Source organism: Paenibacillus sp. sgz302148, assembly GCF_056120465.1.
The window spans coordinates 63,286-120,956 of sequence record NZ_JBVYOJ010000003.1 but is presented as its reverse complement, the minus strand read 5'-3'; the positions used below and the strand labels follow the sequence as shown (position 1 = coordinate 120,956).

Here is a 57,671-nt window from a genome sequence, read left to right as displayed (position 1 = left end):
TGAAAACAAATAACGTGGCGGTTTTGTACAGCAGCTCGAAAAGGAATACCGGCCGCCAGGTCCAGGCGAGCGTTCTGAATATATCGGTGATGAGCCGGTAAATAGGCGTTTTGGTTGGTTTGTTCATAGGGGTATTCTACCATATGGGAATGGTTGGATCGACGGGTTTGTTGGATTTGTGTGAGTTTTTGTCGAGTGTGGGGGAGGGAGAGGGTTTACATAGTTTTAATACTCGGTTAAAGATGCCCGAATATAGAAGGCCTATAATACGAAACCGAACATCAAATGAGAAGGAAGAGCGAGGTTTCGGTATGCAACAAAGAATGGGTATCAACGGTTATCGAGTCATCTTGTCGTTTGCGCTAGCGCTGTTATTCATTGGAATACTGCCTATTCGGGTATGGGCGCATGCCACCGCAGCGGGATATTCGGATATCAAAGTGGAGAGCGATGCGTTACAGTACCATCTTTCTTTCCCGGAAAACGATCTTATCAAAATTTTGCCAGTGGACAAGGACGGGGACGGCAAGCTGAGCGATGAAGAATTGTCCAGTTCGACCGATGAAATTGCCGGCGTCGTGGACGACAACCTGATTGTTACGGGAGACGGGAAGCTGGCTGCCGGCACGATTCAAAGCGCGAAACACGAAAAACGCGCAAGCTTAGATATGATCGGCATCGACGTTACGTATTCCTTTCCTTCCGCCGTTGGAACGTACCTTGTGCAGTACAACTTTTTTTGGTACAGCGGGATCGATCCGAACCATAGCAACTTTGCAACGATCGATGTTGGCGGCCAAACGATCCAGCAGGTGCTGGGCAGCCAAAACTATATTATCCAGATCCATGGGCCGTCGACAGCCTCAACATCAAACAAGGATCATGCGAATGACCAAGCATCGTCCGGCTGGGCGGAAACGATATGGAATTACACGGTGATGGGTATGAAGCACATTTGGTCGGGACTGGACCATATGTTGTTTGTTTTTGGCTTGCTTCTCGCCTCGAACCGAAATACCCGGCATATTATTGCGCTAATTTCGGCTTTTACGGTAGGACACTGTATCACGCTAGTGTTGTCATCACTCGAGATCGCATATTTATCACCCAAAATCGTAGAGCCGCTCATTGCGCTTAGCATTTTGTATATCGCGGTTGAAAATATTTGGCGGAAACAAGAGAGCAGGCGCGTCGTCGTTACTTTGTTGTTTGGCTTAGTGCACGGCTTTGGCTTCGCCGAGGTGCTCCGGGGCACGCTGTCCGGAAATATGACGCTTCCGCTGTTTTCATTCAATCTGGGTGTCGAAATCGGCCAGCTCGTTGTTGTTGCGATATGCATTCCTCTCCTAAGCGCAATAAGCCGCATTCCGACTAAGATCCAATGGACGCATTTCGCTTCGGGCATCATTGGTTGTTTCGGGTTGTTCTGGTTTATCGAGAGAATATTGGCATAATGTGTTACTTTCAACGTTAGGTTTACATAAATTTCACTTTGACCTGATATGGACTTAACACAAGCCGCTTAGACTAGGGGAGTTGTCATCTAACAAGAAGATACTGAAAAAAGGAGAACTGATGAAAAACATGAGGAAGCACAACAAAAGGCTGTCATTGGTCCTGTTGTTCAGCATGCTATTAAGTATTTTGCAGCCTGCGGCCGTGTTTGCGGACGGCTTTGATTATGCCAAGGTACCTAAGCTACTTATTACGGAGCTTGTTCCGGACACGAACAACGTTCCGGAATTAAATATCGATGGCACGGTTAAAGATCCGGCCAGCTCGGTCGACGGTTACGAATCGATTGAGATTTACAATAATACGAGCCAAGAAATCGATTTTAGTAATTATAGCTTGATTTATATTAACGGCACGACGGAGACGCCGTGGCCCTTCGATGCGGCCACACTGCCCGTGAAAATTCCGTCCCGCCAAGCCGTCGTGTTCTGGGTGCAAAATGGCAGCAACAATAAAGAATCGGCAGCAAACTTCAATGCGAATTACAATTCGGCATTGGTCGAAGGCACAAATTTGTTTCGGATTAACGGTGGGGGAGGTATGGTGAACAAGGGAACCCGTTCTTTATCGATCCGAAACCTGGACGGGAGCGAAGTCGTCAAAGCCTCGTATACAGTAACCACCTCTAAGGCAAATTACGGAATCCATTACAACTATCCCGCCGACGGCAGCAAAAATATGGCCATGGCTGGACTTCCAGAATCTCAACCCGCTTCCCCGGGCTTTGTAGATGCAACGCAAGTTCCGGAATATGCTTCGGATTATGTTGCGCCGCCGATAGTCACCAATTTGAATTTCCAGCATACGGCTGCCACAACGTTGCCGGCTAACCAAGATGTCGCCGTTTCCGTAACCGTTACAGGAAACGTCAACACGGTAACGGCTTCCGTATACTACAAGACGGATGCTCAGACTGAATATGCTCCCATTACGATGACCCCGTCGGACGGAGCTTCATTCACCGCTTCCATCCCGGGTCAAGCGATCGCCGGAGGAAAGCTGCTGCAGTATTATTTTGAAGCGGCAGACGGCAATGCGTCGCCTGAAAAATCGGGTACATATGCCGTAACGATTGCCGCTCCGCCGGAGATCAAGCCGCAAATCGTTCATACTCCGGCACAAAGCGCGGATGCGAAAGACCTGGAAATATCGGCTAAAGTGATCAATCCGGACAATACGGCGCTTGGAACGGTAGAACTGCTGTACAAGACGCAATCTCAAGCCAGATTCAAAGTCGTGCCGATGTCTCCGAAGGCAGGCGGCGAATTTACAGTGGTCATTCCGGCCAGCGCGCTTGTAGAGCCGGTGCTCGAATACAAAATCCGCGTGAAAGACGTTATCGAAAGCTATTCGGTCAACGTCAATCTGCCGGCGTTTAATCCGGCGAAAGCGCCGCCGCTGCTCGTGACGAAGCTCGTTCCGAACAGTGCGAATGTACCGGGTACTTCGACGGACGCCTACGAATTTATCGAAATTTACAACAACACGGATCAACCGATAAATTTTAAAAACTACAAAATTTATTACCGTTATCCTGATAGCGGGCCGCAAGCCGACGTGAAATGGCCGTCGACGAAGGAAGATTTCGTCATCCCGGCCAAGCAGCCGGTCGTGTTCTGGATTGTCAACAGCGCCAACGGCGGCTATACGGCAACCGATTTTAACAACTTCTATAAAACGAATTTGATCGCGGATACGAACCTGTTTGTCATCAAAAGCGACGGCATGGCCAACTCCGGGCGCCGGGCGGTCGTCATCAAGACGAATACGGGGGCGGAAATTTCCGCCGCATACTATGATGCCGACACCGTTTATGACGGAGGAGTCAAGGACGAAACAAAAGAAGACCGAGCCATTCAGTTCAAATATCCGCTCGACGGCGGCGTCACGATGATCAAAACAAGCTCGGGGCAAGATGTGCCGATTCCGGGAACGGTCGATCCGGCTCAAGTTCCGGCGGAGCCTGTTCATGTGGTGACGGACACGCTGAAACCAATCGTCGAAGATCGAACGGGAGTAACCGAGATCGACCAGTCCAATATTTTGGACATCAAGACGTTCGCCGATGACGACAAGCAAATCGCTTCGGTGCAAGTATTCGTCCGATCCGATAAGCAGCCGAATTATGTCGGGTATTATCTTACCCAGGACTTCAACGACACGTTGTACCATCATAAAGTGTCCTCGGCAGACTTAATTGGCAGGGCGTACGTCGAATATTATTTCGTCGTTTCCGACGGTACGAACGAAACGGTAACGGCAGAAGTCAGAGTGAACATTACAGGAGGACCGGATCAATCGCCGCTTCGGCTTAATGTGAAGAGCGGCGAAATTTTAAGCGGCACCCGGACATTGAAAGGCACTTCCCAAACGGTTGACGCAAATGCCGTAAAGCTGAGCATCGACGGACAAGAACTGACGCAGGGCACGTTTGCCGCGTTGGAGCATAACGCTTATTTTGTGTTCGAAGCGAAAAACGTTGATTATTATTTTAAAAACGCGGTAACGATGGGGCCGCCGAGCGAAGCGGAGAAAACGATCCTGTACACGTTCATGGATCCGATCCCGTCGTATACGACGCTTACATTCCCGATTGACGCCAGCCGTTTGCAAATCGGGTCCGATAACGTCATCTATATTCGGGCCGGCTCGAAATCGAGTCCGTTCGATACGCGCCCTGAAGAGAATAAAGACGATTTCGAAATCCGAAACGTCCGGCTTGTCTTGGCCGACGGCACCGAAATATGGGATCCGCTTTACGCCGTGCGGGATAAAGAAATCAAGATGGGCGACAGCGCAGGCAAGTCGGAATGGATCGGCTTCCGGTTCGACTTAAAGTCGCAATATTTCAAATCGAAGGCTTATCCGTGGGATACGAAAAAGGTCGAGGACGGCGAGCATCGGCTTACGGTCGAAGACGGCGCAGAAACGGCGACATCGGTCGTGACGGTCGACAATACGCCTCCTTCGATCCAACCAAGCGTAGAAGAGGGCAAGACGTATCGCGGATACTTCACGATTGATGCCGAAATCAAAGATAACTACGCCGGCTTAGACCGTGTCGAAGTGAAGCTGGACGACCGGGAGATCCAGCTTCCTTATGCGACATCGTCCGGTTCCATGGCTGCAGGCAATCATAAGCTCGTGATTACAGGAACGGATAAAGTCGGCAACGAAGGGGTGAAAACCGTTAATTTCACCGTGCCGCAGGAAAATCCGCTGAAACCGGAGCTCATCGCGCCGACCAATGGACAAACGGGAGAAGGCAACAACGCAACGTTGAAGGTGAATGTTCAAGATCCTACGAATGATCCATTGGACGTTACGTTTTACAAGGGGTTCCAGTATGACGGCAATCGTGCCGAAGGGTTTACGGGATTCAAGAACGTTTCCGATACCGAACCGCCGAAGGTGATGGTTCCGCAAGGGGAGCAGCCGTTAACGGCCGAGGATTACAGGAAGATCGGAGCAGTGGACGGGGACTATTTGGTGAACGAGTCGGTTGAGCAGTTCCCGTACCAACGTTACGAGATTAAGCTTGATCCTTCCGTCAAAGCGACGGATCGCGTCGATATCGTATGGAAAGGAAAATCGCTCGAAGGCCGTAAAGTCAGCTTGTACGCTTGGAGCAAGGCGTCAAAGAAATGGGAGCAGCTCGACCACCTTATTGCGGGCGCCGACGATTTCGAGTTGAAGGCGACGGTTACAGCCGGCGATTATGCGAACGGACAAACGATTCAGGTTATCGTGCAGGATGAAATCGGTGCGACGGCGGCTCAAGCTCCGGTGAATCCGGAGAACCAAAACCCTTACGACTTCTCCTTCGTATGGATGTCCGACACGCAATATTATTCGCAGAGCTATCCGTACATTTATCAGGATATCGTCAAATGGGTCGCAGATAACAAAGAAAGCAACAATATCAAATACGTCATTCATACCGGCGATATCGTCGATAAATCGTACCAGGAATATCAATGGCAGGAAGCCGACAAGGATATGAAGGTGTTGGAAGACGCCAAAATCCCATACGGCGTTCTGGCAGGAAACCATGACGTAGGGCATCAAGACAACGACTACACGAAATATTGGGAATACTTCGGGGATTCACGCTTCAAGGATCAGCCGACCTTCGGAGGCTCCTACGAAAACAATCGGGGACATTATGACCTCGTATCCGCAGGCGGCAACGATTTTATTATCGTGTACATGGGCTGGGGACTCGGAAATAAGGAAATAGACTGGATGAACGAGGTTGTTTCCAAATATCCGGAGCGTAAGGCGATTCTGTGCTTGCACGAGTATATGCTCGTGTCCAACAACCGTGCGCCGATTGCCGAGAAAATTTTCGAAAAAGTCGTCAAGCCGAACAAAAACGTCATTGCTGCATTGTCCGGGCATTATCACGACGCCCAGCTCAAAATCGACGAGCTGGATGACAACGGCGTGAAGCGTAAAGTGTATCAAATGCTTGCCGACTACCAAGGAGCGCCGGAAGGCGGTCTCGGGTACATCCGGCTCATGCAGTTCGACGTCAAAAACAACAAGCTGCACATCAAAACGTACTCGCCGTATTTGGACGACTATAACTTTTACGATCCTGCCCAATATCCGGGGAAAGACGAGTTTTCGCTTGATCTCGATTTGCAGCCGAAAACAAAGCGCGTCGCGACCGATTACATCGGGGTGAAGGTGTATACGGATCAACAAATCGGCAAAATTCGCAACGTCCAGAGTGGAAAACAGGCTGTGGTAACATGGAACAGGCTCAACGCCAATAGTTATTACCAGTGGTATACGAAAGTCGATGATGCCAACAGCGGCAGTGTGTTGTCGGATATTTGGGGCTTCTACACCGGCAAAGACGATGACGGCGGTCATCCGGGTGAACCGGGTAATCCAGGCAATTCGGGCAATTCGGGCAATTCGGGCGAAGGATCCAACCCTGGCGGGAACAAGCCGACAGGTCCGGATAAACCCAAAGAGCCTAATGGCCCAAGTCCGTCATCGGACGAAGGCGTCATCCGGCTGAATCCGGTCTCGGGAAATTCGTATACGGTAGATCGGGATGTGTTGGTTAAGGCTGTTGGGGAAGCCGAGAACGGCAAAGTCGCCATCAAATTGAATGGGGCTGCGGGTGCTGCGAAAGCGGCTACTGTCGATCTTGATGCGGCTGGAGTCCAAAAGGCAAAAGAGCGTGAACTGGCTATCGAGATTGCAGGTCCTGCGATAACGGTCACGATACCCGCCAAATCTTTGCCGAATGCACTAGCAGGCGCCGATAAGGTCGTTGTTCATATTGATCCGACGTTAAATCCTGAGGTTGAAACCGCCGTGAACGAATCGATCCGCGGCAACGGCGAACTGACCTCGTCCGGACTGGTATTCACGCTCAGCCTTGTCACGTTCAAAGGTCAAAAGGAGACTTCTGTTCACCAGTTCAACGGGCCGGTGACGGTTACGCGAACATTGACGGCAGAGCAGAGCAAGCAGCTTCAAAAAGATTATGCGGGCGTGTACTATTTGAACGGCGGCACAGCGCAGTATATCGGAGGGTTGTTCAACGGGGAAACCGTCAGTTTCACGACCGATCATTTCTCGCAATTCGCCGTTATGGAATACCATAAGAAATTTGCGGATTTGACGGGAAGCTGGGCGGATGAATACATTCTCAAGCTTGCCGCCAAGCATATCGTTACCGGGGTGGACAACGACCATTACAAACCGAATTTGAACGTGACTAGAGCGGACTTTACTACATTGGTTATTCGGGCACTGGGAATCGACGCGAGCGATGGCAAAACCTCGTTCAGCGACGTAGCTTCCAACTCATATTATGCGGGTTACGTAGCGAAAGCGGCGGAAATTGGTCTCGTTCAAGGCAGCGGAGGCAAGTTCCGTCCTAAAGATTACATTACCCGGGAGGAAGCGGCGATCGTTTTTGTTAAGATGGCCGAGTCTATGAAGAAACAAGCTTCGGCTCCGTCATCCGGAGGTGCATTCTCCGACGTGAACAGCATTTCCGCTTGGGCGAAAGATGCCGTAAGCCGCCTTCAAGCGATGGGCATTATTAACGGCAAAGGCAATAACCGTTTTGATCCGCTCGGATCCGTGACGCGGGCAGAAATCGCCAAGATGTTGTATGGCATATTGAATAACTAAATAGCGCGCGAGGCCGGGAAGGTTGATCCTTCCCGGTTTTTGCGTATGACGCAATGATTAAACCACTCGAACCAGCAGCCCCGGGTACGCCGCCATAATCTCATCCGCCCTTGCTTGAATCGTCTCGCGGTCGAAGCCGGCAGGGAACAGCTCGCGGTCCGGTTCGAGTGTGACGCTCGTGCCGGTCTCGTTCGTCATTGCAACGATGAGCAGCCCGGTTTGCGGAATGCCACGCTTGAAGTCTTGGCGATAGACGTGGCCGTCCCGGCGGATTTCAACCGACAGCATGCTGGACAAAGCATTGACAACGCCAACGCTAATGCCCTTCTCGCCGCCAGGAGCGAAATAATGAAAGCTGCTGTTGTGATGGATGTCGGTCAGGATCGCTTGTACGTTGCGATCTTCCTTCTCTGCCAGCGCGTGAGTCGGAATGCCGCGCCCGTTGTCTACGACGGTGATGCTTCCATCCTGCTGCAGGATAATGCTCGCTTCGCTGCAATAGCCGGCCCGGTGCTCGAGGATCGTATTCTCGAGCAGCGACCAGACGAGCAGGTGCGGATCGAAGCCGTTGCGCGCGGTGCCGAGATAGGTGCCGGCGTTGTCGCGCACCGCCGTCATCTCGATGTAGCCGCTCGTATCGAGCAGGTCCGCGGCGGCCGCGAGCAAGAGCAGCAGCGGCAGCGCCCGTTGGCCCGGCAGCGCGTATTTGCCGCCGCGCTCTTCCTGCACGAGCAGGTTCGCGCCAAGCAGCGGCTTGACGTGGTGGTACAGCTGGCCGGTCGTGCCCATTTGCAAGCGTTCGACCAGCTCGGCGCCGGTGAGCGGGCCGTCGAATACGGCGCGCAAAATATCGAGCCGCTGCTTGCTCCCGAGCGCCGCCAATATTTTGGCCGCCTTGTCGCCGTCCAGGTCGAGCAGGCCGCGCACCTGCCGCTCCTGCGGATCCCAGCGGCAGCTATGCTGCTCGCCGCGGTAGCTGCCGGCATAATAAATCGTCCCGGCTGGACCCTCGTCCGCAAGACCGCCTTGCACCGTCATCAGACCGGCATCGGCGGCAGCCGCTCCGAATCCCGAGCCGGACTCATTGCCGCTATGCCTTCCGCCTAATCGCTGCGTTAACAGCTGCCGCAGCTCGTTTAATTGATTTTTCAATTCGTCGATTTCTTGTCCGTAGTTTCGTTCCATCACAAAACACTCCATTTTATTAAATAACGTAATTACGTAATAACATAATGTAATCGTATCATTCGAGTGGTACGTTGTAAACCATATTTTTCAATATTGTTCGCGTTTTTTATTTCTGCCTTAGAGGATTGTTGCATATCGTTGTGGAATAACATCGAATAATCTTTTTGTTTGGGGGAAAGCGAATGGCATCCTTGCACCGGATTCAATGGATCGACGAAAGCATCCGCACGGGAAAATACCCGAACGTCCAAGAGATTGCCGACCGGTTCGAAATTTCGCGCCGCCAGGCGCTTCGGGACGTCGAATATTTGCGCGATTCGCTGGGCGCGCCGTTAGCTTATTGCGCGAAGGCCAAAGGCTACAGCTATACCGATACTGCGTTCGCCGTGCCGTCGCAGTTGCTCACGGAGAGCCAGCGGGATCTGTTATCCTGCTTAGCCGCGCATTACGAGGTAATTTCGCGAATCGATACGCGTACGTCGAGTACGTTCGGCGATTTGGCCGATCTGCTGGCTCGCTTATCGGGCAGGCCGTCGCCTGCGCTGAAGCTGGAGCATGCCGCAGGCGATGGAGTGACGCCGTTTCGGGCGGTGCTGCGCAAAGAAGGGACGAGAGCCATCACCGGCGTAGGCGCGGGTTTCGGCGGGATCGGCGGAGCCGCCGGCGTGCCGACTTCGCTGCAGCCTTTTTATCGGGGGAGAAACGAGCGGATGGAGGACGTATTCGAATTTTACGATTCGCACGACTTTATTCCGGCTTTGCTCGCTGCAGGCATGCACTACCAGGTCGTCCATCCGAAATGGCTGCGCGGCAAGCTGGCTCAATATTTGGACCGGATGCGCCAATCTTTGCTTGGTTAATTGTTTGAGGTACAAAAGATTTTAATTGCTGGAGTGACATTTGGTGTCACTCCTCTTTTGTTACGATAGAGGCAGGCAAACAAAGACCATTCGATCACATTTGAGGAGGCTGTAAAAGATGACAGAAACAGCAGGAAAATCCGGTGCGACATCGGCAAGACTAGGGGCGTGCTGGACGACGTACTTGGGCGCTTCGCACGGCGTCGTGACGGCTGCGGGGATGAGCGATCTTACACTTACGGAATTTGCGGGCGTGACGGGTATCGCTTTTCAATTGTTCATGCAGAAGCATTGTGACGTATCTTCCGTGACGGTGTACGATTGGATCGGGCGGCATCAGAACGCGTTGGAGCGAATCGGCATTCTTGCGGAGGTGTTTCACTCGGAGCCGGGCACGAACACGTATGAAGCAGCCCGCAAACACGGCGTTTCCAAAACCAAAAGCTCCATTGACCGCGGCGTTGGCGTGATCGCATGGGCGATCGACAATGGGGAATTTGGCGTTATTCACGGCTACGACGACGAGGATGGTGTATTCCACGTAGACGGCGTGGACAAGTTCAACAGGCAGCTTGGAAGCGATCCGATGCTGTACGAAAACCTTGCGGTGAAATTCCCGCCGGCACCGCTGCTCCATCTTGTCATTCCGATAACAAGCGTTCCATACGATCGGGAGCGGGCGTACAGGGAATCGCTTCGATTTTATGTCAGCGAGATGGAGCGTACGTTCCATATGACGAAGGACTACCAGAGCGGGCTGCTCGCTTACGATAACTGGATACACGGTCTTGGCGGTTCGTTCGATCCATTCGGAGTAAGGTACGCCACGACGGTGTATTCAGAATCGAAAATGTTCGCCTCCGAATACGTGCGCAAGTTGGCGGCAGGTTGGGGCAAGGAGCTTGGGCTCGACGACGTCGCAGAGCGTTTCGAGCGGATTGCCGGATTGTTCCATCGGATGATGGATGTGCTGGAGCAGGATTGGGACGGAGCCAAACATCTGGGCAAGCCGGTGACGGAGAAGCAAGCGAAGTCGCTGATTCCGTTGTTGCGGGAAGCGAAGCAGCTCGATGCGGAAGCGGTGCAAGTGGTGAAAACAATCATCGGCTGATTGTTCGGTGAAAGTTAAAAAGGGAAACCACTCTTAACAATGGAGTGGTTTCTTTATACAATTAGGACTGAACAAGCGCCCGATTTGGCTAGCTTATAGGCTAGTTAGGCGGGCTCGATAGTTGTTCACTTTTTTTAAGATAGGGTTGAGTTCTGTGGCTGCTATTGAAGGAGAAACTATTAGGTCTTTTAATCATTTCTAAAGAAAGTGTCAGAACGGCAACAAAGGCAGGATTAGGGCTGAAATTGTATACCTTCTGGACCATATCGTCCAGCTCGATTTCCGAAGTATCGATAAGAGAATAGTTCTCCAAAATATCAAGGATTTGGGTTCCTCTTTCCACCGGCAAGCCAAGCTCTTTTTCAAGAAGTTTTGGGGTAAACGGTTTGTTGTCCCTGCCGTGCAATACGTACAACGTCTTTAAGATATCCGGGTCCGCCAAAATTCCAAATAGTTTAAGATAATTTTCTTGGTTTCCCAGTTCCTTCAGCCACCCGCAATCCGGTTCGGGCATAATGAGAAAATATTGCAAATCCTTTTGCAACGACATAAGGGTAATGCCTTTATTAAATAACATCTGCGAATAAACAAATCTTGGTGCTTTTTCTTGAATTGCATCAAGGGAGTCGCGAGCCTCCAGTTCCGGATACCCGCATATTCCCCTCTCCATGGCCCAACACATGTCAAAAGCTTTACTGATCGCAGAATCCTGCCCCGCTTGTGCAATCTGCCTAGCCACTTCAATCTCAAGATCGGCATAATCATTGACGGCTCTTCCAAACAGCCGATCGATGGAAACACCAAAATAATTGGCGATCGGAGGTAATAAGTCCACATCAGGAGAGCCGCCGCTTTCCCATTTCGATACGGCCTGCGGAGTAACCCCCACTGCTTCCGCAAGAGTTTCTTGAGTAATGCCTTTGGATTTTCGTAAATCCGCAATATGTTTTCCGATTTGACTGGAAGTCATGTAAACACCCCTAAAGTTTTGGTCGTAATTAAGGCGCCTTATGCCCTAATATTATGGAATCCAGTGGGTTTAATCAATGGACGTGAATTTGTAAAAAACAACTCACGGTTGTGAAGATGATGTTATATCAACCATTGTTTGAGTGGAGGAGTGAACATCCCGATATCGACTTTTTGTCTATTCCTATTAAAGTTATAGGAGTACACCAATTTTTTGTGTATAATCTTGATTGTGATTCACGATCTAGGCTATAATTTAGGCATGAAAAATAGACAATAAGGAGTTTTTGGGATGGAAAAAGTACTTATTTTCGGTCATAAAAATCCGGACACGGATACGATTTGTTCGGCAATCGCTTACGCGGAGCTGAAGAAAGCTCTCGGACAAAACGTCGAAGCCGTTCGCCTCGGCAGCGTCAGCGCCGAAACGCAATTTGCGCTCGACACGTTCAAAGTTGAAGCTCCTCGCCAAGTTGACACGGTTGCTAACGAAGTAAAAAGCGTTATTCTAGTCGACCATAACGAGCGCCAACAAAGCGCTTCCGATATCGACCAAGTGCGTGTGCTGGAAGTTATCGACCATCACCGCATCGCCAATTTCGAGACAAGCGCTCCGCTGTACTACCGCGCTGAGCCTGTAGGCTGCACAGCTACGATCTTGAAGAAGCTGTACAAAGAAAACGGCGTCGAAATCAAGAAGGAAATCGCTGGCCTCATGCTGTCCGCGATCGTATCCGACTCCTTGCTGTTCAAATCGCCGACGTGCACGGAGGAAGACGTTGTCGCAGCTCGAGAACTTGCACAAATCGCCGGCGTCGATGCCGACAGCTACGGACTGGACATGCTGAAAGCAGGCGCTAACCTGAGCGACAAAACGATCGCGCAGCTCATCTCGCTTGACTCCAAGGAGTTCAACATGGGCAACGCCAAAGTCGAAATCGCGCAAGTCAACGCAGTTGACGTGAACGACGTGATGAACCGCCAAGACGAGCTGGAAGCCGCGCTGAACCAAATCATCGCTGACAAAGGCCTGGATCTGTTCGTATTCGTTGTAACGGACATCCTGAACAACGATTCCGTCGCCGTCGCTCTCGGCCGTGCAACGGACGCAATGGAGAAAGCGTACAACGTTACGCTGAGCAACAACAAAGCCGTGCTCAAAGGCATTGTATCGCGCAAATCGCAAATCGTGCCGGTGCTGACGGAAATTTTCAGCAAGTAATCTAACTAACTAACTAACTAGCTAGCCAAGCTAACGAAAAATGAAGCTCTCCGACGTCATGCGAATGACGAGGAGAGCTTTTTTTGAAGACGCGGAATCTCGGGGTGTACAGTGTCGAACGGCGGTACAGCGCCTCGGGGCGGGTAGAGTGTCGATTGGCGGTACAGTGTCCCGGGACGGGTAGAGAGTGTCGATTGGCGGTACAGAGTCTCGGGGAGGTAAAAAGTGTCGATTGGCGGTACAGCGTCTCGGGGCGGGTAGAGAGTGTCGATTGGCGGTACAGAGTCTCGGGGAGGGTAAAAAGTGTCGATTGTCGGTACAGTGTCCCGGGGCGGGTAGAGAGAGTCGATTGGCGGTACTGAGTCTCAGGTGGGCAAAAAGTGCCTATTGGCGGTGCAGAGCCTCGGAGTGGGTAAAGAGTGTTGATTAGTGGTGCAGAGCCTCGGGGTGGGTAAAAAGTGTCGATTGGCGGTACTGGGTCTCAGGTGGGCGGATACCTGCTAATGTGCAGTTATTGTGAGAAGATAAGGGGAATAAGGGGGAAATACCTGCGATTGTGCAGTTATTTGCGCGATTTTTGTCTGGATAAGTAGGATTGGCCAGAAATAACTGTACGATTGCAGTAATCTCATTTATGAATTTCCTGGTTTAGTGAATAGATGTATGTTTGCAGTTATTGTACTCGCCGAGCCACGTTCCTTTGGAGCTCAGCACCCGAAACCGTCGGAGCGAAAGGAGGAGATCTAAACAGTCGCCCACGGCTCGGCGCATAGTCCAGGTTGTATCCCCACCGCTCTCGCCCCATGCCGCGGCCCTCGCCACGCCGCTCTCGGCCCTACGCCGCCGCGGCTTCGGCCCCGGGCGAATTACGTGACGCGCTACGGCTTGCCCGTACTCGCCGTCGGCGGCCCCGGGCAGCCGCACGTTCGGCTCGCTCGCGTCAGCGCGTCGCTGCGGCCTTCGGCAGCGTCAGCTCGAACCGCGTCCAGCCCCCGTCCGCGCACAAGCGCAGGCGCCCGCCGTGCTTCTCCACGATGTGCCTCGCAATCGTGAGGCCGAGGCCCGTGCCGCCGTCGCTCTTGCGAGCGGCGTCGCCGCGGACGAAGGCGTCGAAGACGCGGTCGCGCAGCTCGGCAGGGATGCCGACGCCGTTATCGGCCACTTCGACGCGGACCTCCTCCGGCCCGTCCACCAGCGTGAGCCGCACCTGCGTCCCGGGCAGGTTGTATTTCAGCGCGTTCGCGAGCAGGTTGGAGACGGCGCGGTACAGCAGCTTCCCGTTGAACGGAACGATCACTTCCTGCGCCGGAATATCGCATTCGAACGCGAAGCTACGCTCCTCGAACGGCTCGTAGTATTCGACCGCCATCTCCCGCACGAATTCGGCAAGATCGCTTGCCTCCTTGACGATCGGATAGTCCGGGCTCTCCAGCTTGGACAGCTCGAACACGTCGTCGATCAGCTCGGCGACCAGCTTCGTTTTGCTGTGGATGAGGTTGATCGTCCGCTGTTTTTTCGCTTCCTCCTCGATCATGCCGAGCTGCAGCGCATTGGCGTAGCCTTGAATCGTCGTAATCGGCGTCTTCAAGTCGTGCGAAATGTGCACGAGCATCCGCTGCTTGCTTTCTTCGAGCCGCCGCTTGTCCGTTTCCGCCTGCTCCAATTTTTCCGCCATCGCGTTAAAGCTCTCCTGAATTTGCGCCAGCTCGTAATTCGCCTCGAACCGCAGCCTTTCGTGATAACGCCCGCCCGCCACGCTGCGGATGCCTGCGGCAATTTGGCCGAGCGGGTTCGTCAGCCGGGTAGCGGTCAGCCTGCTGTATACATAAACGTTGATCCCGAACAGCACAACGAACAGCAATCCAGTTTCCGCCAAGGCGCCCCAGAAGATCGATTGGTTTTCTGGCGTCTCCCCATCGAGGGTGATGCCCGCTTTTATATTTTTTTTCGGCAGCCGGACCATGCAGTATCGAACCTGTCCGTCGTCGGTGCGCAACGGGGCGATGGACGTATAAAACATATTTTCCTTCGTATCGTAAAATAACATGTTCAACTCGCGTTCCGTATACGAAGCCGGGCCGTCCCGCTTGGTGCCCTTCACATCGATGACTTGCAGCCGCTCGTCGAGAATTTCCACCCAGCCGTGCAGAGCCTCGATCGATTCCGACGGAATATCGGCCGTATTGGGTCGGACAATTTCGCCTGCTTGCAGCAACGACATCTGTGCCGCAGGCAGCCGATCGCTCGTCCGTTCGACAAAAAAGAGCAGCAGCAAAAACACGCTCAAGCCAACCGTCAGCGAAAACAAGATGTAGTTCCGAAGCAGCATGCCGGACAGCTTCGATTTACGGCGCATGGAGCTCATCCTTTTTGGCGAACCGGTATCCAAGGCCCCGTACCGTTTTCAGATAAAACGGCTCCCGCGGCGAATCCTCGATTTTGTCCCGCAGCCGGCTGATTTGCACCATGATCGTATTGTCGTCGGCGATATACGGGTCGGACCAGACGTTTTCGAAAATTTGCTTTTTCGTATAAATGCGGCCCGGCTTGCTCATGAACAGCTTGAGCAGCTTGTATTCGATCGCGCTGAGCGCAATCGGTTCCCCACGTTTATACAGGATGCACGCTTCGTGATCCAGCGTCAGGTCGCCGAGCCGCGTTTCGGCCAGTTCGCCGCCTGGCTCCGTCCGCGCCAGCGTAGGATCGTTGAATTCGTACGTTCTGCGCAGCTGCGCTTGAATGCGCGCCACGACCTCGAGCGGGCTGAACGGCTTCGTGATAAAGTCGTCCGCGCCGAGGCCGAGCCCGGCGATTTTGTCCGTCTCTTGGTTTTTCGCCGACACGACGATCACCGGCAGCTTCGATTGCTTGCGTATCCATTGCAGCAGCTGGAAGCCGTCGAGATGCGGCATCATGATATCGATCACGGCCAAATCGACCGTATGCCGCGAGAACAGCTCAACGGCCGCTTGACCGTCGTGCGCCTCGAGCACGTCGAACTCTTTTTCCAAAAACAGCTTGAGCAAATCGACGATATCCGGTTCGTCGTCGACAAGCAAAATCGTCTTGCGCATCGTTCTCCCTCCCTGTAACACGTATTGTTCGAGCCTTGGCGCCGATCTCCTGCCATGTAAGGTTATTTTAAGAAAACCGAAAGTCCGTGGAAAGAATCGGTCCCTATAATGGGCAATGTTCAGTGTCGAATGTGCAATATGCAATTCAATTTCGGATTCATGAGGGAAGAGGTTGAAACATGGCAAAACCAGAATTGGCTTCAAATGAACCGGGCAAAAAAAGGTTCGCACGGCTTGCGAGCTTAATCCGTCGGATACCTACGCTTACACCCGGCTGGAAAGGAGCTTCCGTCGCGTTAGCCGCTATCGCTTGCTTAGTCATTTTTGTGCAAGGGTATCAATTTTTAGGGACGCGCGGCATCGGGGATTATTTGACCGGAACAGTCGTTTTCCTGCTGGCGATTGTCCTGATCACCGGCATCGTTGCCGGGGTGCTTCACTGGGCAAAAAAGCTGCCTTCACGTTTCGTGTGGCTGCTGCTCGCTTCATTTTGTCTGCTGTTCGTCAGCTTCATTGGCCCGATGCAGCTCATGGTCATCGTGTCGTTGTCGTTCATCGTCGCGTTTTCCTTGCTCGGCGGGATCATATACCGATGGATGCGCGGTTCGTACCGCGAAGCGAAGCGGCTTTCCAAGGTGACTGCCGGGGTCGTTGCGGCGGCGATGCTTGGCTTTATCGGCATCGGCGGGTATTGGCTGGTGGGCAATGGCAACGCGGAGCTGGCGAAGCCGTACCGGCTGAAGGAGATGAAGGCGGCGGACCGCTACCGGACGACGATGGCGAATCCGGCGCAGGAAGGAACGTATAAGGTCAAATCATTAACGTACGGCGGCGCGAACAGCTACCGTCAAGAGTTTAACGCGGAAGGCTCGCTCGTCACGAAACCGGTGGATGGATCGGCTTTTGTGCAGAACTGGTCTTCGCTCCGCACGAGCACGTTCGGGTTCGGACCGGATGCGATGGCGCTTAACGGGTTGGTATGGTACCCCGACGGCGAAGGGCTGTTCCCGATGGTCGTTGTCGTGCACGGCAACCATCTCGCGACCGATTATTCGGATCCCGGCTACGAATATCTCGGCAAGCTGCTGGCAAGCCGCGGGTATATCGTCGTCTCGATCGACGAAAATTTCCTGAACACGTCGCCGTATGACGACTTGTTCATGCTGAACGTGCCGGAGAAGGAAAATCCGGCGAGAGGCTGGCTGATGCTCGAGCATCTGAAAGTGTGGAACGAATGGAACAAAACGAAGGGCAACCCGTTCTACGGCAAAGCGGACATGAGCCGCATCGCGCTTATCGGTCACTCCCGCGGGGGCGAAGCAGTCACGGTCGCTGCCGCGTACAACAAGCTGCCGGCTTATCCGGAAGACGGGAACATCAAATTCAACTATAACTTCGGCATCCGCTCGGTCATTTCGATTGCCGGCACGGATGGGCAATACAAGCCTGCCGGGCGGGCGACGGTTTTGAAGGATTTGAATTACCTCGCCATTCAAGGCGCGCACGACATGGACGTCAACTCGTTCGACGGAGCCAGCCAGTACGGCAGGGTCGGCTTTACGGGCGGCAGCGATAATTTTAAAGCGTCGGTTTATATGTACGGGGCGAATCACGGTCAATTCAACACGGCTTGGGGGCGTTACGACGCAGCCGGACTCGGCAACAGGCTGTATAACACGGCTCAGCTCATGCCGCAGGAAGAGCAGCTGCAAGCGGCAAAGGTGCTGATTTCGTCCTTCCTCGATGCAACCTTGAACGGAAAAAGCGAATACCGCACCTTGTTCCAGGATCTCGGCTATGCGAGGGAGTGGCTGCCGGATACGATGTACGTCGGCAACTATTTGGACGCGCGGACGACGGTTATCAGCAGCTTCGACGAGGATATCGATCTCGGTACGACAACGTTGGCTGGGGGAAGATTGATCGGGGAGAATCTCAAGGAATGGAAAGAAGAGCCGGTTCAGATGAAATTCGCGCCCGTGGATTACAGCGCCGTTCGTCTCGGATGGGATCGCAAGGCAACGTCGGGTGGCGTTCCGGCGTACACCGTCGTTTTGCCGGGAGGCGGAATCGATGTGGGGGCCGGCGGCTCGATCGTCTTCGCGATGGCTGACCGGGACGATCAGAAGGAAGCGGCGGACACGAAGGAGGCGCTCGTCGACCTGACCGTGCAGGCCGTGGATAGGAGCGGCAACGTCGCGGCTCTGCCGCTGAGCAGTGCGGGGCAACTGCTGCCGATGCTCGAAGGCGACGTCGTCAAATGGCCTTTCAATTGGACGATGCCTACGAAGGAGCCGGTGTTCCAAAACTTCGCCTTCCGGCTGGCCGATTTCCGGAAGGCGAATCCGAAGTTCCAGCCGGATCGGCTGAGCGGGATCAGCTTCGTGTTCGACAAGACGGAGAAAGGGACAGTGTTGATCCGCGACATCGGCATCCGTGGCGAAGCCGCGGCAACCGGCTTGTGAGCGGGTTCGGCATCGATGCCGCGTAGGCATGGCGCCGCAGGTTCGGCGCCTAAAACCCGCCGTTTCCCTTAAGGAAACGCGGGTTTTCCGTTTTTGCCGGTGCGAACAGAAATTTTATTCTGAATTTCAGAAAGATTTTTCTTAAAAATTCGGGAGAAAAGGACGTTCGGGCGAAACTCAGAAATTATTTTCTTATTTTAGCCAAAAATTTCTGAATTTCAGAAAATCAATTCTGAACCTTAGGTGAATCAACAGTTTTCGCCGGGATTTTCAGAAATTCTATTCTGAAATTCAGAAAAAATTTTCTGAATAACCCAGAACATGAGCTTCTGCAAGTTAGTACCGCCAAATGCCCTCTTGTAAGGTAATTGAAAGATTAGTGAAAGTTGGTGGAAAGAATTCGCATATACAATGAAAGAGTCGGATCTGACAGTGAAGGATGAACCGAAATAGGAGCGATGAAGCGGGAGGGAGGAGATCATGAGACGTGAATGCGTATTTTTCGCGATGAAACGAAGTATCGGCATGAATATGTGTGTTTGTTCGCGATAAAACGAAGTGTACGAGCATGACGCCGCAAATTCCGCTGCTGAAGCGGATCAGAAAGAGAGGAGAAACTTACAAATGATAACGACGCCAACTTTGAAAAAAACAATGCTTTCGGCTTTGGCAGCCGTTACGGTCGCTTGCGCCGTCGTGCCGGCAGCAGCATCTGCCGACAGTCTGCCTCAAGAGAAGGCGGCGCCGGTCAAGAGCGCTGCCGCGCTGGACGAAAAGGACATAGAAGCGTTTGCCGACGCGTTTTTCAAACGCCCGGATATTCAGGCATTGGGGGTGCCCGGAGCGCTGTTCGTCGTCGTCAAAGACGGCAAAGTGCTGCTGCAGAAAGGCTTCGGCTACGCCAACGCAGAGGCCAAGCAACCGGTAGACCCGGACAAAACGGTATTCCGCATCGCCTCCGTCTCCAAAGTATTTGCGGCTACGGCGGTGATGCAGCTTGTCGAGCAAGGCAAGATCGACCTGAAGCAAGACGTCCAGCAATACATGGGTGACGTCAAGCTGAAGAACAATACAGGCTCGCCGCTGACGATGGAGCATCTGCTCACGCATACGACCGGCTTTGACGTCGTAGATCCGCCGCCGGGCGACATGATCACGGGCGATTTGACCGCCGTTACGGCGCTCAAAGATTACATCGTCAAGACGATGCCGACGGTCGTGCATAAACCGGGCGAAGTGTACAAATACGATAATTTCGCCTCGATGCTGCAAGGCTATATTGTCGAGCAAGTATCGGGCAAGCCGTTTCACCAATACGTGAACGACCATATTTTCAAGCCGCTCGGCATGAATGACAGCCATTTTGTTTTGACGCCGGATATGCAATCGAGTCTCGCCACCGGATACAACGAAAGAAATCAACCGATTCCGCCGTACAACACGATCCCGACCGATATGCCCCAAGGCAGCATGGTGACGACGGGAAGCGACATGGCCAAGTTCATGCTTGCGCAACTAAATGAAGGAAAGCTCGGCGAGGCACGCATTCTCCGCGAAGAAACCGTCAAGGACATGCAAAGCGTGCATAAGGCGATTCATCCGAAGGTGCCGACGATGACGTACGGGTTCGAGTTCGCTTTTCACCACAAATTCAATAACCAGTACGTGATTGGAAAAGGGGGCAGCATTCCCGGCTTCAACTCTTGGATGTGGCTGCTTCCCGAGCAGAACGTAGGCGGTTTTATCGTGTACAACAGTAGCTCCGATTTGCGGAATCGCCTGTTCGAGGAGTTTATGGATCGGTATTATCCAGCCGAACGGCAGAAGACGTACTTACAGCCGGCGAAAAGCCAGTTGGCTCGGTTCGAAGGCACATACCGGGATTTGCGGATCAGCTACTTGACGACGCGCATTACAGCACAGGAGGGTACACTCGTGCTGGAAGACTTGATGGGCAAGCATACGCTTAAACAGGTCGATCCGCTGCTGTTCGAGGATGAGCAGGGAAGTCCCGTAGCGTTTCAAGAGAACAAGGACGGGACGATCAGGTTCTTATTCTCTAAAACGAACCCGGCGGCGTGGTCGGAGAAGCTGCCTGTGCCCGATCGATTCGCTGATGTCGGCAAGGACCATCCCTATGCCGCATTTATTGACGGCTTGCACTTGCTCGACGTCGTTCAAGCTGGGCAGGACGGCAAGTTCCGGCCAGACGAGCCGATCACGCGCGCCGAATTTGCAGTCTGGCTCGTCAACTGGCTGGGGGCTGTTCCTGCGAAAGGGCCATCTGCATTCAAGGACACGGCGGACGATCCGGATGCGGGCAAAATCACAACGGCGTTCGATATGGGGGTTGTTACAGGCACGGAAAAAGGCTTGTTCGAACCGGACCGTCCGATCATGCGCCAAGAAGCGGCCGTTATGGCTTCGCGGCTTTCGATGCTGCTTGGGCATTCGCCCAAGGAAGCGAAGCTGGCCGGCGAAACCGATAACTGGGCGGCGGACGCTGTGCGCAATATCGTCGGCCACGGGTTCTACGGTCCGGAAGTGACACCGTCCGCGGACGGCACCGTCGATTACCGGTCCAAGCATATCATGACGCGCCAGGAAGCGGCTGCAGCGCTGTACCGCCTAGGAACGGCAAGCTTGCAGTTGCCGGGTTCCGCTTCCGAGGAGAAGGCGAACTAGAACCGCCGGGCGGAAGAGGATTGCAGGAGGCGCACAAAAACTTAGAAGTTATGAACCGGAAACGAACGGCACTTTCAACGTGCCTCGCGACGTTGATCCGGTTCTTTTTTTGCTTCAAAAATTTATTCTGAATTTCAGAAACATTTTTCTGAAAAAAACGGGGAAAAAGCGGGCTCGAGGCGATAGTCAGAAAATGATTTCTGAATGTCAGCCAAAAATTTCTGAGTTTCAGAAAATAACTTCTGAATCTCGCGATTTCCTGCGGTTCCCCTCCGAAAATCAGAAAATCCTTTCTGGAATTCAGCCAAAAAATTCTTAATCTATCGTGCGAAACGATCCAAACAATTGCAGGATAAACCAACTGATTATGGAATATGGTATGTACGATTCAGTTCTGGAGGTGCTTTGAAATGAAAGGATACATTGTAAAACTGAGCGACGGCACATATTTCAGCGCAATTTCGAGAAATAAAAGAACGAAGGAGTTGACCGAGGCGACCGTATTTCCCCATCAGGAGCACGAGCAGATCACAAGCCCCGGCTGGAATATTTCCATGCTTATCCTAGAAGAAGCGAAGGACAAGTTGCCTGAGCTCATTGAAGTGGACTATGAACTTACTATTTCTCTAGCAACCCCATAGTTAACTGGAGCGAAAATCGTCCATAAAACGATGAAAATCAAACCCTTTAGCGAAACGGGAAAGCCAGTCCTCGGTCACGAATTTCAAATGATTGGTTTCGGTGTCCAGAATAGCCAAGCTGCCGGGCTGTACTCTTCGGTTCTCGTCCCTGCGTAACGGTGGCACCAGGATATTCAGTCCAAGATACGTTGTGAAGCCGAAGCTTGCCGGGCCGTTCATATGATGGTAATGTCCCGAAATCAAATATTTTGGCTCGATTCGGTGGATTAAGTTCTTAATGAGGGATGATCCCTGGTTTCTCCCCTAAAATTCTTGGCGATTCCATAAGGAGCGTCGTGCGTGACCGGAATATCGATGGAACGGGGCTGAAGGCTCATTAGATTCTCATATGCGTGAGGATCGATGGAATGCTGCTTCGATGTTGGCGTCTCAATTCCGCCTAAAAAAGCAATGTTCAATCCATGATGGTGCAAAATCGCACCGTCCGTCGCATAATACAGCAGATCGAACGGATCGACCGGCACAAAATCACGCTGTACTGCCGACCTTCGCGAATGCAGCCAATGAAAATCCTCATGATTGCCGCGGATAAAATAAACCCGGTCGATCATGTGATTCCGCAAGTGCCGAATATGATCGGCGATTTCTCCTTCGGCATGTAGATATCGACTAAAATCCAGCTCTGTCGGATCTTCCATAACAAATCGAGAAGCTCTCATCGTTTCATCCGGCACGGGAAAAGCACCGAGATCCCCAACTTGAACGATCAAATCCAGCTTCTCCCGTTCGATTTGCTGCCAAGCAGCAAGTACGGCCAGCATGTGGAACATCCTGCCGTGAATATCGCCTACGAAGCCTATTTTCAAATGCGTCTCCTCCTTTCTAAACTATATCCTGATCATACGATATTTCCCGGTACTAAACATGATAAAAAATGACACGAACCAGAAACGGTCCGATGGTAAAATAATACTAACCAAATAAACGATGAGGTGGGGCTATTGAGTGAGCCGATGCGAAAGCACCTAGGCGCTAGGCGTTTCCCTGCGGATACGGATAACCATAAGCCGCAGGCTGTGCCTTTCGCGCTAAAATTAGTTCAACGCGGTATTCTTGCAAGTGTCCATGAGGTAAGTCGAGAGGGGAGTATCAGCAAAATGACGGATAGCAACGTAAAATATTGTTCGCAAGTACTGATCGTAAGCAACATGGAAGAGACGCAGCAGTTTTATAGCGAAAAATTAGGCTTTACGATTGAAGGCCAGTTTGTCGAGCGCGGGGGAGCGAGCTTCTTATTGAAGCAGGCCGATGCATCGAATGCGAATGCGATCCGGCCGAGCCATCAGGTCGGAGTTCCGCTCGATACGTACATTTGGGTGAATGACGTGAATGTTCTTTACGAGGAATTTGAATCGGCCGGCGTTCCAATCCTGTTCGGTCCGGTGGATATGGAATACGGCATGAGAGATCTGTTGATCAGCGATAACAATGGCTACAGGCTGTGCTTTGGCGCTCCTATCGCGGCGAAGTAGAGTAGAATAGAAGAATGAAGGAATGGAAACGGAGGCGTCAGATTCTAATCTGGCGTTTTTTACGTTCAAATTGTTAGTTTCTATCAAAAAAGTTGCAACTAAACCCACGATGATTGCGTTCTATGATATAGTTGAAGACATATCGAAAGTTGTCAAATTACGCTGTCGAATCATGGAGGTCGGGTATTTGCATCATGAGGGAGGGGATGGAATGAATAATAAGAACAAACAGCGTCGGATTTGGCCCATTTTAACGTTCTTCTGTTTCTTTTTCCTGCCGGTTCAACACGTGGAAGCCGGTTTTTTCGACCGTGTCAAAGATATTTATAGCGCCCCGGACAAACTGGATGAGCTGCGCAGTCAATACGAGGAAACGATGAAGTCGCTCACGGAGCAGCAGCAGAAGCTGGAGGAAGCCAGTCTGACGATGGACAAATACGCCGCAGAGCAGCAGCAGCTTATGGAGGAGAACAACCGCTTTCGGCAGCAGAACGAGGCGCTGCTTGCGCAGAACGCACAGCTGACGCAGCGTATGGAGCAATTGGAGAAGGAAGAGGCGGACAAAAAAAGCATGTACCGCAAGTGGATCACGGTATTGACCACGGCGGTCGCGCTTGTGGCGGGCTACATCCTGTCGATCCGCATCTGGCGGTATGCGGTGTGGCGCAGGCAGAAGCAGCTGGGAAGAGGCGTATAACATGCAAATCGTGACGCCGCCCAATGTTGGCCATGTACATATATCGCTCGAAAACAGCGATGTCCTGCATTTGCTTCATCCCAAAACGCTGCTTGCTTACCAGGGCGATCCGCGCAACCGCGAGGACAAGCTGATGGATCTAGGGGGCATGTACCGTAAGAAAAAGCTGGTCCGCTCGCGCATTCAAGGGCCGACCGAGCTGATCGTCGGCCTACCGCCAAGCTTCTTACTCGAATCGGTCGATATTCCCGAGGACAGCGATTTGCTATTCGATTTCCGCCATGTGCTCTTTTATACGGACGGCCTCACGATGAAAAGCAAAGTGCAGAAGATCAAGAACGTATGGATCACGCGCGAATGGGTTCGCATGAAATTTACAGGGCCGGGCCGGCTCGGGTTGATTACCTCCGGTGCGCTGGCGACGCTGCAGCTCGATCCCGAGCGCCCTTTGTTCGTCGAAGCCGGATCGCTCGTCGCTTATCCCGAGAATGCCAAGATCAAGCTGTCCGTTTACGGCAATCAGCTGGCAAGCCAGCATATGAACGTGCAGTGGGAAATGACGGGGAAGGGCCCGGTCTTGATGCAAACCGGCTTCCGCGATCCACAGCTCGACGAGCAAATCCACAAAGACGGCATCGTGCGCAGAACGCTCCGCGAGCTATTGCCTTTCGGCGGCGTCTATATCCGGTGATGGCACAAGGCGAACCATAACAATGAAGGCAGGCTGCTTCGGCAGCCTTTTTTTTCGTGTAAAAAATAGGAAGGGATATTTCGTGCCTACCGAGAATGTTAGAATTGAGAATTTTTTTTTTCTAAAAAATTGGATTACATCATGATAGATTTTCGCCTCCCATGGTATCCATAGCAAGCGATATACGAGATGAGGTGTGTACCGTGCGGCTTAATATGTCCGACGAAAACGAAGTCATGGATCATGGAGAGGATATTCCGCAGGAACAATTAGTGGAACGCGCACGGTCGGGCGACCGGGAGGCGTTCGGCGAGCTTGTGCGAAGGCATCGCGCGCAGGCGCTCGGATGGGCTTCTTCGATAGCCAGCGATGCGAGCTTGGCGGAGGATATCGTGCAAGATGCGCTGATTCGTGCGTTTCTCCACATGAGCACGCTGCTGAATACGAGCCGATTCATGCCTTGGCTGAAACAAATCGTGCGCAATCAGGCGTATATGCGGCTACGGCGCGGCGGGCAACATGGGAGGGAGCAGCCGTTTACCAGTCTGGAAACTTCGGCCGTTTCTTGGGATCAAGTCGATTGGCGGAACATCGACAGCATCCTGTTCCATGTCAGCAGGTCGGTGTCGGAACGAGGACGGGAGCAGGACCCTTCGGCGGTTATGATGCGCAAGGAAATCATCGACAATATTCGTGCATTGCTGCACTGTCTAAGTCAGAGGGAAAGGGCGATTTTTGAGGCGCATTTTTTTCGTCACTTGTCCATTCAAGACATTGCCGATCAGTTGGGCACGCCTAAGGCAAATGTGTACAACCATCTCTCGCGTTCGCGGAAAAAAGTGCAGAAGGAGCGGATCAAAGTTTATTTTGCCGATTATGCAAAAAGAAGGGCGCAGGAGAAGCTTCCTGTCCGAAACGTGCTCACGGTACCCTTTGAACTGTAACGATCGAAAAGGAGGAGACGGCAAGTGGCGACGAGAAGCTCGAGCCCCGTCTTGTTGACTTGGACGCAAGCGGCGCAAACCGTGTATGGGATTTTGCGGTATACGGATAAAAAGGACATGTTCAGCATAGCCGATGTGATGGGATATTCCGGTCATGCTTTTCGGATTACGATTGACCGGCTAACGGTAAATCCGGCAGCGCCGACCGTGTATTCGCCTTACGATTTAATGGGCCGAGCCTTTGAATTATTCGGATTTAAGGTGGAAGAAGTCGGAATTCCCGCACCGGCTGCTCCGGAGCAACTGGAGCAGTTCATTTCGTTCGTTCAGGCAAGCATCGACAAAGGACTTCCGGTGACCGGATGGGATTTGTTCATCCCGGAATTCGGAATTATCTATGGCTACGATCACGAGCGGCAGGAGCTTTATGCGCGGGATGTCGAAAAAGACGGCGCCGTTGCGTACAGCGAACTCAACAACAGAAGGTACAACTTTCTCCATGCCATGGCGATTTCCGATTCGCAGCCGGTTGAGCATCTGTCTATCCTCAGAAAGTCCCTGGAGCGAAGCATCGCGTTCAGTAAAGGAGAGCTTCAAAAGCCGGATCACGAACCTTTCCGAAACGGGCTGGCCGGATATGATGCTTGGATCGAAGCTTTTGGCAACGGGAAAATCGATGTAGTGGGGAACGCCTACAATCTAGCCATCATCGCGGATGCAAGGGAGTTTGCGGTCAAGTTTTTGGGCGGCTTCCGCGATAAATGGAAAGAACCGACGGCAATTGAACGACGACTGATTGTGCTGGCTACCGAAGCCGCTTTGCATTACGGGGAAGTCGCGGATGCGCTCGGCCGGATGAGGTCGATGTTTCCTTTCCCTCATGGCGGTGAACCGAACGATCCAGAGCAGGCGGGCCGGGCAATCGGCTTGATCCGCACGGCGAAGGCCGCGGAAATACGCGGGATCGAGGTTTTGGAACGTATGTTGGAGGAATTAATGGTGCAAAAGGAGTTAAAGGAGAAAGAGGAGGAAAATCAATCATGAAAATAGCTGCTCAATCCGTCATCGAGAATCGAATCGCGGAGGTGTGTATCAAAGTCGGAGATTATCCGAAGGTCGAGCCTTTTTACAAGGATTTCCTCGGATTGCCTCTTGCTTGGGGAAACGGCGAATGTATCGGATACTTCGACATGCAAGGGACGGGAATCCTCATCGTCCAGGATGATAAAAGGAATCCTGCATCGCCAGAAAGTAAATTCGCGATTGACGCCAAGGATATCGATGCGGCTTATGCCTTGATGAGCGAAGCTGGCGTAGCCGTAAGCGAAATTGTGACCCATGGCAATGGGCAGCGGCAGTTCAATATTGCGGATCCGGAAGGCAATGTGATCACCCTTATCAAATATAAGTGAAGCCATTTTACGGGTGCAAGGAAGATCCCAGGGCACAACAATGCAAAAACCATCGCATAGGCTGCGATGGTTTTTTTGACGGGGTCATTCATCGTGAGAGGGCTTCGACCAAAGCTTTTGCTCCGCTCGAATGCTTTGTTATTTTGCCGGATTAACCTTGTTGGACCGCGCTCGGATCCATGTAAAAGACTTCCCAAATATGACCGTCGAGATCCTGGAAGCTGCGTTGGTACATGAAGCCGTGATCCATCGCTTCTTTCGGCTCCGTTCCGCCTGCGGCAATGGCCGAACCCACGATTTCATCGACCTTTTCCCGGCTGTCGGTGGAAAGCGCGACCAGCACCTCCGTCGTTTTCGTTGCGTCAGCGATTTCTTTGTTGATAAACGTCCGGAAGAAATCCTGGGCCAGCAGCATCGCGAACATGTTGTCTCCGATTACCATGCAGGCTGCATTTTCGTCGGTAAACTGCGGGTTGAACTCAAAGCCGATTTTTCCGAAAAACGTCTTCGTTGCATTCAGATCTTTCACCGGTAAATTCACAAAAATTTGATTCGCGCGGGTTGTCATTGGCATATCACCTCATAAGTTTATTTGTTTTAGGGCCAAACCGGACTACTCGGTTCGACTTCATGATGATAATATACCCCAATAGGAATATTCCTGTCAAGGAATGAAAGAGATATTTTTGTTAAGGATATCATCGCAACAATAACGATTCAGATACGTCTAAAAGACAGCTGAATGACGAAAGGGGTAAAGTTATGAGCGCCTATCTGCAATCTGGCGTTGTCATGCTGCTACTGGCCGGAGTCGGATTATGGTTTGTTCGAAGCTCCAAATCTATTCCTTCCAACAAACTTCTGCGGTGGATAGGTTATGGACTTATTGCGATAACATTGTTTCTCCTTGTAGTGGGAGCATTGCAGTGTTTTGACGATTTCACCCATAGTCGCGGACATTAGGGTTGTCCGCGGGTAAAAGTCGGATTCATTACGAATTCGGCTTTTTTTTCTGTTGCCAAAATTTGATTTTTAGATTACTCTGTATTTCAGAGTAATCTATTTCGGTATGAATTAGGGGGTCAAACTTTTGCAAACCGTAATCGAATTGGAAAACGTACGCAAACAATACGGACAGAAGGTAGCGCTTGAATCGATGACGATGCAAGTGTACAAAGGCGAGATTTTTGGCATCGTCGGCCCGAACGGGGCCGGTAAAACGACGATGATCGAAATCATCGAAGGACTGCGCTCGGCTGACGGCGGAACGGCGAAGGTGCTGGGCAAGGACATCCGCACTCATGCGCACGAGATTAAGCAGCGGATCGGCGTATTGCTGCAATCGACTTCCATTCCGCAGAAGGCGAAGGTCAAGGAAGTGTTCCGGCTGTTCTCGTCCTTCTACGAGAAGACGGTCGACATCGGAAAGCTAAGCGCATTTCTAGGTCTTACGGATAAGCAGAACGAGTATGTCAAATCGTTGTCCGGCGGATGGAAGCAGCGGGTTTCACTGGCGTTGTCGCTGATCAACGATCCGGAAATCGTATTTCTCGACGAGCCGAGCATGGGTCTTGACCCGAATGCGCGCCAGCAAATGTGGTCCATTATCCACAAGCTAAGAGACGAGGGACGGACGATCGTTGTCACGACGCACTACATGGAGGAGGCGGAAACGCTGTGTGACCGGGTGGCCGTTATTAGCAGCGGGCGGCTCATCGCGCTTGATTCGCCGAAGAAGCTCGTGGCTGGGGTCGGGGGGACGAAAAAAATCTGCTTCAAAAACAGCGGGCAAACGACCCAACAACAACTGGCCGCGATTCCTCACGTCGCCCAAGTCGAATGGCAACCAGGATGGATCAAGCTGCACACGGACAATATGGATTTGACGCTGAAGCATTTGTTCCGGGTAGCAGCCGAAGACGATTGGATCGTCAGCGAGCTGCGGTTGGAGGACGCGTCGATGAACGACGTGTTCAGCGAATTAACGATGCAGGAAGGAAAGGTGGTCGTATGAGTACTTATTTTCGATTGATCGCTTTTGATATGAAGCTGTATTTGCGGGATTTCCTGACGCTGTTCTGGGTGCTTGTGTACCCCGTGCTAATGCTCGTCATATTCGGCTCGATGTTCGGCGACAAAGAAGGCTTATTGTCGGGCACACGTTATATCGACGCTTATGTGGCGGCGTTGTGCGCGATGAATGTCGTATCCGTGTCGGTGTTCACGCTCAACATCAACATGATCACGCAGCGGGAAAGCGGCGTGTTGCGGCGTTTCCGCGTAAGTCCCGTTCCGAAAGCGGCGGTGCTCGCCTCGCATGCGGCGCAAGGCGTGTTCTTGGTGCTTGCCGGGGCACTCGAAATTATCGTCGTGGCGAAGCTGATGTGGGACATTCAGCTGTCGTTTGCTTCCCTTGCGATGATGCTCGCATGCATGCTGTTCGGCTGCATCGGCTTTTTCAGCCTAGGGTTTGCGATGTCCGGCCTTACGAAAACGCCCGGCGCGGCAAGCGGCTTAGCGATGGCCGTATTCTTCCCGATGCTGTTCCTATCCGGGGTGGCGATGCCGGTGAACATCTTGCCGCAGTTCATGCAAACGATTAGCCAGTGGCTGCCGATGACTTATTTTGTCGAGCTCGTCCAAGGGGTGTGGCTTGGCCAATCGTTATCGTCTTATGGACTTGAGCTCGCGGTTCTCGGCGGTTTTGCGATCCTGTGCGCTGTGCTTGCTTTTCTTCTTTTCCGGTGGGAGAATTAGAATAAGGAAGTATTAAGGGGGAGTTTCGTTGAACAGGAAGCAAGACGAGACGGTTCTGGCTGCACGGGAGCCCCAGCGGGCGCTGCAGGACATTGAATTCATTAAACAATTGATCGCCAAAAATCAGCGAAAGCTGGATCAATCTCCTCCGTTTTTGCTCATCTGGGGCGTGTACATGACGGCCGGCTTTATCGGCATGCACTTCAACCATACGGAATGGCCGATGTGGTTCTGGCCGATCGGCAGCATCGTCGGAAGCATCCTGACCGCGGTAGTCGGCATTCGGCAAAACCGAAAGACACCTGTCCGCGAGGGCGGGTCGTACGGGTGGATGTTCTGGCTGCCGTTCCTCGCGCTGCTGCTGTCGGGAACGTTTATGATGGCGACCGGGATCATAAGGGTAGAGTATATATCTTTGTTCTGGCTGATGCTGATTGGAATCGCTTACGTTGCGATGGCTCCGCTGCTTGGCAAAGGTCCTGTCTTCTTAGGCTGCTGGTTTATCGTACTCGCCATCATCACCCGGCTGTTCCTGATGGACTACCAATTCCTCGTTATGGGTTTGCTGGGCGGAGGCAGCTTCTTCGTAACGGCGTTGTTACTGGATCGGCGGAGGAAAAAGCATGGCTGACAACATCTTGGATGCCATTGACGATACGATTCACGCCAAGGCCCGTCTTGGCATCATGAGCCTGCTGGCGGTCAACGGGGAGTGCGACTTCGGCTTTTTGCGCGGGGAGCTTCAGCTCACGGAAGGCAACCTGGGAAACCATATCCGCGTTCTGGAGGAAGCCGGGTATATCGAGGTGACTAAAACATTTGTGGGAAAACGACCGAAGACGTTATGCAAGGCAACGGAGCTTGGCATGCAAATGTTCCGGCAGTACATCGAAGGGCTGGAGAAAATCATTCGCATGGCGCAGGCGGCAAGCCAGAAGCAGGAGGAGTGAAAGAGAGAAGGGCTGCTAGTGGTAGCAGCTTTCTTTTTTTATTTAAGGAGTTTTCTACGAAATGTTCAAAGCGAATAGGTGCTAAGATTATTTATAATAAAAGACTTCTAGGGGGCTTAGCTATGATAATGACCCGCGAGACGATTATAAAAGGAATTATTTCAGGTCTTGGAAACGAAGATTATATGTTAGCTATTTGGCTGGAGGGCTCGGATGGCACTAAAAGTTTGGACGAGTATTCCGATATCGATTTGGTATGCTATACCAAAGAAGGCTTCATAGACGATGCGTTGACGCGACTGGATGATTGTATAAGTCGGTTGGGGCAAGTGGATATCGCCTATGAACAACCTGACCGGCCCGCCAATAACCGCTATAAGGTATACCACCTGCAAAATACATCAGATCATCTACTCATTGACGTGACGATCCAAAGCGAAAGTGTTCCTGTTTCATTCATGAAAGAAGATACAACCGTCGTGCCGGTCGTATTAATGGATAAGGCGGGTATAGTAAAATATCAAAACGCGGAACAAGCGTCACATCTTTCCCTGCTACGATCCCAATTAGCACGGGCCCAGGGCATTTACAGCCAGAAAAGCCGTGCGGTGAAATATACGAAACGCGGTCTCTTCTTAGAGTCGTTGATATATTATCAAAAATATGTTTTGAATCCGCTCGTGGATGTGCTTCGGATCATCCATACACCGTTTCAGGCGGACTGTTTTTTGGTGCATGCGTCCCGGGATCTTCCTGCCGATGTGGTGTTGGCGCTGGAGAATCTTTATGGTGTGCAGACCGTGCAAGATATTGAAGAACGCTTTCATTCGGCAGACGAAATGTTCCATAAAGCGGTAGCAGAGGCTAACGTTATGCTCTCCCGGTTGGAGTCTTGACGAACAGACACGCCTATATCGATGGAATGGATCCAAATGATTTTGTACCTGTCATGCTATACTAGACAAAGGAGGTGTCAACGGATGAGCAAAATACTAGTGTTGGGCGGGACCCGATTTTTCGGCAAAAGGCTTGTGGAGCAGTTGATACGCGAAGGGGAAGACGTCACGATCCTGACAAGGGGGAATCAAGCGGACCCGTTCGGCGCCGCGGTGACAAGGCTGCAGGCCGACCGGACCGACCCGGCTGCAATGCGGAGCGCGTTGGGTGATGAGAAGTATGATGTCGTCTACGACAACATCATGTTCACGCCGCAGGAGGCGGAGGAAGCGGTGGAATTGTTCGCGGGGCGGACGGGGAAATTTATCGCGACGTCCACGCTGGCGGTGTATCCGTTCGGCGCTTCGCCGAGAACGGAGGGCGACTTCGATCCATACTCGTATGCGCTTCCAGAGTCGTATCCGCCGAAGGTGGATTATGGTCTCGGCAAGCAGCTGGTCGAGGCGGTACTGTTTCAAAAAGCGCCGTTTGCCGTCGCCGCGGTCCGGTTTCCGATCGTGCTCGGGCTTGACGATTATACGAGGCGGCTTCATTTTCATATTGAGCATGTACAGCAAAATTTGCCGCTAGGCATCCCGCACCCGGAAGCGCTATTATCCTTCATTCGTTCCGATGAAGCGGCATCGTTCCTGGCATGGTTAGGCCGTTCGGAGCTTGAGGGGCCGGTTAACGCCAGCTCATACGGGGAAATATCGACAGGGGAAATCGTTTCGCTCATTTCGCAGGCAACCGGCAAGCAGGCTGTCGTTCTCCCGGAAACGGCCAAGGAGCATCGGTCGCCGTTTGCGCTACCCGGTTCGTGGTATATGGACACGTCCAAAGCCGGCAACGCAGGGTTCGAATTTCTGCATTTGAGGGATTGGCTGCCAAAGCTGATTCAAGAGATTGCCGCTACCGCTACATAGTTGAAAGCCCGATGTTCCTTTTCGGCAAGGAGCTTCGGGCTTTTTTTGACTATGATAATGTGAGGTTCAATCCGTTCGATCAGAAGCGTTTCTTAATATGATGGAGGGTCCGGTTTAGCGGTAAAGTACAGGGCAAGCCCTCATTTTTGAGGTGGTAGAAATCAGCTCTTCTTGTTTTTACTATGGAAGAACGAAGTCGTTCCTCCCATTGTATTTTGTACAATGGATGAGGGCTTGGTGCAATTTTTTATTCATTCTATTGTATTTTGTACAATCAAAATTATCCTACTGGTTGTTTTAAGGGGAATTGTGCGATTTTGATTGCAAAATTTGCAATGGGCTGCCTTGTTTTTCGAGAATTTTTAGGTTTCTATTGCACGTATTACAATGAGTTGTTCATGAGTGCCCGGGGGACGCGGCGATTGGACTTGAGGATCGGCGCGGCCCACCAGCGCGGCCCGCCAGCGCGGCCCGACAGCGCAGCCCATCAGCGTGGCCCGACAGCGCGGCTCACCAGCGCATACGCTCGCGAAGCGAAGTAATGTGCGCGGTGTGGTGCTTGCCGTGCCAGGAGTATGTTCCCGCCATGTTCGCAAGGTCGACGATGCCGGATTGCGGATGGCGGAACGCGCGGTTCCAATCCGTCTCGGACAAGCTGCGGAGCAGGGCGGTCCAGCGCTCATGCAGCGAATCGAGCAAACGGAGCGAAACTTCCGGAGCCAAGGTGCGAGAATCATTCAGCTCGGCCCACAGCACTTCTTCGTAAGGCTTAATCGTCGGAACCTCCTCGGTCAGAGCCAGCCTCAACCGGATGAAGGCATTCATATGGCTGTCGGTGACATGGTGGACAACTTGCCGCACCGTCCAGCCGCCCGGGCGATATGCCGTGCCCAACTGCTCCTCGTTCAACCCTTCGATGGCTTGGCGCAGTTGTCCCGGCAGCAGCCCGATGTCTTGAATCCACGCTTCCCGCCGTTCCTTTACAATTCCCTCGCTACGTTCGAACTTACCTATCGGATAACGCAACATGTCGATCATCCTCATCAGACCTCCCAGACTCGTAAAAGTTGTGTATAATATACCATAACTATGACTATCGCAATTATCGATAATAATCGATCGAAACCATTACGAATATTGATCGTACAGAACACACGGAGGGGGGAAGAGACATGGATATTCAATACTACATCACGTTCCGGGAAGTGGCGCGGTGCCTCAATTTCACCCATGCCGCCGAACGGCTCGGCTATGCGCAATCCAGCGTGACCGTCCAAATTCAGAAGCTGGAGAAGCTGTACGGCAAAACGCTGTTCGAGCGAATGGGCAAATCGATGGCATTGACGCCGGACGGCATCAAGCTGCTTGATTACGCGAATCGGATCGTCGAATCGTTCCATCTGTCGAAGGAGGCGCTGGCCGGCGAAACGGCCGGAAGTCTGCGCATCGGCACGATCGAAACGCTGGCTGCTTTTTTCCTGCCCCCTTATTTGCGGGCTTTCCGCAGCGAGTATGCTCATACGAACTTGGCATTGTTCCCGTCCAATGAAGATGAAGTAATCAAAAACGTCAAAAACGGTGCACTGGACGTAGGCATCATTCTGGACCCGCCGTATTCCGATGCGGAGCTGCTGACGATACCGATCCGAAGAGAACCGCTTGTCGTCATCTCCAGCCCGGAGCATCCCTTCAGCAAGATCAAGGAGCTGCAGCTCAGCGACCTGCAGGATCAATCGATCATTCTGACGGAGGTCGGCTGCACGTACCGCGCGGCATTGGAACGATCGCTTGCGAACGGGCAGATTGCCGTACGCGTCGTATCCGAGCTTGGCAGCATCGAAGCGATCAAGCAATGCGTCATGATCGGACTCGGAGCCGCGCTCATTCCGCAAATAACGGTTCAAGCCGAGCTCGATAAAGGGGTTTTGACGGCTTGCACCTTGAAGGAAGGGCTCATTTCTCCTTTTTATTCCCAAATCGTCATGCACAAAAATAAATTCGTATCGGCGCCGCTCAAGCATTTCATTTCGCTGCTAACCGATGAATCCTAACCGTCTCGGCTCCGATCATCATCAAACCGGTCTTCTAATGGAGAAAGCCGGTTTTTTTGCTCGGTTTTTTGCTAGGGATTGAAATTTTACGGCGGCAAGGCCGATAAACATCTATAAGTTCAGGAATACGTACGATGTCGCGCTCGAATTCCTGTGTTAGTATAGTGGTGCTTTATCGCTATCGCTAAGCCCCCGCATCGCGGCGAGGACAACCAGGAGGGGATTCATGAGCCTCAATCGATTAAGAACATTTGCCGTGCTTTTTATCGTGATATACATGATTGTGATGTCCGTTCTCATGATCGCCTCGGACAATACCTTGCTAATTCTTATTTTGGAGCTCATCCCGCCGGCGTTTTCCTTCATTATGCTGCTGATCGCAGGCAATCGAATTCAGGGCGTCACCCGACGATCTTGGCAAATGCTCGCGGCGGGTGCTTTTTCGTTTTTCATCGGGCAAATTTTCTGGTGTTACTACGCCTGGACCTACGGATATATCCCCGTGAGCCTGGCGGATATATTTTGGGATCTCCAGACTTTATTTTTTATCATCGCGTTCGTTCGTTTATTTGTGAATCAGAAAAAAGGATTGCGAAGCATCCGCATCGTCTTTGACTCCCTGCTGCTCATCATCGTTGTTACGGCCATCAGCTGGGAACTGCTTATCCAACCGAACCTGGATTCCTTGCGAATCGGATTTCCGACGTTATCGGGTACGGTGTTATTATTGTATTCTGTGCTCGATATGCTGCTCCTTTCCTGTCTTGTGCTTGCGTGGTGGGTGTATCGGAGAATGTTTCATCCTACCGTTACGACGCTGCTGACATTGAGCTTTATGATTCAGCTGATCGCCGATCCGATTTATTTCTACGAAGTCACCGCGAATCATCGGTACACCTATGGCGGGTGGTACGATCTCTTATGGTCGCTCGAATTGTTCGGGTTGGCGCTTGCGGCAGTATACCGGATGAAGGTCCCACTGATTCAGCCGTCCGGAAGCACCGTCCGCAAAGTCCCCCCGTACTACGCGCTGCTGCGCCGAATATTCCCTTATGCCTGCTTGCTGGTGCTGCTCTATTTCCTGATGGATCGCATATCCCGGCTGGACGGCATTGTCATCGGCTGTGCGGCGGCGATCGTGTTGGTGCTGATTCGGCAGGTGACGGTGCTGTCGGAGAACGAATCGCTGCTCGGTCAAGTCCAGAAGGCGCTTGAAAAGGCGGAGCACTCGGCCAATCACGATGCATTGTCGGAGCTGCCCAACCGGCGATTCGTCGAGACCAAACTGGCCGATGCGCTGAAGGTGGCGGCAAACGGCAGCGAATCGATCGCGGTGCTGTTCATGGATTTGGACCGGTTCAAATCGATTAATGACAGCTTCGGGCATGCCACGGGGGACATGCTGATTCGCGCAGTCGCCGATCGGCTGAAAGGCATCGTGAGCGAAAGCAACGGGATGGTCGGGCGGCTAGGCGGGGATGAATTCACAGTGCTCGTTCGCCATGCCGGCGATATGGAGCAACTCGGGGCGTTCGCCGGATTGATCGTGCAGACGATCGCCAGGCCCTATAAGCTGGAGGATATCGAACTGCAAACGACAACGAGTGTCGGCATCGCTCGATATCCGCAGGACGGCATCGATGCAAGCGAGCTGATGAAGCGGGCGGATGGCGCCATGTATAAGGCGAAGGAGCTCGGCGGCGACCGGTTTCGGTTTTATGGGGATTAGAAGCGAACAAGGGAAAAGCAGCGAACGGCCGGCATTCCATCGAATGTCGTCGCTGCTGCTTTCGTTGCGTGTCGAAAAGTATATTACATTTTGCCTGACGAATCGTTTGTTGCGGCGGCTTCGGTCGTTGCAGCCTTTGTTTCGGATGCTGCAGCCGCTTCTGCATCAGATGCGTTATCGTCTGTCGGCGCTTCTGCTGTAGGTGCGGCGTAGTCTTGCTCCGGCTGTTGCTTCTTCTTACGGAACAATCCCACGACCAGTCTCCACACAAACACGATCCCGGCTAAAATGAGGTACCAGAACTTTTTGAGCAGGAGCAGAAAACCAAGCTTCTTCGCTACGGCGATTCCGGCACCGCCAAGGATCAGACCGGTCAGCCCGTATTCGGCCACTTTGTCGGTCGATTCGTTGAAGTCGCTATACTGCTGGCCTGTTTTGACTTTAAGGTTCGGCAGAATGATGCTGTTCAGCATTTTGCGGTGCTCCGCCAGATGGACAGGGTCCGATACGAGAATAGCGGAGATGAAACCTTCCCGCGTCAGGATGCGCACATTGTAGTTGATGACCTTTTCGTTGCTGTTCGTATGTGCGAGCAGCGACCAGGAAAGGCTATGAACGGCCTCGTCGTAGAACGGAGCGATATCCCAGCCGTCCACGAACAGCTGATTCTCCGGCTGCTTCTCTTTGTTCGCTTCTTCGGTTCCTTGTTTGTAGCTGTCGAGCAGCGCGTCCGCGTCGATTTCGTCCTTTTCGTCGTCCTTGATGTGGCCCACGTCTTCATATTCAAAATATAAAGCCCAATTTTGCTGTTCGTCCATCGGGTAGACCGATCCGATCTCCCGGCCAGTCGGCTTGCCGCCGCCTGCGGTTTCGAGTTTTCTCGTATCGTCGCCATTTAGAAAAACAAGGCTTTTATCCAGTTGGAGCTCCGCTAGGTTGCTTCCCAGATCGACTTTCTGACCGCCCTCGACCCAGTTCAGGTTCAATTGCTCTTCGGCGGCAGCCGGCATGACCCATAATACCGTCAATATCGCCGCGATACAAAATAAACGTACTGCTTTTGATGCCAAATTACCCATGAAAAAAATCCTCTTTTCTTTAGTCTGTTTTCCACGGGACAGTATAACAGGATTTGCTTAATAAGGGAACAATATTATAAAAATTACTACATTTGTCCTACGATCTCATATTGGATGGAGTCACCTTCGTTCGCTTCTCGGTCGAAGCGCATTATTTTCATCCGCTCAGACGATTTTTCGCCACAATGCCGTTATGCACTTTGATGACGCCGTGCCGCACAATATCGAAGCCGTTCTCGTAGACATAAAGTCCCATTTGCCGCACGGTCATGAGCTCGCGATACGTATGATTCATCACTTCTTCCATCACCTTGTAGAACAGCTTCGTCTTGATATGCTGCTTCGGCGTCGTCATGATGACATAACCGCCGGGCTTCAGAAACTTGCGGTGCCATTCCATCACCTCCGGCTTCAGCTCATCCGGAAAATGCTCCAGCAATCCAACGCTGAGTACGATGTCAAATTCGCGGCCGAAGGTTAGATTGCGGATGTCGTCGACGATATACGAAATGGTCATTTGCCCTTTGTACCATACGCGGGGCGCGCCGGTCGCCGGATTGCTGCCGAGGAACGGGTACGATTCGGGAAAATCGCCGAACCGCTGCGTTTTGCAGAACTCGTCGTAATCGACGAGCACAACCTCGCCGCCGGGATACATCGCATGCAGCTGCATCGCTTCATATCCTTCCGCCGCGCCGAGGAAGAGGATGCGCGGACGTACGACGTCCAAGCCTTGGAACAAAGCGCGTTTGCCGCGCGGGTCCCAGATGCCGTCCGAGATGCGGTGGGCGAAATTCCAAATCCCCAACTGCACGAGATCGTGCAGCGCAATGCCGACCTCGCGCGCCCGGAAGCGCGACATGTGGTGCAAGAGGGAGCGACGCGCTTCGCTCATTTCGGTCGGCACATCCTTCTCGAACCATTCGTGGAACGATTTGTTGAACAGCTCCCACGACATTTTGACCGGCATATCGCGCTCGTGCTCCCGTTCCCAGCGGGTGCGGGTTTCCGACAAATTTTCGACCCGATACGGCCGGCCAATGTCCTGCCAGCGGAGCTGAGACCAATCCTTGACGATCTTGTCATCGATGAACCGCTCCCATTGCTCGTTCCTCGCATTGCGCAGATCCACGCGGAAATTCGGCAACAGCTCGGTAAACTCGAAATTGCGTTCCGTGTAAGGGTAATGCCCTCCAAGCTCGGCTTCCGCTTTCATCGTGATTCCTCCTCGCCTGTCAACTTAATTCTAGTATACGGCATGGAAATGAAAGCGAATACAGATATGGAGACGGTTTCGATAAGAAAAGTACGTGAAGCAGGGGGAAGGCAAGGGAATAGAAGAGTAGGGGGACATGAGCCGTTTCCTGCTAGGGAAAGGAGCGTTTCGCCATCGGCAAAATTCGTCGAAAACGCTTGAATTCAGCGGAAAAACGAGGTATATTGAAGATGTTTTGAAGTTTTGATGTGTAAGGGGCCAGGGCTTGACAGATGGCTTCTTTTTTCGTAACAGCGAGGGGTTGAGTACTATGATTGAATTAAACAATGTCAATAAAACGTTTGCCGACGGTCAGCCAGTCGTCCACCCCTTATCGCTCACGATTGGCGAAGGGGAATTTCTAACGCTGCTCGGACCGAGCGGATGCGGCAAAACTACGATACTACGCATGATCGCCGGGTTTGAGCAGCCGACCTCCGGCGACATTTTTTTGGACAAAGAACGGGTTACGCACCTCCCGCCATACCGGCGCGACGTCAACCTCGTGTTTCAACATTATGCGTTATTCCCGCACATGACGGTGGAGGAGAACATCGCCTTCGGCCTGAAGATGAAGAAGGTACCGCCGGCGGAGCAGAAGAAGCGGATCGACGAGGCCGTCAAGCTGACTCAGCTGGACGGCCTGACGGCGCGTTATCCGCACCAAATGTCGGGTGGCCAGCAGCAGCGGGTGGCGATCGCGCGGGCGATCGTGAACAAGCCGAAGGTGCTGCTGCTCGACGAGCCGCTCGGCGCGCTCGATCTGCAGCTGCGCAAGAGCCTGCAGAGCGAGCTGAAGCAGCTGCAGCGCAGCCTCGGCATCACGTTCCTGTACGTGACGCACGATCAGGAGGAAGCGATGATGATGTCGGATCGCATCGTCATCATGAACCGCGGCCGCGTCGAGCAGGTCGGCACGCCGCGGGAAATCTACGATGCGCCGCAAAGCTTGTTCGCCGCGACGTTCGTCGGCGAAAATAATATTTTCGTGCGCAATCAGGAAGAGACGTTCGCCGTGCGGCCGGAGAAAATGGCTTTGGTCGACGACACGGATGGAACGGCGAGGAAAAAGGGCACGATCAAGGACATCGTCTATTTGGGCAGCATGACCAAAGCCATCGTCGTGCTGGAGCAAGAGCAAACGCCGGTCGCCGTTCACATGGAACCCGGAGCGGAGCGGCAGCGTAAAATCGGCCAGCCGGTAGGACTCTGCTGGCAGCCGGGCGACGAAGTGAGCTTCAGCCGATGAACAGAAGCGCCAAATCGCTTGTAGCGCCTGTCGTCTTATGGATGAGCTTGTTTATGATTTTGCCGATGATCGCCGTTGTCGTCGTTTCATTTCTGAGCCGGGACGAATACGGCAAAATCGTTTTTCAATTTCAATGGGGCAATTATTCTCGTTTCTTCGACTCGTTATATATAGGCATATATGGAGAGACGCTCACGCTTGCCGCGTTAACGACCGTCATTTGCTTGCTGCTGAGCTACCCGCTCGCTTATTATGTAGCGAATTTGCCGGCAGCGAAGCAGAAATATTGGCTGATCCTCATCACGGTGCCGTTCTGGGTCAATTTTCTTATTCGGACGTATGCTTGGGTATTGCTGCTCCGCACGCAGGGCGTCGTCAATTCGCTGCTGATCGAGTTCGGCTGGATCGATGAACCACTGCAGTTGCTATATACGAAAGGAGCCGTCCTGCTCGGGATGGTGTACACGTTCATTCCGTTTATGGTTCTGCCGATTTACGTGGCGCTTGAGCGAATGGACCGCAAGCTGATCGACGCCGCCTACGACCTTGGCGCAACGCCGCGCAGGGCGTTCTGGCGCATTTCGCTGCCGCAGACCAAGTCGGGCGTCATGACCGGTTCGGTGCTTGTTTTCGTCACCACGATGGGGATGTACGTCGTTACCGATATATTGGGAGGCGCGAAGTCGCCGATCCTTAGCAATATTATTCAGAATCAGTTCATGTCCGCGCGCGATTGGCCGTTCGGCGCCGCGTTGTCGGTCGTGTTCATGATCAGTACGATCGTGCTCGTCGGCTTATTCTACCGTGTCTTTCAGACGAAGTATGAGCGGGGGGGAAGAGCATGAGCGAGATCAAGGACGGAAGTCAGGCCGTCGATGCGAGCCATGGCGCGAGTCGCCGCCGAAGCCCGATATTAGCCGCGCATTCGGTGCTGATGCTTATCTTCATCTATGTGCCGGTGCTGCTGATCGTTATTTTTTCGTTCAACGATTCGCGAATTAACGCCGTATGGCAAGGCTTTACCTGGAAATGGTACGTTTCGCTGTTCGACAACCGGCAAGTGGTGGAAGCGCTGACGAACAGCCTGATCGTGGCGGTGACCTCAACGGTCGTATCGACGATTCTCGGCACGATGGCGGCAATCGGGCTGCGCCGGGCAAGCGGCCGCTGGAAGAAAAACTTGAACGGGCTGCTGTATTTGCCGATTCTAGTCCCGGACATCATCATGGGCTTATCGCTGCTCGTGCTGTTCAGCCAGTTTCATTTTGAACTCGGAAAATTAACCGTTATTATCGCCCACATCACGTTCAGCGTATCGTACGTTTACGTTATCGTCCTGGCGCGAATGGACGGCGCCGGCATGCAGCTGGAGGAAGCGTCGCAGGATTTGGGTGCGACCCCTTGGCAAACGTTCCGCCACGTCACCTTGCCGGCCATCATGCCGGGCGTTATTGCAGGGGCGATCATGGCGTTTACGCTGTCGATCGACGATTTTATGATCAGCTTTTTCGTCGCCGGATCGAATTCCACGACGCTACCGATTTATATTTATGGGATGGCGAAGCGGGGGATTTCCCCGGAAATCAATGCATTATCGACCATTATGGTCGTCGTCACGATCATCCTGATTATTTTGGCGGAGCGGCTTCGCAATCAGGGAACGGGCAAGAAAAAGCCGGGCTTGCCGTTGTAACGGTATAGGCGAAAATGAATTAACTTATATAGACGCTATTCAATATGGATTCAATACGGACAATTTTGGAGGAGGATACGGAAAGTGAAACGAATGAAATTATGGGCCGCGGGAGCAATGGTGGGAGTTATGCTTGCCGCGGTTGGCCTGGCCGGCTGTTCGCAGAAGGAGACGCTTAACCTGTACAGCTGGGCGGATAATTTTGATGCGCAGGTGCTGAAAGATTTTGAGGACAAGTACAACGTCAAAGTGAACTATGCGATTTTCGCGAACAACGAGGAGCTGCTTGCCAAAATCCAAGCCGGCGGCGCCGATTACGACGTCATCCAGCCTTCCGATTATATGGTCGGCACGATGATCAAGCAAGGGCTGCTGGAGCCGCTCAACAAGGACAACATCCCGAACTGGGCGAATATTTCCGATCAATTCAAAAACTTGCCGTACGACCCGGGCAACCAATATTCTCTGGTCTACACTTGGGGCGTAACCGGCATCGCGTACAACAAGAAATACGTGAAAGAAAACATCGAAAGCTGGAACGACCTGTGGAATCCGAAGTATGCGGGCAAAGTGCTGCTGCTCGACGATAACCGCGAAGTGCTCGGCATCGGCCTGAAGAAGCAAGGCATCTCCAACAGCACGACGGACGAGAAGCAAATCCGCTCCGCGGCGGACGATCTGAAGAAGCTGGTGCCGAACGTGCTGGCGTTCGATACGGACAACATCAAGCAGAAGATGATTGCCGAGGACGGCTGGATCGGCTCCGTCTGGTCCGGCGACGCGGCGTTCATCCAGGCGGAAAACCCGGACATTGCCTACGTCGTTCCGAAGGAAGGCGGCACGATCTGGGCCGACAACTATGCAATCCCGAAGGGCGCTAAGCATAAGGAGCTCGCAGAGAAATTCATCAATTACATGTTCGATCCCGAAGTTAGCGCCAAAAACTACGAATCGATCGGCTACGCCGACCCGAACGAAAAGGCAAAGTCGCTGCACAGCGCGGAATATCAAGCGAACAAAACGATCTACCTGAGCGATGACGAGATGAAGCGCACGGAATGGCTGCTCGACGTCGGCCCGGCGCTGCAAACGTACGACCGCGTCTGGACGGAGCTCAAGAGCGGCGGGAAGTAAGCAAGTGGCTTAATAGAAGCGATGTGAATAAACCTGCAACCTGGCGGCGTTAAGTGGCTGGCGTTGCGGTTTTTTTTTGCTTTGTTGTTTGCCAGAGATCGACAAACAAGACCTAAGACTTTTGTATGATCTTATTAGATTTTGTCAAAATATGCAGGAAAATAGCGGAAGTCGAAGAACTCAATAACGTTACAATTGGTGACAAAATCCAACTACGGAACTAAACCAAGTGAATGCACAAAAGGCAAACCCGTACGAAAGTCGGGGACGCAAAGCCACGGGCCTACCGCGAAATCACGTTCGCCACGGCAGCCGGGCCGCTCCAGGAGCTTGGTTTTTTTGTGTCCAAAAAACAGTGCCTACAAAAAGGGGAAGAGCAACAATGACACGACGAATGAAAAAAACGATGGTTGCGACGATCGCTGCGGCTCTGTTAACGAGCGGGGGGGCCGTGCCGGATGCCGGAATAGCAAAGGCTGATTCGAGCGTCTTACAGCAAAGCGTCGCGGTTAGCGCGATCGTGAACGGGGCAGTCATCGGATTTCGGGACAAGCCGTATGAGCGCAACAAGCAGCTGATGCTGCCGATGAGTCAGATTTTTGAAAAATTAGGTTTAAAGACTGCTGCAGATCTGAAGACGAAAACAGTAAAAGCAACGGCAAACGGAATAACGGTGCAATTCAAGCTCGGTGAAGCAAAGGCCGCCATCAACGGGAAAACGGTACAGCTCCCGGCAGCGACTGAAATGGAGCGCAATGTGATCTATATCCCGGTGTCATTGCTCGAACAAATTCCGAATAAATCTCTGGTTTGGGACAAACAGTCAAACATCATTAGCCTTACGGAGGCAGGCGGTTACGGCAAGTTATTTTATCCGACCGGTGAGTTGCTCTATGAGGGGCAGTTGAACAAAGGCCATATGCATGGGCGAGGGAAGCTGTACCGTGAAAGCGGCGAAATCTGGTACGATGCGCAATTTGTGCAAGACAGCGTGGAGGGCGAAGGAACGATTGTTTACCCGGACGGAAGCAAGGTCGTTGGCATGCTGAAGCATGGTGCTCCGAACGGGAAAGGCAAATACATCCTTTACACCGGCATCGTTTGGTATGAGGGAGATTTTGTCGAAGGGCAGAAACACGGCTACGGCAAATATTACGACTGGCGAACCGGGGAGCTGTATTATGAGGGCCAGTGGGTCCACAATCGGTTCGACGGCAAAGGAAAGCTGTATCATACCGGCACCGGCGGAGTCGTAGCGTACGATGGCGATTTCAAGGACGACGAATTCGAAGGCTACGGCAAGTTTTATTACTTGAACGGCGCCTTGGAATACGAAGGGGAGTACAAGGAAACCAACCGCAACGGCAAAGGTAAGTCCTATTATTCGAACGGTGACCTGCACCAGGAAGGTATTTTTGCGCCAGGCCGATTCAGCGGGAAAGTCTATTTGGAGAACGGTGACCGGTTCGAAGGGGAGATCATCAACGCCCAAAGCACGGCAACCGGCAAGCTTTACGATAAAAATGGAGCGTTGATACGCGAGGGCAAGCTACATTACCGAACGTTTCAACCGCTATAAAACGAGGTGACCATCATGAGAACACATACCCAAAAACTACGCATCCTGCTGGTCGTTGCACTAATAGCATGTTGTTTGGTTCCCGGCGCAGCCTTGGCGGAAGGTAAATACGCCTTCTCCGATCAGAAGTCGGCAACAACGCTAATCGGCGGCGCCAATTACATATCGGGCAACCATCTCGTATGGACGATCAACAACAAAATCTTTTACAAAAATGTATCGACCGGAAAAGTAACGCAAGTCAGCAAAACTACGCTGCGGAAAAGTACGCCGACCGTCACCGAACTGGCGTCGGGGCATGTGTACGTGCTTTGGTATGAGATGTCCCCAGGGGGAGCATGGTCGCTCTACAGCCACAATCTCAATACCGGAGCCGAGGCCAAGTTGAACAGGGAAGAAGGCGTGAACAACGGTTCGGTATCGGTTGATGGGCCCTATGTCGTCTGGATGGGTTCAAGGTATAACATGTACTACAGTGACCTTCGGCAGCCGCAGGAAATGGCTCTCGGCAATGGCAAGAATCCGGTTGTTCACGGCGGAAAAATTGTATATAAACGGGTAAATGGCGGATTAAACGAATTTAATATCGCAACCGGGGAAACACGCAATCTGCTGGAGCTGCCATATCATATATACGTCGTCGATTTTGCTTTTAATGGCAAATACGTGCTGTGGAGACAGAGCGATATGGATCATAATGAAAAATACGTCATTCTGAATACGCTTGATCCAAAAGCTTCGCCGCAAGACTTGACTTTGCCCGAGAAAAATCTTGTCAATTATCCGGCGCTGTTGTTGAATGAGCATATGGGGATTTGGATAGAGCAGCTGAACGGCGAAGCTGTGGTAACGGGGTTGGACTTGAAAGGCATGAATACTTTCGAATATTTGCGCGGCAAAGATGCATGGAAGGTGCTGGGATTAACCGGCAACCGGCTTGCTCTTGAAGGGGAGGGACGCGTGCTTGGTTTTAGGGTCGTAACGGGGATCGATATGGCAGCATCGGCTCGTCCCGCAGACCCTGCAATGCCCGTGCCTGCTCCCAAGCTGGCTTCACCCGGCAAACCGATTAAGGTGATCATGGACGGCGCCGAGCTTGCGTTGAGTGAGAAGCCGATCGTACTGAACGGAAACGTAATGGTTCCGTTAAAGTCCGTGCTGGAAGAGCTGGGCTTGAAGGTCGACGTCGATGAAAACAATAACCGCTTATCCGCATCAAACGACCGGCAAACGGTCAAAGTCGCCATCGGCTCCCGCAAGGCGGAGCTGAACGGCAATGTTGTGGCTTTGGCCGCGCCGGTTTCGTACAAAGGCGGGGTTTGGTATGCCCCGTTCGGTTTCCTGGAGCAGTTGACGAATAAAGCCGTTGCGTGGGATAGCCTGAACGCGGCCGTTACGGTAAAGGACATGGGAACCGCCGGCAAGCTTTATTACGCGGATGGTACGCTGCTCTATGAAGGGCTGATTTGGAATGGCAAAATGCACGGCAGCGGCAAATTGTATCGCGCCGACGGCGACGTTTGGTATATAGGCGAGTTTGCCGACGATCAAATGACCGGCTACGGAACCCTATATTATCCGAACGGCCGGAAAATTACCGGATATTTTAAAAACGGGCTGCCTAACGGAAAAGGGAAGTACTACAACGAAAAGGGCATTTTGTGGTATGAAGGCGAATTTAAGGATGGCGTCAAGAGCGGCTACGGCAAAAGCTACGATTGGAACCGGGGAACGTTGCTGTACGAAGGCGATTGGAAGGACAACATGAAAAACGGCTACGGCAAAGAATATGCCGAAGATGTAGTGATCTACGATGGCGGATACTTGAACAACGCGCGGCACGGAATAGGCAAGCTGTTTGATAGATACGGCGAATTGAAGCGAGAGGGGACGTTCGTGAACGGTTATTTGCACGGGGAGGGGACGGGTTATGCCTCAAGGTACGGCAAATTTGTCGGCCGCTTCGACCATACAGCCGAAATCGCGACAGGTAAGCTATATGATGAAGACGGCAAGTTGATCGCTGAGGGGCGGTTCAACTATTGGAGCTTGAAGCCGCTGGACAAGTGAACAGGATACATTGAATTATAGACCCGCACACCAGTAGCGGTCAGGTTGTTGCGGGTTCATTTTTTTTGCGCACTGGAGTTCCACTGCACGAACGATGTCAGCCCAGCACTTCTTCCTGAGCCAATTGAATCGCAAGTGAGGTTATTGAATGATGAGTAGGGGAAAATGATCTTTGTTTCTTCAATCATACTGATATTACTTGGTTCTTTGATATTCGGTTTATTTGCCCAATCAAGCTTAAAACAACAGCACGAAGAAGAAATAAGAAAAATTATTTCACAACGTGGTGGAGAAGTCCAAGAAATATTTAAAGTGGATCGAAGTTTGAATCCTTTTACTGAAAGCACTTCAGGCAACATCATATACAAAATACTGTATAAGAAAGGGGGAAAGATGTATGTAGCATGGTATAGAGGGACGAAGGTGGTTAATGACATCCATAGCCAAGGGAGAGGTTATTTTCCTGAGGAATGGATTTTTGAATGAAATGATTTGAATGCCTTTTCTTTTGAGACCATAAGCGCCTTTTAGCTTATGGTCTTATTGATAGATCAATCTGAAAGAACACGAAAACGAATTGCTGCGTCCTTAATAATTTGCGAGTTTTGCTGCTACGCCAAATGGATAAGCGACGGCCCACTATAACAGCATGAACTCAACCACTTACAGAAGGAGTGAGTAGATGAATAATGAACATTTAGACCATTTTGGCCGATTATTGATAAAAAACGTCAGAGATGAAACTATCGAGCATTGGGATAAAATATTGATGGGAAAAATGAATGGCCAGGAAAGCCAAAAGATTCACCAAAATATAATCAATAATTTCAATAAGGAGCAGATCGAACTGCTGCAGAATTTGCTACCTCAGGTAGTCGATACAGCGCTGCATTATTTGTTATGGACGATTGAACAGGATGAGTCGATAAAGGTATCCATCGATCTTGATCAAGGCCCACCGCTTGAACCAAGGAATATTAGCGATGGTTTGCCCGGCGAGTTATACAGCGAAGATGGCTGGATATGCAGATTTAGCGGCAGGGAACCTCGATCATAAAAAATTGAGGAACGGTTAAAAGACCTGGTCGGCCAGCCCCTCACCACGTTTACCCTGCTTATTATGGTAACCCTAGCTATGTGAAACGGAAAAATATATCTGATGATAAAGAGTGGTAGTAAGGTGTCTATTAAAGGTATATGGATTTCTAGCATAATTGTATTTCTATTAGGACTAGTATTAATAATACTGCTGCTGGGCCAAGACAAATTAGAAATAAAACATGAAGACGAAATAAGAAGGGTTATTTCCAATAATGGTGGAGATGTACTGAAAATCGATAAAGTTACGCCTGAAAATAGTCCTTTCGCAGAAGACTTTAATAAAAGTAATGTTATTTATAAAATAACATATAAGAAGAAAGATACTGAATTCGTGGCTTGGTATAGAGGTATTAATGTTGTGAATAATATCCATGCTAAAAATCCAACAGCACTCGAAGGAGGCTACGGGGAAAAATGGATATTGCCCCCTGAATAGGTGCAAAAATTTATATACTGACGGCGTATTGTTGTTTTCTGGTCGTGATACAGAATTAGCTAGCAAAAATAAATCCCCGGATCCGAGGCCACAAGGCCAAGTGTCCGGGGATTTGCTTTTTACCACGTAAACTTATTGATCTCCGCCTGCAACAGCTTGGACGTATCCCTCAGCTGCGCGGCGGCGCGGGCGATTTCCTCCATCGAAGCGAGCTGCTCCTCGGAGGAGGCCGCGACGTTCTGCGAATTGCCCGACGCTTCGCGGGCGATACGGGCCAGCTCCTCAAGCGACGCGGTCACTTGCTCCGTTCCGGCCGACATTTGCTCCGATGCGGCGGATACTTCCTGCACCTGATCCGTTACGGTGCGAATCGACCCGACAATGGCGCTGAACGTTTGCCCGGCCAGGTTCGCCACTTCCGTTCCGGCTTCGACCTCGTGCGCTCCATTCTCCATCGCTTCCACGGCGCGCTGCGCATTGGTGCCGATGCCTTGCAACAGGACGCCGATCTGGTCGGACGAGGCTTTGGCGCGCTCCGCCAGCTTCCGCACTTCTTGGGCGACGACGGCAAAGCCTTTGCCGTGCTCGCCTGCGCGTGCTGCTTCAATGGCGGCATTTAGAGCAAGCAAATCGGTCTGCCGGGCGATCTCGTGGATGACCGACACGATATGGCCGATTTCCTTCGATTGTTCGCCCAGGTCGCGAATGACCGCCGCGGAATCATTGACAGCCGCATAGATGCTGTTCATTTGCTCGATCGTGCGTTGGATGACCGTGCTGCCCTGCTCTGCATGATGGGCCGTATCGGCCGCAAGCTCGGAGACGGTTGCCGAAGATTCCGCGATGCGCTGTATGCCGATGGCGATTTCCTCCATGGCCCGCCGGCTTTCTTCCGCGCTTTGCATTTGGCTTTCCGATCCTGCCGCGACTTCTTCGATCGACTCGGCGACGACGTGGGTCGCTTTGGCCGTCTGATCGGAGCTTGCCATTAGGTTGAAGGAGGAGTTGGATACTTCGTCCGCGCTATTTTTAATGTTAGACACAAGCTGCCGGATGCTGTCGATCATCGTATTGAAATTGGCCGAGAGTTTGCCCACTTCATCGCCGTTCCGGACTGGAATCGAAACGGATAAGTCGCCTTGCGCGGCCTTCATGGACAGCTGCATGAGCTGCCGAAGCGGTCTTAACGCGTACCAGATCAAGAAAACGACGATCAAGATGCACGGAATGCCAACAATCAAGCCCGCCCAAATGCTCTCGATGACGGCTTGATTCAAGTCGGACTGAATCCGGCTGTAGTTAAAATCGATGCCGAACACGGCGATCAGATCGTGTTTTTCGTCGTGGATGGGGCTCAGAATGGATACCCAGGTTCCTCCCGAATCGCTGTAAACGTCGGTAATGCCGGAACCTCCTTTTAGTATGTTGACATATGCCTCCATAAAAGTTTCAGGCATTTCATAGTCTGCGCCGGGACCTAATCCGGTATCGATAAGGGCTTTATTGGCATGGATCATTTTAAGATAATCTTTGCCGTCTTTTTTGATCAGATCGGGCAAGAACAAGTAGCTGTTGGCAATCATACCGGAGCTGACCATATGTTCCAGCTGCTTCTGCAATTCGATATTGTTGTCGTCCGCCATAAACTGTTCAATACTCTTGGCCGACAATTGCTGTTTCGAATCGATAATTCGAGGAGCGATAGCTTCCATCTGCGCATCCAGCATGGACTCGATCGTCTCCAATTCGCGGTAATACAGCGATTGATCCCGATTGTACGACCGGATCATAAATACGGAGCATAGTAAAATGAGTAAGACAGAAAGGATTAGACTTGATTTTAACATCAGGCTTGCATTTCTTAGCGGCATTCTCATAGACGTTTCCCCCTCTTACGTTGTCTCCGTCGAATATCGACACGAAACGACATGAAATTACATATATATATCGGTTTTTCACTCAAAAAACATTAATATATAGGAAAAAAGTCCCGATAAAAAACGGTTGCTTTTTTTCGAAAAAGCAGTATAATAAATTCTGTTGTCACAAAAAAACGCTGATGTAGCTCAGCTGGTAGAGCAACGCATTCGTAATGCGTAGGTCGGGGGTTCGAATCCCTTCATCAGCACCATTTCTTACAATAATAACGGCGCGGTTTCCCGGATAAGGGACCGCGCTTTTTTGATTTCGCAGGAAGATTTTTTAGAGTTGAAAAAAAGCCGGATGTGCCGATGTGGATAAATCTATGCGCATTTTGATTAGAATGTCCGGCCGTCTCCGGTATCTGGACATCACGTAATAAGTTCGATGAACTCGATTTCCGGGCGATGGATTTCGCGTTTTTTGGCAGGATGCTGCGAAATTAAAGGAACTTTGTCGTTATCTGACGAATCATTTGTATATAGATTTGCAGGTTTGTCGCGATAATGAGGTGGATCTAAATGCAATTACGAAACGTTAAAATCATCGGTACGGGCAAATATTTGCCGCAGCGTCGGGTCACTTCCGAGGAAGCGGATGCGCTGCTGGGCGTGGCGCCCGGCTGGTCGCTACGCAAGTCGGATGTGCGAGTCCGCTACTTTGCCGAAACAGAAACTGCCGCCGAGATGGGGGCCGCCGCGGCGAGATCGGCGCTAACGGATGCAGGGCTCGGCTTTGCGGATATCGATTGCCTCGTTTGTACGAGCGGGACGATGGTTCAGCCGATACCGTGCACGGCGGCGCTAATTCAGGAGGCCATGGGCGAGCAGGATTCCGGCACGCCGGCTTTTGATATCAATTCAACCTGTCTCAGTTTCTTGGCTGGACTGGACGTTATGTCATATATGGTTCATGCCGGCCGTTACCCGCGGGTGCTGCTGGTTTCGACGGAAATCGCATCCAAAGGGCTCAATTGGTCGCAGAAGGAAAGCGCGGCGCTGTTCGGCGACGGTGCGGCGGCCGTCATTATCGAACGCTCAGACGATGGCTCGCGCATTGTGTCGTCACGGATGGAGACGTACAGTAGGGGAGCGCATCTGTCGGAAATACGTGGCGGCGGAAGCCGGTTCCACGCAAGCGAGTACCAGAGCGGCACTGCCGCTGAGTATTTGTTCGATATGGACGGTGGGGCGATTTTCAGGATGGCGTCGAAGCTGCTCCCTGCTTTCGTCTCGGCACTGCTTGAGCCGATCGGGGCGAAGATGGGCGATATGCGGATCGTGGTGCCGCATCAAGGAAGCGCCATGGCGATGAAGTTGCTCCGCAAGAAGCTCGCTATCTCCGAAGAGCAACTGATGTACATTACCCCCGATCATGGCAACACGATTGCCGCTTCGATCCCGATGGGGCTGCACGAAGCGATCAAGCAAGGAAAGGTGAAGCGGGGAGATCGGCTGCTGCTGCTCGGCACCTCCGCAGGATTATCTCTCGGAGGGATGGTCCTTGACTATTAACATCCTGGTCACCGGAGCGCGGGCTCCCGTGGCGTTAGAGCTGGCGCGATTGTTTGCTTCAGCAGGATATCGGGTTTATGCGGCGGACAGTCTGCCGGTGTCGCCGTGCGGCGCTTCCCGATTCGTGAGCGGCAGCGTCCGGCTGCCGGAGCCAAGCACCGATCCGGAGTTCTATATACAAGCGTTGAAGCGGGTAGTCCAGGAATGGCAGATCGAGCTGCTCGTTCCGACCTGTGAGGAAATTTACTATATTGCCCGGGGGAAGCCGGTGTTGGAGCCGTTTTGCACCGTATTTACGGATGACTTCGCCAAACTCCGGGTGTTGCATAACAAGTTCGAATTTATTGAACGGATGAAGGGGCATAGGTTTTGCGTACCGCATACCGAGCTTCTGCAATCGGCGGAGGAAGCGCAGCGGTTTTTGGATCGTCGAAACGGTGCTTCGGTTGTGCTAAAGCCTGTCTATTCGCGTTTTGCGGCGAAGGTTAGGATCGTGCGGGGGGATGAACGAGTTCGCATAGTTCCGGCCGAAGCCGAAGTAAGGGCAGGGGTAGGGACAGGATCAGGGGCAACAGCAACCCGGGGACTTTATCGTGATAAAAAGGGAGTGCGTTCCTCGGAGCATCCGCTCATCGACTTGCCCCTAATTTCCGAACGTTATCCCTGGGTCGGACAGCAGTTTATTGAAGGGCGTCAATTCAGTACGTACAGCATCGTAAGGAACGGAGTTGTGCTGGCGCATGCTGCTTATGAAGCTCGTTTTACGGCAGGTCTTGGGGCTTGCATCAGCTTCGAGGCTGCACAAAGGCCGGAATTGCTTGCATGGGTAAAACGCTTCTCAGAAGCCGAGCAATATACCGGACAGGTCGCATTCGATTTCATCATCGCGGCTGACGGGGAGATCTATCCGCTGGAATGCAATCCCCGGGCGACGAGCGGGGTCCATCTATTCGCGGCGAAGGATCGGTTGGATCGGGCGTTTATATCGGAATCCGGTGCTCCAGTGGCCGGTGCAGAATCGAGCGAGATTATCGAACCAAGCGGCTCCCCATCCATGCTGAAGCCGGCGATGCTAACTTATGGGCTTCGTACGGCGGTGACGGAGCGGAGGAAGCTGGAATGGCTTCGTCTTATGAGCAGAGGACGCGACGCGGTTTTCCGCTGGAACGATCCGAAGCCGTTTGCCGCGCAATTTGCGATGCTTTTCGAGCTGTGGCGGCGCAGCAGAGCAAGCGGGATATCGATCGTCGAAGCAACGACGGCGGACATTGAATGGAATGGTGAGAAATGAATGTACTTGTAACCGGTGGAACCGGTTTTCTTGGCGGCAGGACTGCGCTTCGCCTTGCCGAACTGGGGCACACCGTAACGGTGCTCGGGCGGGATGCAGAGGCCGGTGCGACTCTAGAGCGGCAAGGGATTCGATTTGTGCCAGGCGACTTAAGGTCGGCGGAGCAGGTGAAAGGAGCTTGTTCCGGTCAGCAGATGGTCATCCATTGCGGCGCGTTATCTTCGCCTTGGGGCCGATATGAAGATTTTTACGCTTGCAACGTGTTAGGTACGAGGAACGTTGCCGAAGCATGTTTGGAGCAGTGTGTCGAAAGGCTCGTTCACGTCTCGACGCCAAGCATCTATTTCGGTCGAGGCGACAGGCTGAACGTTGATGAAAGAGCTTCGCTGCCGCGCAGACAGAGGAATGCCTATTCGGCCACGAAGCTGCTTGCCGAGCAGGAGGTGCGACGTGTATCCGAACAGGGCTTACCGACCGTGACGATCCGCCCAAGGGCAATATTCGGTCCCGGCGATCGCGCCATACTGCCGCGCATTATCGCCGCGGCCGCCCGTGGGCGTGTTCCGCTTATCGACGGCGGCAGGGCGATCTCCGACATCACCTACGTGGACAATGTCGTCGATGCGCTTCTGCTGTGCATGAATGCGCCTGATCGGGCGCTGGGGCGAGCTTACAACATCACGAACGGCGAGCCAAGGGAACTGCGGACGCTGCTCGAAACGCTGTTCGCCGAGCTTGGCATGCCGTTTCCGGCGAGGCCGGTACCTTACGGCGTCGCCTATGCGGCCGCATGGGGCCTTGAGACTGCGGCTCGTCTGTTTACGCCGAACCAGGAGCCGCCGATCACGCGTTATGCCGTTCATGTGCTGGGACGAAGTCAGACGCTGAATATCGACGCAGCGCGAGATCTGCTCGGCTACAAGCCTCGCATCGGTATCGATGAGGGGCTTGCAGCCTTCGCAGCATGGTGGAAGGAGCGTGAACGCGGAGATGAATAAGGAGACGGGCGCGGAAATGAACGCCAAGAAGGACGCGTCGAAGGGCTGGCCCGGAACCAACGTCAAGCTGAAATTGTTTGTTGCCGGTTATTGCACGCACAGCGAACATCTGACGCTGCGCGGCGGGGAGCGGAAGAAAATCCGGTTTCCGGCGTTGTTTGCGTTGATCCGGCATCCGAGATTGGGGCCGATTTTATTCGATACCGGCTATTCCTCGCGTTTTTATGCTGAGACGGCCCGGTTTCCGTACTCGCTTTACCGCCGGACAACGCCGGTTTTTTACCGTGAAGAGGAGAGTGCGCTGAATCAGCTGAAAACGGAAGGCATACAACCCGCCGACATCCGGCATATCATCGTTTCGCATTTTCATGCCGATCATATCGGCGGGCTTCGGGACTTCCCGCAAGCCCGGCTATATTACACGCGCGAGGCGATCCGATCGGTTCAGGGAAAAACGGGATTTGCAGCCCTGTTGCGTGGTTTTTTGCCCGGTTTGATGCCGGACGATCATGAAAGTCAATCGACGATTATTGACGAAACCGCCCGCCGGGTGGATCTATCCGATCGATTGACGCCTTTTGAGTACGGCTTCGACCTGTTTGGAGATGGCAGCATCATCGCGATACCTCTGCCCGGACACGCGGCAGGACAAATCGGCATCTGGCTGTCCGACGGCAAGGAAGAGTTCCTGCTCTGCTCCGATGCGGCTTGGTCCAGCCAAGCGATTCGGGAGGGCAGGCGGCCGCATCGCCTTGCCGGTCTTATCAAGAGCGGCTGGAGGCAATACGTCGCCAATCTTGATAAGCTCCATCGCTTGCAGCGCCTTCGCCCCAAGCTGCATATCCTTCCTACGCATTGCAGCGAGGTATGGGAGAAGTGGGTGAAACGGTAGCGGCCGGCAAAACGTTAGCACTGGTAAAAGTGGCCGACAGTATTCATGCAACGCCACACAACGCAAACAGCGCACACAGAGCACACGGCGCACACAGCGCACACAACCACAACGCAAAACGCATACATCGCACAACGTTATATAGGCACAGAGCGCATAGAGCGCACACAACGCATAGAAGAGCCTGTTTGGAACAGTGCGTGGCGTGGAATTAGGCTGAAGAGGTACGGGAAGGACCCATTGAGGACTGCATGGACCTGAGACTCTCGGGAGGTAAGATTCTTTTGGGAGGGGGGAGATCATGAGCGGAACGTGGACCACGCTGCGCCATTACGGCTTAACGCGGTTCGGCAGGCGATGGAGCAGCAAGGAGGCGCTGCTGCAGTGGCAGGAGCGGCAGGTACAAAATCATGTCAGCCGCATGCTCAAGGCATCGCCTTATTACCACCGGCTGGCGGGCACGCTTACGGCAGACCGCTGGCGCGAGCTGCCGATCATGGACAAGACCGTCATGATGGACAACTTCGATGCGCTGAATACGGTGGGCGTCGGCAAGGCGCAAGCGTTTGAGGTGGCCTTAGCTGCCGAGCGAAGCCGTGATTTTTCGCCGATGATCGGCGGGGTGACGGTTGGCCTTTCCTCGGGAACGTCGGGCAACCGAGGCATTTTTCTCGTCAGCGCCGAAGAACGGCATGCATGGACGGGTACCGTGCTGGCGAAGGTTCTGCCGGGCGAGCTGTGGGAGCGGCAGCGGATCGCTTTTTTCCTGCGGGCGAACAGCAACTTGTACGACAGCGTGCAGCGTAAAAGGCTGCAATTCCGGTTTTTCGATCTGTTGGACCCGCTGGAATCGCATTTGAAAAGGCTGAACGAATACCAGCCCACGCTTGTGGTTGCGCCGCCTTCGATGCTTCGTTTTTTGGCGGAATCGATCCGGGAGGGTGATTTGAAGATTCATCCTCGCAAAATCGTGTCGGTAGCGGAGGCGCTAGATCCGCTGGACGAGCGGGTAATATGCGAATCCTTCGGGCAAAGGGTGCATCAAATTTATCAATGCACCGAAGGATTCCTCGGTTACACGTGCCCGGAAGGGACACTGCATTTGAACGAGGATCTCGTTTATTTCGAAAAAGAATATTTGGATGAAACAAGGCGCAAGTTCGTGCCGGTCATTACCGACTTTTCGCGCACCGCGCAGCCGATGCTGCGGTATCGGTTGAACGATATTTTGACCGAGCGGCAACAACCTTGTTCCTGCGGGTCCGTATTGACCGCGCTGGAATCGATCGAGGGGCGCTGCGACGATCTATTCTATTGGCGTTCTCTGCATGACGGAGGGCTGCGCACCGTGTTTCCCGATTTTATCCGTCGGGCGATAATAACCGCTTCGCCGCTGATCGACGCGTATACGGCGATCCAATTCGCACCGGATACCGTTCAAGTAGCGCTGCGTCTGCGCAGTGGCATAGACAGCGAGACGGAGGAAATGTGCAAGCGCGAGGTGGAGCGGGCGATTGCGGCCTTATGCGGCGAGCTTCGGTGCGTTGTGCCAACGCTGCATTTTACCGGGTACGACCGCTTGCCGAGCGACAAAAAGCTGCGGCGGGTCGAACGCCGTTTTACACCTTAATCAAGGACTGGAAGGTCGGGACGCTCGATCATGAAAACGAAAGACATGCATGCCGCCGCAATCGGCATACAATTATACGATGCATCCGAAGCGGACCTCGTGACATGGCCGGATACGGAAGACGGGCGATACGCCCGGAACTACTTGCTGCCGCTGCTTCGAGAAGGGGCGGCGCGATTCATCGCCAATACGGAAACCCGCCTGATGGTGCTCCGCATCGATGATTTGGTTCTGCCCATAACGGTGAATGAAACTGAATACGGCAACTCCTATGTCTGCTCTCCGTATACGCATTACATTGCTTATGCGATCCAGGAGTTGGCCATGCTGCGGAAGCCGTGGCTTGAGCAAGCGCTCAAAGTGCTGCTGCGCGGACTTGGATTGCTGTGCAGGGCAACGAAATTCAATCGCGTCGTGCATGTGAACAACTGGCTGCTGTCCACGAACCTGTATCCCGACCTGAACGGGGAGCAGTTGAAACGGGCGCTGGCCTTTATGGTTGACGCTTTTCCGCGGCATGCGATTGTATTCCGCTCCGTCAATACCCGGACGAATCCGGCGCTTTATGAGGCGCTGCGCGGCGAAGGCTGCAAGCTCGTAGGGAGCCGGCAAATTTATGTGTACGAAACGGAACGGCGGGAAGGGCAAAACGCCAAAAGCCGCTGGTTGATGAAGCGGGATGCCGGGCTGCTCGAGCGGAACGGGTACGAGGTTTGTGTCGGGAGCCGGTTGACCGAGCAGGATATGCCGCGGATCAAGGAGCTGTACGATCGGTTGTATTTGGACAAATATTCAACGTACAATCCGCAGTTCAGCGAACGGTTTCTGACCGAGGCATGGCGGACGGGCACGCTCGAATTTATCGCGCTTCGCAAGGAAGGCCGAATCGACGCGGTTTTGGGCTACTATGCGCGTAACGGCGTGATGACGACGCCCGTATTCGGCTATGATACGTCGCTGCCTGCCGAGCTTGGCTTGTACCGGATGCTATCGGCCGTTCTGATACAAGAGGCGGAGCGGCGGGGTCTGCTATTAAACGAAAGCTCCGGCGCGGCGCAATTCAAGCGAAACCGCGGAGCGATCGGCCATTTGGAGTACAATGCCGTGTACGACCGCCATTTGCCGAAGTACCGCCGCATGTGCTGGTCGATCCTTTCGGTATTGATTAATCGGGTAGGCGTTCCGTTGATGCACAAGTGGAAGTTGTAGTAGTAGCTTTAGCTTTAGCCATTGCTGTGGTTGTAGCTGCCGCTATCGCTGCCGCTGCCGCTGCCGCTATCGCTGCCGCTGCCGCTGCCGCTGCCGCTGCCGCT

General features: G+C 52.7%; 49 protein-coding genes, 1 tRNA gene and 1 riboswitch (1 of these 51 running past the window's edge). Of the genes, 38 read left to right on the top strand and 12 right to left on the bottom strand.

Annotation, left to right across the window (positions count from 1 at the left end; all coding sequences use genetic code 11):
- Window positions 1-127, bottom strand: the beginning of a protein-coding gene (locus AC0LWM_RS05965) for a glycerophosphoryl diester phosphodiesterase membrane domain-containing protein (protein WP_474673998.1). The gene continues 1,688 nt to the left of window position 1, outside the view; only the first 127 of its 1,815 coding nucleotides appear in the window; it begins with the start codon at window positions 125-127; the stop codon falls past the left edge of the window.
- Between the two features lie 184 nt (window positions 128-311).
- On the opposite strand from AC0LWM_RS05965, the gene AC0LWM_RS05960 reads away from it, so the two are divergent.
- Both AC0LWM_RS05960 and AC0LWM_RS05955 read left to right on the top strand, forming a co-directional pair.
- Window positions 312-1,454 carry a HupE/UreJ family protein gene (locus AC0LWM_RS05960; RefSeq protein ID WP_474673996.1) on the top strand — a complete coding sequence of 381 codons (1,143 nt, stop codon included), beginning with the start codon at window positions 312-314 and terminating at the stop codon, window positions 1,452-1,454.
- Between the two features lie 121 nt (window positions 1,455-1,575).
- Complete coding sequence (locus AC0LWM_RS05955) at window positions 1,576-7,677, top strand: S-layer homology domain-containing protein (RefSeq protein ID WP_474673995.1); 6,102 nt, start codon at window positions 1,576-1,578, stop codon at window positions 7,675-7,677.
- A gap of 57 nt (window positions 7,678-7,734) precedes the next feature.
- Here AC0LWM_RS05955 and AC0LWM_RS05950 read toward each other — a convergent pair whose 3' ends face one another.
- The gene (locus AC0LWM_RS05950) at window positions 7,735-8,862 is read right to left on the bottom strand and encodes an ArsR family transcriptional regulator (RefSeq protein WP_474673994.1); all 1,128 of its coding nucleotides are present in this window, start codon (window positions 8,860-8,862) and stop codon (window positions 7,735-7,737) included.
- Window positions 8,863-9,047: 185 nt separating this feature from the next.
- Between AC0LWM_RS05950 and AC0LWM_RS05945 the strand changes: the two genes are divergently transcribed.
- Both AC0LWM_RS05945 and AC0LWM_RS05940 read left to right on the top strand, forming a co-directional pair.
- Entirely contained in the window at window positions 9,048-9,725 is a 678-nt protein-coding gene (locus tag AC0LWM_RS05945) for a hypothetical protein (protein ID WP_474673993.1), read from the top strand.
- A 118-nt stretch (window positions 9,726-9,843) separates the two neighbouring features.
- Window positions 9,844-10,836, top strand: coding sequence for a hypothetical protein (locus tag AC0LWM_RS05940; RefSeq protein ID WP_474673992.1), 993 nt, complete (start codon window positions 9,844-9,846; stop codon window positions 10,834-10,836).
- Between the two features lie 100 nt (window positions 10,837-10,936).
- On the opposite strand, the gene AC0LWM_RS05935 is transcribed toward AC0LWM_RS05940, so the two are convergent.
- On the bottom strand, window positions 10,937-11,806 hold the full coding sequence (locus AC0LWM_RS05935; protein WP_474673991.1) for a helix-turn-helix domain-containing protein: 870 nt from the start codon (window positions 11,804-11,806) through the stop codon (window positions 10,937-10,939).
- A gap of 291 nt (window positions 11,807-12,097) precedes the next feature.
- Between AC0LWM_RS05935 and AC0LWM_RS05930 the strand changes: the two genes are divergently transcribed.
- Window positions 12,098-13,027 (top strand): manganese-dependent inorganic pyrophosphatase, encoded by a 930-nt coding sequence (locus AC0LWM_RS05930; protein ID WP_474673990.1) that lies wholly within the window; start codon window positions 12,098-12,100, stop codon window positions 13,025-13,027.
- Between the two features lie 940 nt (window positions 13,028-13,967).
- Here AC0LWM_RS05930 and AC0LWM_RS05925 read toward each other — a convergent pair.
- Together AC0LWM_RS05925 and AC0LWM_RS05920 are read right to left on the bottom strand one after the other, a co-directional pair.
- Window positions 13,968-15,383, bottom strand: a complete 1,416-nt coding sequence (locus AC0LWM_RS05925) for a sensor histidine kinase (RefSeq protein ID WP_474673989.1) — start codon at window positions 15,381-15,383, stop codon at window positions 13,968-13,970.
- Window positions 15,373-16,101, bottom strand: a complete 729-nt coding sequence (locus tag AC0LWM_RS05920; protein ID WP_474673988.1) for a response regulator transcription factor — start codon at window positions 16,099-16,101, stop codon at window positions 15,373-15,375. Before AC0LWM_RS05920 ends, AC0LWM_RS05925 begins: the two co-directional genes overlap by 11 nt.
- Before the next feature lie 179 nt (window positions 16,102-16,280).
- Between AC0LWM_RS05920 and AC0LWM_RS05915 the strand changes: the two genes are divergently transcribed.
- The 3 genes from AC0LWM_RS05915 to AC0LWM_RS05905 all read left to right on the top strand — a co-directional run bounded on the left by AC0LWM_RS05915 (window position 16,281) and on the right by AC0LWM_RS05905 (window position 21,892).
- On the top strand, window positions 16,281-18,566 hold the full coding sequence (locus AC0LWM_RS05915) for an MFS transporter (protein ID WP_474673987.1): 2,286 nt from the start codon (window positions 16,281-16,283) through the stop codon (window positions 18,564-18,566).
- Window positions 18,567-19,190: 624 nt separating this feature from the next.
- On the top strand, window positions 19,191-21,251 hold the full coding sequence (locus AC0LWM_RS05910) for a serine hydrolase domain-containing protein (protein WP_474673986.1): 2,061 nt from the start codon (window positions 19,191-19,193) through the stop codon (window positions 21,249-21,251).
- A gap of 410 nt (window positions 21,252-21,661) precedes the next feature.
- Entirely contained in the window at window positions 21,662-21,892 is a 231-nt protein-coding gene (locus AC0LWM_RS05905; protein ID WP_474673985.1) for a hypothetical protein, read from the top strand.
- Here AC0LWM_RS05905 and AC0LWM_RS05900 read toward each other — a convergent pair whose 3' ends face one another.
- Together AC0LWM_RS05900 and AC0LWM_RS05895 are read right to left on the bottom strand one after the other, a co-directional pair.
- Entirely contained in the window at window positions 21,893-22,111 is a 219-nt protein-coding gene (locus AC0LWM_RS05900) for a hypothetical protein (protein WP_474673984.1), read from the bottom strand. It abuts the gene before it with no gap.
- A gap of 47 nt (window positions 22,112-22,158) precedes the next feature.
- On the bottom strand, window positions 22,159-22,758 hold the full coding sequence (locus AC0LWM_RS05895; RefSeq protein ID WP_474673983.1) for a metallophosphoesterase: 600 nt from the start codon (window positions 22,756-22,758) through the stop codon (window positions 22,159-22,161).
- 291 nt (window positions 22,759-23,049) lie between these two features.
- Between AC0LWM_RS05895 and AC0LWM_RS05890 the strand changes: the two genes are divergently transcribed.
- From AC0LWM_RS05890 to AC0LWM_RS05865, 6 genes are all read left to right on the top strand, one after another.
- The gene (locus AC0LWM_RS05890) at window positions 23,050-23,424 is read left to right on the top strand and encodes a VOC family protein (RefSeq protein WP_474673982.1); all 375 of its coding nucleotides are present in this window, start codon (window positions 23,050-23,052) and stop codon (window positions 23,422-23,424) included.
- Window positions 23,425-23,635: 211 nt separating this feature from the next.
- The gene (locus AC0LWM_RS05885; RefSeq protein ID WP_474673981.1) at window positions 23,636-24,121 is read left to right on the top strand and encodes a hypothetical protein; all 486 of its coding nucleotides are present in this window, start codon (window positions 23,636-23,638) and stop codon (window positions 24,119-24,121) included.
- A 1-nt stretch (window position 24,122) separates the two neighbouring features.
- On the top strand, window positions 24,123-24,812 hold the full coding sequence (locus AC0LWM_RS05880) for an AIM24 family protein (protein WP_474673980.1): 690 nt from the start codon (window positions 24,123-24,125) through the stop codon (window positions 24,810-24,812).
- Between the two features lie 203 nt (window positions 24,813-25,015).
- Window positions 25,016-25,756, top strand: a complete 741-nt coding sequence (locus tag AC0LWM_RS05875; protein WP_474673979.1) for an RNA polymerase sigma factor — start codon at window positions 25,016-25,018, stop codon at window positions 25,754-25,756.
- A gap of 24 nt (window positions 25,757-25,780) precedes the next feature.
- Window positions 25,781-26,800, top strand: a complete 1,020-nt coding sequence (locus tag AC0LWM_RS05870; protein ID WP_474673978.1) for a hypothetical protein — start codon at window positions 25,781-25,783, stop codon at window positions 26,798-26,800.
- Window positions 26,797-27,168 carry a VOC family protein gene (locus AC0LWM_RS05865; RefSeq protein WP_474673977.1) on the top strand — a complete coding sequence of 124 codons (372 nt, stop codon included), beginning with the start codon at window positions 26,797-26,799 and terminating at the stop codon, window positions 27,166-27,168. The genes AC0LWM_RS05870 and AC0LWM_RS05865 overlap by 4 nt, the downstream gene beginning before the upstream one ends.
- A gap of 151 nt (window positions 27,169-27,319) precedes the next feature.
- Here the strand turns inward: AC0LWM_RS05865 and AC0LWM_RS05860 are convergent, their stop codons facing one another.
- Complete coding sequence (locus AC0LWM_RS05860; RefSeq protein WP_474673976.1) at window positions 27,320-27,736, bottom strand: VOC family protein; 417 nt, start codon at window positions 27,734-27,736, stop codon at window positions 27,320-27,322.
- Window positions 27,737-28,258: 522 nt separating this feature from the next.
- Here AC0LWM_RS05860 and AC0LWM_RS05855 point away from each other — a divergent pair.
- From AC0LWM_RS05855 to AC0LWM_RS05830, 6 genes are all read left to right on the top strand, one after another.
- Entirely contained in the window at window positions 28,259-29,182 is a 924-nt protein-coding gene (locus AC0LWM_RS05855; RefSeq protein ID WP_474673975.1) for an ABC transporter ATP-binding protein, read from the top strand.
- Window positions 29,179-29,925, top strand: coding sequence for an ABC transporter permease (locus AC0LWM_RS05850; protein ID WP_474673973.1), 747 nt, complete (start codon window positions 29,179-29,181; stop codon window positions 29,923-29,925). The genes AC0LWM_RS05855 and AC0LWM_RS05850 overlap by 4 nt, the downstream gene beginning before the upstream one ends.
- A 28-nt stretch (window positions 29,926-29,953) precedes the next feature.
- A complete protein-coding gene (locus AC0LWM_RS05845) occupies window positions 29,954-30,556 on the top strand; it encodes a hypothetical protein (protein ID WP_474673972.1) in 603 nt (200 codons plus the stop codon).
- The gene (locus AC0LWM_RS05840) at window positions 30,549-30,875 is read left to right on the top strand and encodes a winged helix-turn-helix domain-containing protein (RefSeq protein ID WP_474673971.1); all 327 of its coding nucleotides are present in this window, start codon (window positions 30,549-30,551) and stop codon (window positions 30,873-30,875) included. The genes AC0LWM_RS05845 and AC0LWM_RS05840 overlap by 8 nt, the downstream gene beginning before the upstream one ends.
- A gap of 122 nt (window positions 30,876-30,997) precedes the next feature.
- Window positions 30,998-31,771 carry an aminoglycoside 6-adenylyltransferase gene (locus tag AC0LWM_RS05835; protein ID WP_474673970.1) on the top strand — a complete coding sequence of 258 codons (774 nt, stop codon included), beginning with the start codon at window positions 30,998-31,000 and terminating at the stop codon, window positions 31,769-31,771.
- An 84-nt stretch (window positions 31,772-31,855) separates the two neighbouring features.
- Window positions 31,856-32,737 carry an NAD-dependent epimerase/dehydratase family protein gene (locus tag AC0LWM_RS05830; protein ID WP_474673969.1) on the top strand — a complete coding sequence of 294 codons (882 nt, stop codon included), beginning with the start codon at window positions 31,856-31,858 and terminating at the stop codon, window positions 32,735-32,737.
- Between the two features lie 510 nt (window positions 32,738-33,247).
- Here AC0LWM_RS05830 and AC0LWM_RS05825 read toward each other — a convergent pair.
- A complete protein-coding gene (locus AC0LWM_RS05825) occupies window positions 33,248-33,772 on the bottom strand; it encodes a YfiT family bacillithiol transferase (protein WP_474674209.1) in 525 nt (174 codons plus the stop codon).
- Between the two features lie 137 nt (window positions 33,773-33,909).
- On the opposite strand from AC0LWM_RS05825, the gene AC0LWM_RS05820 reads away from it, so the two are divergent.
- Both AC0LWM_RS05820 and AC0LWM_RS05815 read left to right on the top strand, forming a co-directional pair.
- Complete coding sequence (locus AC0LWM_RS05820) at window positions 33,910-34,788, top strand: LysR family transcriptional regulator (RefSeq protein WP_474673968.1); 879 nt, start codon at window positions 33,910-33,912, stop codon at window positions 34,786-34,788.
- A 226-nt stretch (window positions 34,789-35,014) separates the two neighbouring features.
- Window positions 35,015-36,517 (top strand): diguanylate cyclase domain-containing protein, encoded by a 1,503-nt coding sequence (locus tag AC0LWM_RS05815; protein WP_474673967.1) that lies wholly within the window; start codon window positions 35,015-35,017, stop codon window positions 36,515-36,517.
- Window positions 36,518-36,600: 83 nt separating this feature from the next.
- Here the strand turns inward: AC0LWM_RS05815 and AC0LWM_RS05810 are convergent, their stop codons facing one another.
- Both AC0LWM_RS05810 and AC0LWM_RS05805 read right to left on the bottom strand, forming a co-directional pair.
- Window positions 36,601-37,596, bottom strand: a complete 996-nt coding sequence (locus tag AC0LWM_RS05810; RefSeq protein WP_474673966.1) for a DUF2167 domain-containing protein — start codon at window positions 37,594-37,596, stop codon at window positions 36,601-36,603.
- A 157-nt stretch (window positions 37,597-37,753) separates the two neighbouring features.
- Window positions 37,754-38,812, bottom strand: a complete 1,059-nt coding sequence (locus AC0LWM_RS05805) for a class I SAM-dependent methyltransferase (protein ID WP_474673965.1) — start codon at window positions 38,810-38,812, stop codon at window positions 37,754-37,756.
- Window positions 38,813-39,122: 310 nt separating this feature from the next.
- Between AC0LWM_RS05805 and AC0LWM_RS05800 the strand changes: the two genes are divergently transcribed.
- From AC0LWM_RS05800 to AC0LWM_RS05760, 9 genes are all read left to right on the top strand, one after another.
- On the top strand, window positions 39,123-40,100 hold the full coding sequence (locus AC0LWM_RS05800) for an ABC transporter ATP-binding protein (protein WP_474673964.1): 978 nt from the start codon (window positions 39,123-39,125) through the stop codon (window positions 40,098-40,100).
- A complete protein-coding gene (locus tag AC0LWM_RS05795; protein ID WP_474673963.1) occupies window positions 40,097-40,945 on the top strand; it encodes an ABC transporter permease in 849 nt (282 codons plus the stop codon). The genes AC0LWM_RS05800 and AC0LWM_RS05795 overlap by 4 nt, the downstream gene beginning before the upstream one ends.
- Window positions 40,942-41,793, top strand: coding sequence for an ABC transporter permease (locus tag AC0LWM_RS05790; protein WP_474673962.1), 852 nt, complete (start codon window positions 40,942-40,944; stop codon window positions 41,791-41,793). The genes AC0LWM_RS05795 and AC0LWM_RS05790 overlap by 4 nt, the downstream gene beginning before the upstream one ends.
- Window positions 41,794-41,886: 93 nt before the next feature.
- Window positions 41,887-42,927, top strand: a complete 1,041-nt coding sequence (locus tag AC0LWM_RS05785; protein ID WP_474674208.1) for an ABC transporter substrate-binding protein — start codon at window positions 41,887-41,889, stop codon at window positions 42,925-42,927.
- Window positions 42,928-43,160: 233 nt separating this feature from the next.
- A riboswitch (cyclic di-GMP riboswitch) is annotated at window positions 43,161-43,252 on the top strand.
- Window positions 43,253-43,309: 57 nt separating this feature from the next.
- Complete coding sequence (locus AC0LWM_RS05780) at window positions 43,310-44,506, top strand: stalk domain-containing protein (protein ID WP_474673961.1); 1,197 nt, start codon at window positions 43,310-43,312, stop codon at window positions 44,504-44,506.
- Window positions 44,507-44,521: 15 nt separating this feature from the next.
- Window positions 44,522-46,576 carry a stalk domain-containing protein gene (locus tag AC0LWM_RS05775; protein WP_474673960.1) on the top strand — a complete coding sequence of 685 codons (2,055 nt, stop codon included), beginning with the start codon at window positions 44,522-44,524 and terminating at the stop codon, window positions 46,574-46,576.
- A gap of 165 nt (window positions 46,577-46,741) precedes the next feature.
- Window positions 46,742-47,062 (top strand): hypothetical protein, encoded by a 321-nt coding sequence (locus tag AC0LWM_RS05770; protein ID WP_474673959.1) that lies wholly within the window; start codon window positions 46,742-46,744, stop codon window positions 47,060-47,062.
- 196 nt (window positions 47,063-47,258) lie between these two features.
- A complete protein-coding gene (locus AC0LWM_RS05765; protein ID WP_474673958.1) occupies window positions 47,259-47,633 on the top strand; it encodes an epimerase in 375 nt (124 codons plus the stop codon).
- 123 nt (window positions 47,634-47,756) lie between these two features.
- Complete coding sequence (locus AC0LWM_RS05760; protein WP_474673957.1) at window positions 47,757-48,113, top strand: hypothetical protein; 357 nt, start codon at window positions 47,757-47,759, stop codon at window positions 48,111-48,113.
- A 119-nt stretch (window positions 48,114-48,232) separates the two neighbouring features.
- On the opposite strand, the gene AC0LWM_RS05755 is transcribed toward AC0LWM_RS05760, so the two are convergent.
- Window positions 48,233-49,990 (bottom strand): methyl-accepting chemotaxis protein, encoded by a 1,758-nt coding sequence (locus AC0LWM_RS05755; RefSeq protein WP_474673956.1) that lies wholly within the window; start codon window positions 49,988-49,990, stop codon window positions 48,233-48,235.
- 178 nt (window positions 49,991-50,168) lie between these two features.
- Here AC0LWM_RS05755 and AC0LWM_RS05750 point away from each other — a divergent pair.
- The 7 genes from AC0LWM_RS05750 (at window position 50,169) to AC0LWM_RS05720 (ending at window position 57,567) form a co-directional block, all read left to right on the top strand.
- Window positions 50,169-50,244 (top strand) — tRNA-Thr (locus AC0LWM_RS05750).
- Window positions 50,245-50,554: 310 nt separating this feature from the next.
- Window positions 50,555-51,547, top strand: coding sequence for a beta-ketoacyl-ACP synthase III (locus tag AC0LWM_RS05745; protein WP_474673955.1), 993 nt, complete (start codon window positions 50,555-50,557; stop codon window positions 51,545-51,547).
- Window positions 51,537-52,838 (top strand): ATP-grasp domain-containing protein, encoded by a 1,302-nt coding sequence (locus tag AC0LWM_RS05740; protein WP_474673954.1) that lies wholly within the window; start codon window positions 51,537-51,539, stop codon window positions 52,836-52,838. Before AC0LWM_RS05745 ends, AC0LWM_RS05740 begins: the two co-directional genes overlap by 11 nt.
- Window positions 52,835-53,836 carry an NAD-dependent epimerase/dehydratase family protein gene (locus tag AC0LWM_RS05735; RefSeq protein WP_474673953.1) on the top strand — a complete coding sequence of 334 codons (1,002 nt, stop codon included), beginning with the start codon at window positions 52,835-52,837 and terminating at the stop codon, window positions 53,834-53,836. Before AC0LWM_RS05740 ends, AC0LWM_RS05735 begins: the two co-directional genes overlap by 4 nt.
- Window positions 53,829-54,728 (top strand): MBL fold metallo-hydrolase, encoded by a 900-nt coding sequence (locus tag AC0LWM_RS05730; protein WP_474673952.1) that lies wholly within the window; start codon window positions 53,829-53,831, stop codon window positions 54,726-54,728. The genes AC0LWM_RS05735 and AC0LWM_RS05730 overlap by 8 nt, the downstream gene beginning before the upstream one ends.
- 301 nt (window positions 54,729-55,029) lie before the next feature.
- Entirely contained in the window at window positions 55,030-56,358 is a 1,329-nt protein-coding gene (locus AC0LWM_RS05725) for a F390 synthetase-related protein (RefSeq protein WP_474673951.1), read from the top strand.
- Window positions 56,359-56,388: 30 nt separating this feature from the next.
- Window positions 56,389-57,567, top strand: a complete 1,179-nt coding sequence (locus tag AC0LWM_RS05720; protein WP_474673950.1) for a GNAT family N-acetyltransferase — start codon at window positions 56,389-56,391, stop codon at window positions 57,565-57,567.
- The last annotated feature ends 104 nt before the right edge of the window (window positions 57,568-57,671 follow it).

What these genes read in the sequence shown, in the direction of transcription:
- AC0LWM_RS05960 (WP_474673996.1), top strand. Translation starts at nt 312, where the DNA reads ATGCAACAAAGAATGGGTATCAACGGTTATCGAGTCATCTTGTCGTTT.
- AC0LWM_RS05955 (WP_474673995.1), top strand. Translation starts at nt 1,576, where the DNA reads ATGAAAAACATGAGGAAGCACAACAAAAGGCTGTCATTGGTCCTGTTG.
- AC0LWM_RS05950 (WP_474673994.1), bottom strand. Translation starts at nt 8,862, where the DNA reads ATGGAACGAAACTACGGACAAGAAATCGACGAATTGAAAAATCAATTA.
- AC0LWM_RS05945 (WP_474673993.1), top strand. Translation starts at nt 9,048, where the DNA reads ATGGCATCCTTGCACCGGATTCAATGGATCGACGAAAGCATCCGCACG.
- AC0LWM_RS05940 (WP_474673992.1), top strand. Translation starts at nt 9,844, where the DNA reads ATGACAGAAACAGCAGGAAAATCCGGTGCGACATCGGCAAGACTAGGG.
- AC0LWM_RS05935 (WP_474673991.1), bottom strand. Translation starts at nt 11,806, where the DNA reads ATGACTTCCAGTCAAATCGGAAAACATATTGCGGATTTACGAAAATCC.
- AC0LWM_RS05930 (WP_474673990.1), top strand. Translation starts at nt 12,098, where the DNA reads ATGGAAAAAGTACTTATTTTCGGTCATAAAAATCCGGACACGGATACG.
- AC0LWM_RS05925 (WP_474673989.1), bottom strand. Translation starts at nt 15,383, where the DNA reads ATGCGCCGTAAATCGAAGCTGTCCGGCATGCTGCTTCGGAACTACATC.
- AC0LWM_RS05920 (WP_474673988.1), bottom strand. Translation starts at nt 16,101, where the DNA reads ATGCGCAAGACGATTTTGCTTGTCGACGACGAACCGGATATCGTCGAT.
- AC0LWM_RS05915 (WP_474673987.1), top strand. Translation starts at nt 16,281, where the DNA reads ATGGCAAAACCAGAATTGGCTTCAAATGAACCGGGCAAAAAAAGGTTC.
- AC0LWM_RS05910 (WP_474673986.1), top strand. Translation starts at nt 19,191, where the DNA reads ATGATAACGACGCCAACTTTGAAAAAAACAATGCTTTCGGCTTTGGCA.
- AC0LWM_RS05905 (WP_474673985.1), top strand. Translation starts at nt 21,662, where the DNA reads ATGAAAGGATACATTGTAAAACTGAGCGACGGCACATATTTCAGCGCA.
- AC0LWM_RS05900 (WP_474673984.1), bottom strand. Translation starts at nt 22,111, where the DNA reads ATGAACGGCCCGGCAAGCTTCGGCTTCACAACGTATCTTGGACTGAAT.
- AC0LWM_RS05890 (WP_474673982.1), top strand. Translation starts at nt 23,050, where the DNA reads ATGACGGATAGCAACGTAAAATATTGTTCGCAAGTACTGATCGTAAGC.
- AC0LWM_RS05885 (WP_474673981.1), top strand. Translation starts at nt 23,636, where the DNA reads ATGAATAATAAGAACAAACAGCGTCGGATTTGGCCCATTTTAACGTTC.
- AC0LWM_RS05880 (WP_474673980.1), top strand. Translation starts at nt 24,123, where the DNA reads ATGCAAATCGTGACGCCGCCCAATGTTGGCCATGTACATATATCGCTC.
- AC0LWM_RS05865 (WP_474673977.1), top strand. Translation starts at nt 26,797, where the DNA reads ATGAAAATAGCTGCTCAATCCGTCATCGAGAATCGAATCGCGGAGGTG.
- AC0LWM_RS05860 (WP_474673976.1), bottom strand. Translation starts at nt 27,736, where the DNA reads ATGACAACCCGCGCGAATCAAATTTTTGTGAATTTACCGGTGAAAGAT.
- AC0LWM_RS05850 (WP_474673973.1), top strand. Translation starts at nt 29,179, where the DNA reads ATGAGTACTTATTTTCGATTGATCGCTTTTGATATGAAGCTGTATTTG.
- AC0LWM_RS05840 (WP_474673971.1), top strand. Translation starts at nt 30,549, where the DNA reads ATGGCTGACAACATCTTGGATGCCATTGACGATACGATTCACGCCAAG.
- AC0LWM_RS05835 (WP_474673970.1), top strand. Translation starts at nt 30,998, where the DNA reads ATGATAATGACCCGCGAGACGATTATAAAAGGAATTATTTCAGGTCTT.
- AC0LWM_RS05830 (WP_474673969.1), top strand. Translation starts at nt 31,856, where the DNA reads ATGAGCAAAATACTAGTGTTGGGCGGGACCCGATTTTTCGGCAAAAGG.
- AC0LWM_RS05820 (WP_474673968.1), top strand. Translation starts at nt 33,910, where the DNA reads ATGGATATTCAATACTACATCACGTTCCGGGAAGTGGCGCGGTGCCTC.
- AC0LWM_RS05815 (WP_474673967.1), top strand. Translation starts at nt 35,015, where the DNA reads ATGAGCCTCAATCGATTAAGAACATTTGCCGTGCTTTTTATCGTGATA.
- AC0LWM_RS05810 (WP_474673966.1), bottom strand. Translation starts at nt 37,596, where the DNA reads ATGGGTAATTTGGCATCAAAAGCAGTACGTTTATTTTGTATCGCGGCG.
- AC0LWM_RS05805 (WP_474673965.1), bottom strand. Translation starts at nt 38,812, where the DNA reads ATGAAAGCGGAAGCCGAGCTTGGAGGGCATTACCCTTACACGGAACGC.
- AC0LWM_RS05800 (WP_474673964.1), top strand. Translation starts at nt 39,123, where the DNA reads ATGATTGAATTAAACAATGTCAATAAAACGTTTGCCGACGGTCAGCCA.
- AC0LWM_RS05795 (WP_474673963.1), top strand. Translation starts at nt 40,097, where the DNA reads ATGAACAGAAGCGCCAAATCGCTTGTAGCGCCTGTCGTCTTATGGATG.
- AC0LWM_RS05790 (WP_474673962.1), top strand. Translation starts at nt 40,942, where the DNA reads ATGAGCGAGATCAAGGACGGAAGTCAGGCCGTCGATGCGAGCCATGGC.
- AC0LWM_RS05785 (WP_474674208.1), top strand. Translation starts at nt 41,887, where the DNA reads ATGAAATTATGGGCCGCGGGAGCAATGGTGGGAGTTATGCTTGCCGCG.
- AC0LWM_RS05780 (WP_474673961.1), top strand. Translation starts at nt 43,310, where the DNA reads ATGACACGACGAATGAAAAAAACGATGGTTGCGACGATCGCTGCGGCT.
- AC0LWM_RS05775 (WP_474673960.1), top strand. Translation starts at nt 44,522, where the DNA reads ATGAGAACACATACCCAAAAACTACGCATCCTGCTGGTCGTTGCACTA.
- AC0LWM_RS05770 (WP_474673959.1), top strand. Translation starts at nt 46,742, where the DNA reads ATGATCTTTGTTTCTTCAATCATACTGATATTACTTGGTTCTTTGATA.
- AC0LWM_RS05765 (WP_474673958.1), top strand. Translation starts at nt 47,259, where the DNA reads ATGAATAATGAACATTTAGACCATTTTGGCCGATTATTGATAAAAAAC.
- AC0LWM_RS05755 (WP_474673956.1), bottom strand. Translation starts at nt 49,990, where the DNA reads ATGAGAATGCCGCTAAGAAATGCAAGCCTGATGTTAAAATCAAGTCTA.
- AC0LWM_RS05745 (WP_474673955.1), top strand. Translation starts at nt 50,555, where the DNA reads ATGCAATTACGAAACGTTAAAATCATCGGTACGGGCAAATATTTGCCG.
- AC0LWM_RS05735 (WP_474673953.1), top strand. Translation starts at nt 52,835, where the DNA reads ATGAATGTACTTGTAACCGGTGGAACCGGTTTTCTTGGCGGCAGGACT.
- AC0LWM_RS05730 (WP_474673952.1), top strand. Translation starts at nt 53,829, where the DNA reads ATGAATAAGGAGACGGGCGCGGAAATGAACGCCAAGAAGGACGCGTCG.
- AC0LWM_RS05725 (WP_474673951.1), top strand. Translation starts at nt 55,030, where the DNA reads ATGAGCGGAACGTGGACCACGCTGCGCCATTACGGCTTAACGCGGTTC.
- AC0LWM_RS05720 (WP_474673950.1), top strand. Translation starts at nt 56,389, where the DNA reads ATGAAAACGAAAGACATGCATGCCGCCGCAATCGGCATACAATTATAC.